57 protein-coding genes (1 of these 57 cut by a window edge) are annotated in these 55,375 nt (G+C 69.7%); 39 read left to right on the top strand and 18 right to left on the bottom strand.

The window, feature by feature from the left end; all coding sequences use genetic code 11:
- The 6 genes in view from E9232_RS26470 to E9232_RS26445 are tightly spaced (at most 39 nt apart) and all read left to right on the top strand, a layout consistent with a single transcriptional unit that may run on beyond the window.
- Window positions 1-181 carry the 3' portion of an ABC transporter ATP-binding protein gene (locus tag E9232_RS26470; protein ID WP_309799199.1) on the top strand. Its footprint begins 635 nt before the window's first position, so only the last 181 of its 816 coding nucleotides appear in the window; its start codon lies off the left edge, out of view; the stop codon is at window positions 179-181.
- Window positions 178-2,097 (top strand): long-chain fatty acid--CoA ligase, encoded by a 1,920-nt coding sequence (locus E9232_RS26465; RefSeq protein ID WP_309799198.1) that lies wholly within the window; start codon window positions 178-180, stop codon window positions 2,095-2,097. The genes E9232_RS26470 and E9232_RS26465 overlap by 4 nt, the downstream gene beginning before the upstream one ends.
- Before the next feature lie 4 nt (window positions 2,098-2,101).
- Window positions 2,102-2,995: a branched-chain amino acid ABC transporter permease gene (locus E9232_RS26460; protein WP_309799197.1), complete on the top strand. Its 894-nt coding sequence runs from the start codon at window positions 2,102-2,104 to the stop codon at window positions 2,993-2,995.
- The gene (locus E9232_RS26455; protein ID WP_309799195.1) at window positions 2,995-4,080 is read left to right on the top strand and encodes a branched-chain amino acid ABC transporter permease; all 1,086 of its coding nucleotides are present in this window, start codon (window positions 2,995-2,997) and stop codon (window positions 4,078-4,080) included. Before E9232_RS26460 ends, E9232_RS26455 begins: the two co-directional genes overlap by 1 nt.
- A 39-nt stretch (window positions 4,081-4,119) precedes the next feature.
- On the top strand, window positions 4,120-5,403 hold the full coding sequence (locus E9232_RS26450) for an ABC transporter substrate-binding protein (RefSeq protein ID WP_309799194.1): 1,284 nt from the start codon (window positions 4,120-4,122) through the stop codon (window positions 5,401-5,403).
- Window position 5,404: 1 nt separating this feature from the next.
- Complete coding sequence (locus E9232_RS26445; RefSeq protein WP_309799193.1) at window positions 5,405-6,238, top strand: ABC transporter ATP-binding protein; 834 nt, start codon at window positions 5,405-5,407, stop codon at window positions 6,236-6,238.
- Here E9232_RS26445 and E9232_RS26440 read toward each other — a convergent pair.
- Window positions 6,235-7,752, bottom strand: coding sequence for a class I adenylate-forming enzyme family protein (locus E9232_RS26440; RefSeq protein WP_309799191.1), 1,518 nt, complete (start codon window positions 7,750-7,752; stop codon window positions 6,235-6,237). The two genes, E9232_RS26445 and E9232_RS26440, sit on opposite strands and share 4 nt — an antisense overlap.
- 313 nt (window positions 7,753-8,065) lie before the next feature.
- Between E9232_RS26440 and E9232_RS26435 the strand changes: the two genes are divergently transcribed.
- The 7 genes from E9232_RS26435 (at window position 8,066) to E9232_RS26405 (ending at window position 15,585) form a co-directional block, all read left to right on the top strand.
- On the top strand, window positions 8,066-8,782 hold the full coding sequence (locus tag E9232_RS26435; RefSeq protein ID WP_309799189.1) for a GntR family transcriptional regulator: 717 nt from the start codon (window positions 8,066-8,068) through the stop codon (window positions 8,780-8,782).
- 196 nt (window positions 8,783-8,978) lie between these two features.
- The gene (locus E9232_RS26430) at window positions 8,979-9,770 is read left to right on the top strand and encodes an ABC transporter substrate-binding protein (RefSeq protein ID WP_309799187.1); all 792 of its coding nucleotides are present in this window, start codon (window positions 8,979-8,981) and stop codon (window positions 9,768-9,770) included.
- Between the two features lie 67 nt (window positions 9,771-9,837).
- A complete protein-coding gene (locus E9232_RS26425) occupies window positions 9,838-10,515 on the top strand; it encodes an amino acid ABC transporter permease (protein ID WP_309799185.1) in 678 nt (225 codons plus the stop codon).
- A 38-nt stretch (window positions 10,516-10,553) separates the two neighbouring features.
- Entirely contained in the window at window positions 10,554-11,843 is a 1,290-nt protein-coding gene (locus E9232_RS26420) for a cysteine desulfurase-like protein (protein WP_309799183.1), read from the top strand.
- 101 nt (window positions 11,844-11,944) lie between these two features.
- Entirely contained in the window at window positions 11,945-13,171 is a 1,227-nt protein-coding gene (locus tag E9232_RS26415) for a phenylacetate--CoA ligase family protein (RefSeq protein ID WP_309799181.1), read from the top strand.
- 129 nt (window positions 13,172-13,300) lie between these two features.
- Window positions 13,301-14,413, top strand: coding sequence for a tryptophan 2,3-dioxygenase family protein (locus tag E9232_RS26410; RefSeq protein WP_309799179.1), 1,113 nt, complete (start codon window positions 13,301-13,303; stop codon window positions 14,411-14,413).
- Complete coding sequence (locus E9232_RS26405; protein WP_309799177.1) at window positions 14,410-15,585, top strand: kynureninase/PvdN C-terminal domain-containing protein; 1,176 nt, start codon at window positions 14,410-14,412, stop codon at window positions 15,583-15,585. The genes E9232_RS26410 and E9232_RS26405 overlap by 4 nt, the downstream gene beginning before the upstream one ends.
- Here E9232_RS26405 and E9232_RS26400 read toward each other — a convergent pair.
- From E9232_RS26400 to E9232_RS26380, 5 genes are all read right to left on the bottom strand, one after another.
- Window positions 15,582-16,802 (bottom strand): RNA polymerase sigma factor, encoded by a 1,221-nt coding sequence (locus E9232_RS26400; protein ID WP_309799175.1) that lies wholly within the window; start codon window positions 16,800-16,802, stop codon window positions 15,582-15,584. The two genes, E9232_RS26405 and E9232_RS26400, sit on opposite strands and share 4 nt — an antisense overlap.
- Window positions 16,799-17,158 carry a YciI family protein gene (locus tag E9232_RS26395; RefSeq protein ID WP_309799173.1) on the bottom strand — a complete coding sequence of 120 codons (360 nt, stop codon included), beginning with the start codon at window positions 17,156-17,158 and terminating at the stop codon, window positions 16,799-16,801. Before E9232_RS26395 ends, E9232_RS26400 begins: the two co-directional genes overlap by 4 nt.
- Window positions 17,159-17,255: 97 nt before the next feature.
- Window positions 17,256-18,275, bottom strand: a complete 1,020-nt coding sequence (locus tag E9232_RS26390; protein ID WP_309799171.1) for an ABC transporter permease — start codon at window positions 18,273-18,275, stop codon at window positions 17,256-17,258.
- 34 nt (window positions 18,276-18,309) lie between these two features.
- Window positions 18,310-19,836 carry a sugar ABC transporter ATP-binding protein gene (locus E9232_RS26385; protein ID WP_309799169.1) on the bottom strand — a complete coding sequence of 509 codons (1,527 nt, stop codon included), beginning with the start codon at window positions 19,834-19,836 and terminating at the stop codon, window positions 18,310-18,312.
- A 129-nt stretch (window positions 19,837-19,965) separates the two neighbouring features.
- Window positions 19,966-20,916: a substrate-binding domain-containing protein gene (locus tag E9232_RS26380; RefSeq protein WP_309799167.1), complete on the bottom strand. Its 951-nt coding sequence runs from the start codon at window positions 20,914-20,916 to the stop codon at window positions 19,966-19,968.
- A gap of 203 nt (window positions 20,917-21,119) precedes the next feature.
- Between E9232_RS26380 and E9232_RS26375 the strand changes: the two genes are divergently transcribed.
- Window positions 21,120-22,544: a mannose-1-phosphate guanylyltransferase/mannose-6-phosphate isomerase gene (locus E9232_RS26375; RefSeq protein WP_309799165.1), complete on the top strand. Its 1,425-nt coding sequence runs from the start codon at window positions 21,120-21,122 to the stop codon at window positions 22,542-22,544.
- 36 nt (window positions 22,545-22,580) lie between these two features.
- Here E9232_RS26375 and E9232_RS26370 read toward each other — a convergent pair whose 3' ends face one another.
- Window positions 22,581-24,047 (bottom strand): capsule assembly Wzi family protein, encoded by a 1,467-nt coding sequence (locus E9232_RS26370; RefSeq protein ID WP_309799163.1) that lies wholly within the window; start codon window positions 24,045-24,047, stop codon window positions 22,581-22,583.
- A gap of 265 nt (window positions 24,048-24,312) precedes the next feature.
- Between E9232_RS26370 and E9232_RS26365 the strand changes: the two genes are divergently transcribed.
- Entirely contained in the window at window positions 24,313-24,930 is a 618-nt protein-coding gene (locus E9232_RS26365; RefSeq protein ID WP_309799161.1) for a hypothetical protein, read from the top strand.
- Here E9232_RS26365 and E9232_RS26360 read toward each other — a convergent pair.
- The 5 genes from E9232_RS26360 to E9232_RS26340 all read right to left on the bottom strand — a co-directional run bounded on the left by E9232_RS26360 (window position 24,927) and on the right by E9232_RS26340 (window position 29,716).
- Window positions 24,927-25,688, bottom strand: coding sequence for a DeoR/GlpR family DNA-binding transcription regulator (locus E9232_RS26360; protein WP_309799159.1), 762 nt, complete (start codon window positions 25,686-25,688; stop codon window positions 24,927-24,929). The genes E9232_RS26365 and E9232_RS26360 overlap by 4 nt on opposite strands.
- 350 nt (window positions 25,689-26,038) lie before the next feature.
- The gene (locus E9232_RS26355) at window positions 26,039-26,704 is read right to left on the bottom strand and encodes an ABC-type transport auxiliary lipoprotein family protein (protein ID WP_309799157.1); all 666 of its coding nucleotides are present in this window, start codon (window positions 26,702-26,704) and stop codon (window positions 26,039-26,041) included.
- 2 nt (window positions 26,705-26,706) lie between these two features.
- The gene (locus E9232_RS26350) at window positions 26,707-27,684 is read right to left on the bottom strand and encodes an MlaD family protein (protein ID WP_309799156.1); all 978 of its coding nucleotides are present in this window, start codon (window positions 27,682-27,684) and stop codon (window positions 26,707-26,709) included.
- Window position 27,685: 1 nt separating this feature from the next.
- A complete protein-coding gene (locus tag E9232_RS26345; RefSeq protein WP_309799154.1) occupies window positions 27,686-28,558 on the bottom strand; it encodes an ABC transporter ATP-binding protein in 873 nt (290 codons plus the stop codon).
- A gap of 3 nt (window positions 28,559-28,561) precedes the next feature.
- Window positions 28,562-29,716, bottom strand: coding sequence for an ABC transporter permease (locus tag E9232_RS26340; protein WP_309799152.1), 1,155 nt, complete (start codon window positions 29,714-29,716; stop codon window positions 28,562-28,564).
- 102 nt (window positions 29,717-29,818) lie between these two features.
- Between E9232_RS26340 and E9232_RS26335 the strand changes: the two genes are divergently transcribed.
- Window positions 29,819-30,334, top strand: a complete 516-nt coding sequence (locus E9232_RS26335; RefSeq protein WP_309799150.1) for an adenine phosphoribosyltransferase — start codon at window positions 29,819-29,821, stop codon at window positions 30,332-30,334.
- A 24-nt stretch (window positions 30,335-30,358) separates the two neighbouring features.
- On the opposite strand, the gene E9232_RS26330 is transcribed toward E9232_RS26335, so the two are convergent.
- Window positions 30,359-30,676: a hypothetical protein gene (locus tag E9232_RS26330; RefSeq protein WP_309799148.1), complete on the bottom strand. Its 318-nt coding sequence runs from the start codon at window positions 30,674-30,676 to the stop codon at window positions 30,359-30,361.
- A 342-nt stretch (window positions 30,677-31,018) separates the two neighbouring features.
- Here E9232_RS26330 and hemP point away from each other — a divergent pair, with 342 nt between their 5' ends.
- The 9 genes from hemP (at window position 31,019) to E9232_RS26285 (ending at window position 37,719) form a co-directional block, all read left to right on the top strand.
- Window positions 31,019-31,237 (top strand): hemin uptake protein HemP, encoded by a 219-nt coding sequence (gene hemP / locus E9232_RS26325; protein WP_309799145.1) that lies wholly within the window; start codon window positions 31,019-31,021, stop codon window positions 31,235-31,237.
- Window positions 31,238-31,437: 200 nt separating this feature from the next.
- Window positions 31,438-32,496 carry a hemin-degrading factor gene (locus E9232_RS26320; protein WP_309799143.1) on the top strand — a complete coding sequence of 353 codons (1,059 nt, stop codon included), beginning with the start codon at window positions 31,438-31,440 and terminating at the stop codon, window positions 32,494-32,496.
- Window positions 32,496-33,377, top strand: a complete 882-nt coding sequence (locus E9232_RS26315; protein WP_309799763.1) for a heme/hemin ABC transporter substrate-binding protein — start codon at window positions 32,496-32,498, stop codon at window positions 33,375-33,377. Before E9232_RS26320 ends, E9232_RS26315 begins: the two co-directional genes overlap by 1 nt.
- Window positions 33,374-34,465 (top strand): FecCD family ABC transporter permease, encoded by a 1,092-nt coding sequence (locus E9232_RS26310; protein ID WP_309799141.1) that lies wholly within the window; start codon window positions 33,374-33,376, stop codon window positions 34,463-34,465. Before E9232_RS26315 ends, E9232_RS26310 begins: the two co-directional genes overlap by 4 nt.
- Window positions 34,462-35,241, top strand: coding sequence for a heme ABC transporter ATP-binding protein (locus E9232_RS26305; RefSeq protein WP_309799140.1), 780 nt, complete (start codon window positions 34,462-34,464; stop codon window positions 35,239-35,241). Before E9232_RS26310 ends, E9232_RS26305 begins: the two co-directional genes overlap by 4 nt.
- Window positions 35,242-35,248: 7 nt before the next feature.
- Window positions 35,249-35,686, top strand: coding sequence for a Tat pathway signal sequence domain protein (locus E9232_RS26300; protein ID WP_309799138.1), 438 nt, complete (start codon window positions 35,249-35,251; stop codon window positions 35,684-35,686).
- Between the two features lie 10 nt (window positions 35,687-35,696).
- Window positions 35,697-36,365 (top strand): MotA/TolQ/ExbB proton channel family protein, encoded by a 669-nt coding sequence (locus E9232_RS26295; RefSeq protein WP_309799137.1) that lies wholly within the window; start codon window positions 35,697-35,699, stop codon window positions 36,363-36,365.
- A complete protein-coding gene (gene tolR / locus E9232_RS26290; protein ID WP_309799135.1) occupies window positions 36,365-36,829 on the top strand; it encodes a protein TolR in 465 nt (154 codons plus the stop codon). The genes E9232_RS26295 and tolR overlap by 1 nt, the downstream gene beginning before the upstream one ends.
- Entirely contained in the window at window positions 36,826-37,719 is an 894-nt protein-coding gene (locus E9232_RS26285; RefSeq protein ID WP_309799133.1) for a TonB family protein, read from the top strand. Before tolR ends, E9232_RS26285 begins: the two co-directional genes overlap by 4 nt.
- Window positions 37,720-37,770: 51 nt before the next feature.
- Here E9232_RS26285 and mobA read toward each other — a convergent pair whose 3' ends face one another.
- Window positions 37,771-38,412, bottom strand: coding sequence for a molybdenum cofactor guanylyltransferase MobA (gene mobA, locus E9232_RS26280; RefSeq protein WP_309799131.1), 642 nt, complete (start codon window positions 38,410-38,412; stop codon window positions 37,771-37,773).
- Window positions 38,409-39,137 carry a hypothetical protein gene (locus E9232_RS26275; protein WP_309799129.1) on the bottom strand — a complete coding sequence of 243 codons (729 nt, stop codon included), beginning with the start codon at window positions 39,135-39,137 and terminating at the stop codon, window positions 38,409-38,411. The genes mobA and E9232_RS26275 overlap by 4 nt, the downstream gene beginning before the upstream one ends.
- A gap of 73 nt (window positions 39,138-39,210) precedes the next feature.
- Between E9232_RS26275 and moaA the strand changes: the two genes are divergently transcribed.
- A complete protein-coding gene (gene moaA / locus E9232_RS26270) occupies window positions 39,211-40,260 on the top strand; it encodes a GTP 3',8-cyclase MoaA (protein WP_309799127.1) in 1,050 nt (349 codons plus the stop codon).
- On the opposite strand, the gene E9232_RS26265 is transcribed toward moaA, so the two are convergent.
- On the bottom strand, window positions 40,261-40,389 hold the full coding sequence (locus tag E9232_RS26265; RefSeq protein ID WP_309799125.1) for a hypothetical protein: 129 nt from the start codon (window positions 40,387-40,389) through the stop codon (window positions 40,261-40,263).
- Window positions 40,390-40,537: 148 nt separating this feature from the next.
- On the opposite strand from E9232_RS26265, the gene E9232_RS26260 reads away from it, so the two are divergent.
- The 3 genes from E9232_RS26260 (at window position 40,538) to E9232_RS26250 (ending at window position 42,923) form a co-directional block, all read left to right on the top strand.
- A complete protein-coding gene (locus E9232_RS26260; protein ID WP_309799123.1) occupies window positions 40,538-41,326 on the top strand; it encodes an NAD kinase in 789 nt (262 codons plus the stop codon).
- Window positions 41,327-41,475: 149 nt separating this feature from the next.
- A complete protein-coding gene (locus E9232_RS26255; protein ID WP_309799121.1) occupies window positions 41,476-42,480 on the top strand; it encodes an SPFH domain-containing protein in 1,005 nt (334 codons plus the stop codon).
- Window positions 42,480-42,923 (top strand): NfeD family protein, encoded by a 444-nt coding sequence (locus E9232_RS26250; protein WP_309799118.1) that lies wholly within the window; start codon window positions 42,480-42,482, stop codon window positions 42,921-42,923. The genes E9232_RS26255 and E9232_RS26250 overlap by 1 nt, the downstream gene beginning before the upstream one ends.
- A 222-nt stretch (window positions 42,924-43,145) precedes the next feature.
- On the opposite strand, the gene E9232_RS26245 is transcribed toward E9232_RS26250, so the two are convergent.
- Window positions 43,146-44,150 carry an alpha/beta hydrolase gene (locus E9232_RS26245; RefSeq protein ID WP_309799116.1) on the bottom strand — a complete coding sequence of 335 codons (1,005 nt, stop codon included), beginning with the start codon at window positions 44,148-44,150 and terminating at the stop codon, window positions 43,146-43,148.
- A 10-nt stretch (window positions 44,151-44,160) separates the two neighbouring features.
- The gene (gene epmA, locus E9232_RS26240) at window positions 44,161-45,258 is read right to left on the bottom strand and encodes an EF-P lysine aminoacylase EpmA (protein ID WP_309799114.1); all 1,098 of its coding nucleotides are present in this window, start codon (window positions 45,256-45,258) and stop codon (window positions 44,161-44,163) included.
- 211 nt (window positions 45,259-45,469) lie between these two features.
- Between epmA and efp the strand changes: the two genes are divergently transcribed.
- From efp to E9232_RS26190, 10 genes are all read left to right on the top strand, one after another.
- Complete coding sequence (gene efp, locus E9232_RS26235) at window positions 45,470-46,036, top strand: elongation factor P (RefSeq protein ID WP_309799113.1); 567 nt, start codon at window positions 45,470-45,472, stop codon at window positions 46,034-46,036.
- Window positions 46,037-46,045: 9 nt separating this feature from the next.
- Window positions 46,046-46,873 (top strand): inositol monophosphatase family protein, encoded by an 828-nt coding sequence (locus tag E9232_RS26230; RefSeq protein ID WP_309799112.1) that lies wholly within the window; start codon window positions 46,046-46,048, stop codon window positions 46,871-46,873.
- A gap of 116 nt (window positions 46,874-46,989) precedes the next feature.
- On the top strand, window positions 46,990-47,685 hold the full coding sequence (locus E9232_RS26225; RefSeq protein ID WP_309799110.1) for an OmpA family protein: 696 nt from the start codon (window positions 46,990-46,992) through the stop codon (window positions 47,683-47,685).
- 10 nt (window positions 47,686-47,695) lie between these two features.
- Window positions 47,696-48,913: a flagellar motor protein MotA gene (locus E9232_RS26220; RefSeq protein WP_309799107.1), complete on the top strand. Its 1,218-nt coding sequence runs from the start codon at window positions 47,696-47,698 to the stop codon at window positions 48,911-48,913.
- Between the two features lie 11 nt (window positions 48,914-48,924).
- Window positions 48,925-50,538, top strand: a complete 1,614-nt coding sequence (locus E9232_RS26215) for a peptidoglycan -binding protein (protein ID WP_309799105.1) — start codon at window positions 48,925-48,927, stop codon at window positions 50,536-50,538.
- 92 nt (window positions 50,539-50,630) lie between these two features.
- On the top strand, window positions 50,631-51,263 hold the full coding sequence (locus tag E9232_RS26210) for an acyloxyacyl hydrolase (protein WP_309799103.1): 633 nt from the start codon (window positions 50,631-50,633) through the stop codon (window positions 51,261-51,263).
- 151 nt (window positions 51,264-51,414) lie between these two features.
- Entirely contained in the window at window positions 51,415-52,443 is a 1,029-nt protein-coding gene (locus E9232_RS26205) for a 2-aminoethylphosphonate ABC transporter substrate-binding protein (protein WP_309799102.1), read from the top strand.
- Window positions 52,443-53,600, top strand: a complete 1,158-nt coding sequence (locus E9232_RS26200) for an ABC transporter ATP-binding protein (RefSeq protein ID WP_309799100.1) — start codon at window positions 52,443-52,445, stop codon at window positions 53,598-53,600. Before E9232_RS26205 ends, E9232_RS26200 begins: the two co-directional genes overlap by 1 nt.
- The gene (locus E9232_RS26195) at window positions 53,597-54,475 is read left to right on the top strand and encodes a 2-aminoethylphosphonate ABC transporter permease subunit (protein WP_309799099.1); all 879 of its coding nucleotides are present in this window, start codon (window positions 53,597-53,599) and stop codon (window positions 54,473-54,475) included. The genes E9232_RS26200 and E9232_RS26195 overlap by 4 nt, the downstream gene beginning before the upstream one ends.
- Window positions 54,459-55,256 carry an ABC transporter permease subunit gene (locus E9232_RS26190; RefSeq protein WP_309799097.1) on the top strand — a complete coding sequence of 266 codons (798 nt, stop codon included), beginning with the start codon at window positions 54,459-54,461 and terminating at the stop codon, window positions 55,254-55,256. The genes E9232_RS26195 and E9232_RS26190 overlap by 17 nt, the downstream gene beginning before the upstream one ends.
- Window positions 55,257-55,375: the final 119 nt, after the last annotated feature.

The following is a 55,375-nucleotide window of genomic DNA, read 5'->3' as shown; positions in this document are numbered from 1 at the left end:
ATGGGGCATGACGGTGATCATGATCGAGCACGACATGGGCGTGGTGATGGACATCTCGCACCGGGTCATGGTGCTGGATTTCGGCCGCAAGATCGCCGAGGGCGAGCCCGAGGCGGTGCTGGCCGACCCCCATGTCCGCCGCGCCTATCTCGGCGAAGTCGACGAGGAGGCGGCGGCTTGACCGACGCCCCACTCGACACCTTCCCCAAGCTGGTCGCCCGCAACGCGGCGCAGTGGCCGGATGCGGTGGCGCTGCGCGAGAAGGATTTCGGCATCTGGCGCGAGATCAGCTGGGCCGGCTTCCACGCCCGGGTGCGCGACCTTGCCCTGGCCCTGCGCGCCCTGGGCATCGGGCCGGGCGCCGTGGTCGGGCTGATCGGCGACAACCGGCCGGACTGGGTGGCCGGTGAGATCGCCACCCACGCCGCCGGCGCCATGAGCCTGGGCCTGTACCGCGACGCGCTGGACGAGGAGGTCGCCTACCTGATCGACCATGCCGGCATCGCCCTGGTGCTGGCCGAGGATGAGGAGCAGGTCGACAAGCTGCTGGCGCTGGGCGACCGCATCCCCAGCCTGCGCCACATCGTCTACACCGACCCGCGCGGCATGCGGAAATACGACGACCCGCGGCTGCTGCCGGTCGAGGCCTTCATCGCCGGCGGCGCCGCGCTGGAGGCCGCCGAGCCCGGCCTGTACGACCGCATGGTGGCGGCGACGCGCGGAGACGACGTCGCGGTGCTGTGCACCACCTCCGGCACCACCGCCCACCCCAAGCTGGCGATGCTGTCGGCCGGTTCGCTGATCCGGCACAGCGCCAGCTACCTCGCGGTCGACCCCAAGGGGCCGAAGGACGAATACGTCTCGGTGCTGCCGCTGTCCTGGATCATGGAGCAGGTCTACGTCTTCGGCAAAGCGCTGCAATGCCGGATGGTGGTGAACTTCGTCGAGGAGCAGAGCACCACCTGGGCCGATTTCCGCGAGATCGGGCCCAGCTTCGTGCTGCTGGCGCCGCGGGTGTGGGAGGGGCTGGCCGCCGATGTCCGCAGCCGGATGATGGATGCCTCCGTGCTCAAGCGCCGGCTGTTCGACCTCGGAATGAAGATCGGACTGAAAGCACTTGATCGGAAGCGAAAATCACCGCTTTCGAAGCTGCTGCTGTTCGCCGCCCTGCGCGACCGGCTGGGCTTCTCGCGGCTGCGCTCGGCCGCGACCGGCGGCGCCGCGTTGGGGCCTGACACCTTCCGCTTCTTCCTCGCCATGGGCGTGCCGCTGCGCCAGCTCTACGGCCAGACCGAGCTGCTGGGCGCCTACACCATCCACGCCGCCGACGATGTCGATTTCGACACGGTCGGCGTCGCCTTCGACGAGACGGTCGAGCTGCGGATCGACGCGCCGGACCCCAACGGCGTCGGCGAGATCGTCACCCGCCACCCCAACATGTTCCTGGGCTACTACCGCAACGAGGCGGCGTCGACCGCGGACCTGCGCGACGGCTGGCTGGCCACCGGCGATGCCGGCTATGTCGACGCCCGCGGCCATCTCGTGGTCATCGACCGGCTGAAGGACCTCGCCGTCACCAGCGGCGGCGACCGCTTCAGCCCGCAGCACATCGAGAACAAGCTGAAATTTTCGCCCTTCGTCGGCGAGGCGGTGATCCTGGGCCATGGCCGGCTGGACCTAGCCGCGATCATCTGCATCCGCTTCCCGATCGTGTCGAAATGGGCGGAGAAGAAGCGGATTTCCTTCACCACCTACACCGACCTGTCGGGCCGCGACGAGGTCTATGCCCTGCTGCGCCGCGAGGTCGAGACGGTGAATGCCGGGCTGCCCGAGGCCCAGCGCATCCGCCGCTTCCTGCTCTTGTACAAGGAGCTGGACGCCGATGACGGCGAACTGACCCGCACCCGCAAGGTGCGGCGCGGCGTGATCGGCGAGAAATACGGCGACATCATCGACGCGGTGTATCGCGGCGACCCGGCGATCCCGGTCGACACCACCATCGCCTTCCAGGACGGCACGAAGCAGCGGATCCGGACCACGCTGAAGGTGGTCGACCTCGCGCCCGGCCGGCCCGGCCAGCGCCACGCGGCGGAGTGAGCCGATGAACCTCTCCTTCCTGCTGCAGCTGCTGGTCAACGGCGTCATCGTCGGCACGCTGTACGGCGTGGTCGCCATGTCCTTCGTGCTGATCTACAAGGCCAGCCGGGTGGTGAACTTCGCCCAGGGCGAGTTCCTGCTGATTGGCGCCTGGATCTGCTGGTGGGTGCTGACCAAGTACCAGGTGCCCTTCGTGATCGGCTTCGCCATCACCCTGGTGTTCATGCTGGTGTTCGGCATCCTGCTGCAGCTGGTGGTGCTGCGGCCGATGATCGGGCAGCCGGTGATCTCCGTCATCATGGTGACGATCGGGTTGTCGCTGATCTTCCAGCCGATGATGGCCTGGATCTTCGGCGTCTCGGCCCAGCCCTTCCCGCCGATCTTCGAGACCCAGTCGGTCAACATCCTCGGGCTGCAGGTGCAGACGGTCTACATCCTGTCGATGGCGATCAGCCTGTTCATCATGGGCGGCTTCGCCTGGTTCTTCAAATTCTCGCGCATGGGGCTGGCGATGCGCGCCACCGCCTTCGACCAGCAGGTGGCGCAGTCGATGGGCATCTCGGTCAAGCAGGTGTTCGCCATGGCCTGGGCGATCTCGGCCATGGTGTCGTCGGTGGCCGGCATCGTGGTCGGGGTGGTCAACGGCGTGTCCTCCGCCTTGTCCGGCTTCGGCATCAAGGTGTTCCCGGCGGTGATCCTGGGCGGGCTGGACAGCGTGGTCGGCGCGGTGGTGGGCGGGCTGATCATCGGCATCCTCGAGCATTTCGCCCACTGGCTCGACGTCACGGTCCTGGGCTGGGGCAACATGCTGAAGATCGCCCCCTTCTACGTCCTGATCGTGATCCTGATGATCAAGCCCTACGGCCTGTTCGGCACCAAAGACATCGAGCGGATGTGATGGCCAACGCCTATGCCCGCCCCTGCGGCGACTTCCGCACCAGCTACGGCGCCGACACCACCATCTTCGCCGACGCCTTCAGCCGGCGCAGCGTCATCGTCATCCTGCTGCTGCTGGCGGCCTCGCCGATCGCGGTGCAGCTCGGCTGGCTGTCCAAGGGCTGGATCGACAGCTTCATCGAGATCGGTTACCTCGCGGTCGCGGCGCTGGGCCTCAACATCCTGGTCGGCTTCACCGGCCAGATCTCGATCGGCCATGCCGTGTTCTTCGGCTTCGGCGCCTTCGCCTCGGCCTGGCTGAACCGCACCACCGGCATCCCCGTCTTCTTCTGCATCCCGCTGGCCGGGATCCTGACCGCGGGGGTCGGGCTGGTGTTCGGCATCCCGGCGGCGCGGATCAAGGGCCTGTACCTCGCCATCGCCACCCTCGCCGCCCAGGTCATCCTCGAGGATTTCTTCGCCCGCGCCGGCTGGTTCACCGGCGGCGTCGCCGGCGCCACCGCCGCCCCGGTGATGCTGTTCGGCCGGGAGGTCGACCGCATCAACTACTTCTACGTCGTGCTGTTCTGGGCGGTGCTGCTGTTCCTGGCCGCGACCAACCTGATGCGCTCGCGCGACGGCCGCGCCTTCGTGGCGGTGCGCGACCACTACCTCGCCGCCGAGATCATGGGCATCAACCTGACCAAGTACCGGGTGCTGTCCTTCGGCATCGCCGCCTTCTACGCCGGGGTCGGCGGCGCCCTCTACGCCCATTACCTGCAGGTGGTCTCGGTCGAGGAGTTCACCATCCTCAAATCGATCGAGTTCCTCGGCATGGTCATCATCGGCGGGCTCGGCTCGATCATGGGGTCGATCCTGGGCACCATCTTCATGGTGTCGCTGCCCGATGTGATGGACTGGCTGGTGCGGCTGATCCGCGGCACCTGGCTGTACAAGACGCTCGACCTGCGGGTCGGCATCAACTTCCTGAAGGAGATGGCGGTCGGCGTCGCCATCATCCTGTTCCTGATCTTCGAGCCGGACGGGCTGGCCCATCGCTGGCGCCAGATCAAGGCCTGGTGGAAGCTGTATCCCTTCTCGTACTAACCCGGCCGCGACAGAACGGCCGCCATGGAGGAGACACCGATGTCGAGACGATCCCTGCTCGCCGCCACCGCTTTCATCGGCCTCTGCGCCGCCGCACCGGCTGTGGCGGACGACATCCCGGTCGGCCACATCGCCGACCTGACCGGCCCGACCGCCTCGATCGGCGTGCCCTATGCCGATGGCGTCGCCGACACGCTGAACTGGGTGAACGAAAATGGCGGGGTCGACGGCGACAGCATCGCCTTCGAGACCTACGACTACGCCTACAAGGCGCCGCAGGCGGTGTCGGAATACCAGCGGCTGGTGGCCAACGAGCATGTGGTGGCGATCGCCGGCTGGGGTACGGCCGACACCGAGGCGCTGATCGAGTTCATCGGCAAGGACCAGATCCCCTACTTCTCCGGCTCCTATTCCGGGGCGCTGACCGACCCGACCGGCAAGGCGCCGAAGGCGACCAAGGCGACGCCGTTCAACTTCTTCTACGGCCCCTCCTACTCCGACGCCTGCCGCGCCCTGGCGCAATGGGCGGCCGAGGACTGGAAGAAGAAGGGCGGCCAGGGCACCCCGAAATGGGTGCATATGGGCGACAACCACCCCTACCCGAACTCGCCCAAGGTCGCCTGCAACGAATACGCGAAGGAGCTGGGCTTCGAGGTGCTGGACCCGATCCAGTACACCATGGCGCCGGGCGACTTCACGCCGCAATGCCTGACGCTGAAGGAGAAGGGCGCCAACTACGCCTACATCGCCAACATCGCCGGCTCGACCCCCTCGCTGCTCAACGCCTGCGCCACCGCCGGCACCAAGGTGCAGTTCGTGGCCAATGTCTGGGGCTATGACGAGAACATCATGAAGGCGGCCGGCGCCAACGCCGACGGCGTGGTGGTCGCGGTCCGCACCGGCGCGATCTGGACCGACAAGGGCGCCGGCATGGACCGGGTGCGCGAGATCTCGAAGATCAGCGATTCCGGCGGCCAAGCCTACCGCCCTCTCAGCTACATCGCCGGGGTCTGCGCCACCTCCTACATGGTCGAGGCGATCAAGGCGGCGAAGGCCAAGGGCGCGGTCGGCGGCGTCGCCATCCGCGACGCGATGTACGACAAGAAGGACTGGGTGCCGGCCGGGCTGGAGGGGGTGTGCCTGCCCTCGACCTGGACCGCCACCGACCATCGCGGCCTGATGACCGTGCCGATCTACCAGGGCCATGTGAAGGGCGCGACCCAGGGCAAGGAGGTCTCCGCCCTGATGGCCGACGGCACCATGGCGCTGGAGAAGGTCGGCGAGATCACCCTGCCCCGCCGCCCGGAATGGCTGGGGTATTGAGATGAGCCAGGCGGCGCCCGCGGCGGCGGCCCTGCCGGAAACGGCGCCGCCCTTGCTCTCGGTCGAGAACATCGAGGTGGTCTACAACGACGTCATCCTGGTGCTGCGCGGCCTCAGCCTGACGGTGCCGAAGGGCGCGATCGTGGCGCTGCTCGGCGCCAACGGTGCCGGCAAGTCGACCACGCTGAAGGCGATCTCGGGCCTGCTGCGCACCGAGGACGGCGCCGTCACCCGCGGCGGCATCACCTATGACGGCCAGCCGATCCACCATCTCGACCCCGGCGCCATCGTGCGCCGGGGCATCTTCCAGGTGATGGAGGGGCGCCGCATCGTCGCCGACATGACCTGCCTGGAGAACCTCCGGCTCGGCGCCCACACCCGGCGCGACCGCGAGATCGGCGACGACATCGACCGGGTCTACGGCTATTTCCCGCGGCTGCGCGAGCGCACCGGCCTGGCCGGCTACCTCTCGGGCGGCGAGCAGCAGATGCTGGCGATCGGCCGGGCGCTGATGGCCCGGCCGAAGCTGATCCTGATGGACGAGCCCTCGATGGGCCTGTCGCCGCTGCTGGTGAAGGAGGTGTTCGGCATCATCCGCCAGCTCAACGCCGAACTCGGCCTGACCATCCTGCTGGTCGAGCAGAACGCCCGGATGGCGCTGTCCTGCGCCAGCTACGGCTACATCATGGAGAACGGCAAGGTGGTGCTGGACGGCACCGCCGAGGCCCTGGCGGCCAATGAGGACGTCAAGGAGTTCTACCTCGGCGGCGCCGGCGAGCAGCGCCGGAGCTTCAAGAACCTGAAGAGCTTCAAGCGCCGCAAGCGCTGGCTTTAGGCCGCTCCCTTCAACTGCTCGATCATCATCAGCAGCGACCGGCGGTCGATCTTGCCGAGGTTGTTGCGCGGGATCTCCTCGACGATCTCGAGCCATTCCGGGACCTTGTAGTCGGCCAGCCGCGCCGTCACATCGGCCAGGATCTCCCGGGAGGTGGTGCGCGCACCGGGCTCGAGCTGCACGAAGCCCGCCACCCGCTGGCCCAGCACCGCATCGGCGACGCCGACCGCCGCGGCGGTCCTGACGGCGGGATGGGCGGCCAGGGCCTCCTCGATCTCGACCGGGGAGATGTTGGTGCCGCCGCGGATGATCAGCTCCTTCTTGCGCGACACGAACCAGAGATCGCCGGCCTCATCCTGCCGCATCAGGTCGCCGGTCTGGTACCAGCCGTGCCGCGGCGCGCCTTCGACCGCGCCCGGCCCGGCCCAGTAGCCGATACTGACATCGGGACCCCGCACCAGGAGCTCGCCGATCTCGCCGCGCCGCACCGGCAGGCCGCGGTCGTCGACCAGGCGCACCTGCGCGCCCTTCACGATCCGGCAGGCCGGGCCGGACACCGGCCGGTAGGCCATCGCGGCGATGGTCTCGGTCGCGGCCCAGATCGAATGCAGCGGGCAGCCGAACACCGCCGGGAACTGGTCCTGCAGCTGCTGCGGGCAGACGTCGCCGCCGGTGATGCAGCTGCGCAGCGACGCGACGTTGCGCGGCTGGACCTTCTGCCGTTCGAACAGGAGGCCGAACATGTAGGGCATCGCCAGAAGCCAGGTGCAGCGATGACGCTCGACCACGTCCAGCACGACGTCGGGGTCGAAGCGGTCGAGCAGGATGAACGGCACGCCGAACCTGACATAGCCCAGGAAGGTGAACAGGCCGCTGGCATGGCCCATCGCCGTGGCCATGACCGCGACGTGGCTGCCGTCGAGCCCCCAATTCGCCAGCGACTCAGCGCCGGCCCCCAGGGTGGACGGGGTGTGGATCACCAGCTTGGGCTGGCCGGTGGTGCCGGAGGTGGTGATCAGCACCGCGGGGGCGTGGGCGTCGACGGTGTCGGGCACCGGCGCGCCGTTGGTGTCGCCGAACAGCACCGTCCAGGGCTGCGCCCGCCCGTCATCGGCGCCGGCCCCGATGACGAAACGCCGGTCCGAGGCGAGAACCGCGCGGTCGACGGCGGCGATGCGCGCATAGAGATCGGCATCGCCGATGTAGAGGGCGGGCCGCAGCCGCTCCAGCAGCGGGATCAGCTCCGCCGCCTTGAACGCGGTGCGGAACGGCACCGCGATCGCGCCGACCAGGAAGCAGGCGTAGTAGGCGACGACCATCTCGGGCCGGTTCACCATGTGCAGGACGACGCGGTCGCCCGGCCGGACACCCCGGGCGGCAATGCCGAGGGCCAGGTCGCCGGCCTCCTGCGCCAGCCGCTGATAGGTCCAGGTGTCCTCGCCGCTGACGAAGGCCACGCTGTCCGGCTGCGTTTCGGCACTGTGGCGCAGCGCTGCGATAGGCGTGAAAGTCATTCGACTCTCCAAACGACAAACATGAAGGTTTCAGGGCGGCGGTCTTCGCCGCCCGGCAGCAGAGTTAAGTTCTGAGCGAGATCGGAGGGCAGTGTCCGGCCGATCAGTTCAGCGCCAGGACACGCGGCGTCTCTCGCTGTGACGAGAAATTGGCGCCCCGGGACTGCCGAATGATGTCAGCGCCGCAGAAACGGGTTACCGGCGTAACCGGGATTCAGTCGCTAGCTGATGCCGGCCGCCCAGGCTTGACGAACCCTGCTGATGCAATAGGCTCAGCTTGCTCATTTGATCAAAGCCGTGGGGACCGACATCGATGGCCGATACGGGGCTGGAGCCGATCCTGTCGCGGCTGACCATTCAGGACGGCGTGCACCAGCAGCTGCGGCACGCGCTGATGACCGGCCGGTTCGACCCCGGCCAGGTGATGACCATCGCGTCGCTGGCCGAGGCCTTCGGCACCAGCCACATGCCGGTGCGCGAGGCGCTGCGCCGGCTGGGGGCGGAGAATGCGGTGGAGATCGCGCCGAACGGGTCGGCCCGGGTGCCGATCGTGACCCGGGCGCGGCTGGACGACCTCTGCCGCGCCCGCATCGCCATCGAAGGCCTGGCGACCGAGCTGGGCGCCGCCCGGGTCACCGCCGCCGACATCGAGCTGCTGCACGCCGCGGTGCTGGAGCAGGAGCGGATCGCCCGGCACGCCAGCCCCTACGACATGCTGGACAAGAACCGCCAGTTCCACTTCACCATCTACCGCGCCTCCGGCTCGGACGTGCTGATCCAGCTGATCGAGACGCTATGGCTGCGGTTCGGGCCCTACATGCGCCGGCTGTCGGCCCATGTCGAACCGATGCTGCGGGCCGGCACCCTGGCGCCCTACACCGGCCATCACCACGCCATCATCGCCGCCCTGCGCCACGGCGACGCGGCGCGGGCCCGCGAGGAGATCATCGCCGACATCCGCACCACCCAGGACCTGCTGCGGACGCTCTGCCCGGACGAAGCGGAGGCGAAGGCGGCGGCGCCGGCCTGAACGGCTCCGCTGAGGCACGGCATCATCGGCTGGTGAAGGTTTAAGGTTAAAGCAATTCCGGTTGATCAGGGCCCCCTATCCGTGATCACATGATCAAACAAAGCTGCATCGCCCATCAGGCGAAAGCAGCCGCGAGAGCGGAAACAAAGAGCCAATAAACCGTCGCTTGGACCGCAGAAAACAGAGGAGGCTGACCATGATGAAATGCCTGGCCCGCATGGGCGTCCTGATCGCGCTCGGCGTCGCCGCCGCGTCGCCGGCCCTGGCCGAGACGATCGTCGTCGGCGCCTACCCGGCCAATCCGCCCTGGGAGTACAAGACCGACAGCGGCGCCTTCGAAGGCTTCGAGGTCGACCTGGCGAAAGAGGTCGCGAAGCGCATCGGCGTCGACGTCGAGTTCCAGGACCTGGGCTTCCAGGCCCTGTTCGCCGCCACCAGCTCCGGCCGCATCGACTTCGCCATCTCGTCGATCTCGGTCAACAACGAGCGGTTGCAGAACCAGTCCTTCACCCAGTCCTACTACGACAGCGACGGCACGGTGTTCGGCGTGCCGACATCGCCGATCCATTCGCTCGACGACCTCAAGGGCAAGATCGTCGGCGTCTTGTCCGGGTCGACCGGCGAGGCCTGGGCCAAGGCCAATGGCGAGAAGCTCGGCATCACCGAGGTCAAGGGCTACAACGCCCAGCAGGACCTGCTGATGGAGGTCCAGAACGGCCGGGTCGATTTCGGCGCCAGCGAGATCTCGGGCCTGCAATACGCGATCAAGCAGATGCCCGGCCTGAAGATCCTGCTGCGCATCCCCACCGGCGAGCATTTCGCCATGATGGCGCGCAAGGGCCACCCGCTGCTGACCAAGGTGAACGACGCCATCTCGGCGATGAAGACCGACGGCACCATGGCTGCGATCCACAAGAAGTGGTTCGGGGTCGACCCCGAGGCCGGCACCAGCACCGTGGTGCCGGGGCCGATCCCGCAGGCCCAGTAGCCGCAACCGACGACGCCGGGGCCGGGCGGCATGCCCGGCCCTCCCGCCGCGCCAGCCGGGCCGGACCATGGACATCTTCGACACCTTCTTCAACTGGCCGGTGCTGGTGCGGTCGTTCCCGATCCTGCTGCGCGGGCTGTGGAACACCGTCCTCCTGGGCTGCACCAGCATCGTCATCGGCACCCTGGCCGGGCTGCTGGTCTGCCTGGTGCGGCTCTACGCCCCGCGGCCGCTGCGGCTGCTCGCCGTCGGCTACATCGACATGTTCCGCGCGCTGCCGATCCTGGTGGTGCTGATCCTGATCTACTACGCCCTGCCCTTCGTCGGTATCCGCCTGTCCTCCTTCGTCTCCGCCACCCTCGCCTTGTCGATGGTGCTGGCGGCGTTCACGGCGGAGGTGTGCCGCGCCGGCATCGAAAGCATCCCGCGCGGCCAGTTCGAGGCATCGTCGGCGCTGGGCCTGCCGTTCTGGCTGGCCATGCGCAAGGTGATCCTGCCGCAGGCGGTGCGCGTCATCATCCCGCCGCTGACCAGCAACTGCGTCGCGGTCTACAAGGACACCGCCCTGGCCTCCGTCGTCGCCATGCCCGACCTGCTGAAGCAGGCGACCGACGCCCAGGCGCAGATGGCCAATCCGACGCCGCTGATCGGCGCCGCCATCATCTACCTCGCCTTCCTCTGGCCCCTCGTCCGCCTGATCGGCCATCTCGAGGAGCGCAGCAAACGCCAGGCCGCCCGCCGCTGACCCGGCCCGCGCCCCGGACCTTTCCCAGGAGACTCCCCGTGCCCCTTGCCCAGACCACGGCTTCCCAGACCCCGGCCGCAGCGCCGTTCCCGATCGAGACGGTCCGCTCCCTGTTCCCGGCGCTGCGCCAGGCCGAGGCCGAGGGTTTCATCTTCCTCGACAACGCCGCCGGCGCGCAGATCCCGCAGAGCGTGCTCGACGCCGTGACCCACCACCTAGTCGACCACAATGTCCAGCGCGGCGGCCGCTACGACAAGAGCCGCGCCGTCGACCAGTCAGTGGCCGAGGCCCGCGAGAGCGTCGGGCTGCTGGTCAACGCGTACAGCCCGGCCGAGATCTCCTTCGGCATGAACGCCACCTCCTTCATCCGGCTGGTCAGCCTCGGCATCGGCCAGATGCTGGAGGAGCGCGACGAGATCATCGTCACCGACATGGACCACGACGCCAACATCGCCACCTGGCTGGCGCTGGAGAAGATGGGCGCGAAGTTCGCGTGGTGGCGGATGCGCGAGGACGGCAACCTCCACGCCGAGGACCTGAAGCCGCTGCTGTCGTCGCGCACCCGGCTGGTCGCCTGCACCGTGACCGCCCATTCGATCGGCTCGATCGTCGATGTCGCGGCGGTGGCCGAGCTGGCGCATGCCGCCGGGGCCGAGGTGTTCGTCGACTGCGTCCATTACGGCCCGCACGGGCTGATCGACGTCCAGGCCTGGGGCTGCGACTACCTCGTCTGCTCCGGCTACAAGAACTTCTCGCCGCATATGGGCTTCCTGTGGGGCCGCTTCGACGCGCTGAAGCGCCTGCCGACCTTCCGCGAGGATTTCATCCCGGACGAGCCGCCCTACAAGATCGAGGCCGGCACCTTCATCTACGAGAACGTCGCCGGCATGAGCGCGTCGGTGAAATACCTCGAATCGCTCGGCCGCGGCTTCACCGGCCCGTCGACCGGATCCCGCCGCGTCGACATCGTGGCGGCGATGACCGCGGTCCGCGCCTATGAGGCGACGCTGTCGCGCGAGATGCTGCGGGTGCTGAAGGGCTGCGGCGCCACCATCTACGGCATCGCGGACGAGGCCCGGGTCGGCGACCGGGTGCCGACGATCTGCTTCAACATCGGCAGCCATTCGCCGCAGGCGATCGCCGACGCCATGTCCGACGCCGGCATCGGCATCCGCGACGGGCACATGTACGCGCCGCGGCTGATGAAGCGGCTGGGGCTGAGCATGGCGACCGGCGCCCTGCGCGTCTCCATGGTCCACTACAACACGGTCGAGGAGGTGCGGCGCTTCGGCGCGGCCCTGGCCGCCTATCTCAAGAAGGCCGGCTGAACGCACCGGGCTTGACCGGGGCGCCCCAAGCCTGTCGTGATCCCCGGAGGCCGCAGACGGAGTCCGGCGGCGACCTCTGGGGATGGATGGGCGAGGCCGCGATGACCGACCATTACGACGATCTCGAGACCCGGCCGGCGGAGGCGCGGGAGAAAGCGCTGCTGGCCGAGCTGCCGGCCCAGATCGCCCATGCCAAGGCGGCGGCCCCCGGCTACGCCAAGCATCTCGCCGCGATCGACCCGGCGGCGGTGACCAGCCGCGCCGAGCTGGCGGAGCTGCCGCTGACCCGCAAATCCGACCTGACCTCGGCCCAGGCGCTGGACCTGCCCTTCGGCGGGATGACCACCCTGCCGCCCGGCCGGCTGCGCCGCATCTTCGCCTCGCCCGGCCCGATCTACGAGGGCGAGAGCCATGGCATCGACCATTGGCGCACCGCCCGCGCCCTGTTCGCCACCGGCTTCCGCGAGGGCGACATCCTGCAGAACTGCTTCTCCTACCACTTCACCCCGGCCGGGGTGATGTTCGAGACCGGCGCCGAGGCGCTGGGCTGCGCCGTGATCCCGGCCGGGACCGGCAACACCGAGCTGCAGGCCCGGACCATGGCCGACCTGCAGCCGCGCGGCTATGTCGGCACGCCCGACTTCCTCAAGCTGATCCTGGAGAAGGCCGACCAGCTGGACCACGACACCCGCTCGGTCACCCTCGCCCATGTCTCGGGCGGGCCGCTGCTGCCGCCGCTGCGCGAGTTCTATTCGGCCCGCGGCATCGACGTGTTCCAGAGCTACGGCACCGCCGATCTCGGGCTGATCGCCTATGAGACCGAGGGGCGCGAGGGGCTTGTGCTGGCCGAGGGCATCCTGGTCGAGATCGTGCGCCCCGGCACCGGCGAACCGGTGCCCGAGGGCGAGGTCGGCGAGGTGGTGGTGACCAGCTTCGACCGCTGCTCGCCGCTGATCCGCTTCGCCACCGGCGACCTGTCCGCCATCCTGCCCGGCCGCAGCCCCTGCGGCCGCACCGCGCCGCGGCTGCGCGGCTGGCTGGGCCGTGCGGACCAGAGCACCAAGGTCCGCGGCATGTTCGTGCATCCCGGCCAGGTCGCCGAGGTGCTGAAGCGGCACGAGCTGGCGCGCGGCCGGCTGGTGGTGGCGAGCCGCCAGGGCATCGACGAGGTGACGCTGCAGGTCGAGGCCGCGGATGCCGCCATCGCCGACGCCGTGGCCGAGACCCTGGCCGACGTCACCAAGCTGCGCGCCGCGGTGGCGGTGGTGCCGCCGGGCAGCCTGCCCAACGACGGCAAGGTGATCGACGACACCCGCAAATTCACCTGACCGGGCGGCAGCGCACCGGCTTGCAGGACGCGGCCCGGTCGCGCTAGCGTCCCGCCATCCACTAGCACTGGACCGCGGTCGGCTTCAGCCGGCAACCGGCAGGCACCAGCCTACGGGGAGACGCGCGCCATGGCCGAACCAGGTGTCCATTACGGTTCCTACCTCCAGCTCGAGCAGCTTCTCGACCTCCAGGCCCGCGAAAGCGAGAAGGCCGGGCGGCCCGCCCATGACGAGATGCTGTTCATCATCATCCACCAGGCCTACGAGCTGTGGTTCAAGCAGATCCTGTTCGAGCTCGACGCCGTGCAGGGCGTGTTCGCGGCCGAGCGGGTGGACGACCGCGCCATCGCCCGGGCGACCCGGGCGCTGCACCGGATCCACGAGATCCTGAAGCTCGGCGTGCACCAGCTCGACGTGCTGGAGACCATGACGCCGCTGGATTTCCTCGATTTCCGCGACCTGCTGCGCCCGGCCTCGGGCTTCCAGAGCGCGCAGTTCCGGCTGATCGAGATCCGGCTCGGGCTGCGCATGGCCGACCGCCTGGCCTATGAGGGCAAGTCGTTCGAGACCCGACTGGAATCGCCGGGCCGCGAACGGGTGACGGCGGCGCTGGGCCAGCCCAGCCTGTTCGACCAGCTCGACGCCTGGCTGGCCCGCACCCCGTTCATCGAGCGCGGCGGCTACCGCTTCCACGAGGCCTACCGCGCGGCGGTGGTGCAGATGCTGGAGGGCGACATCGGCCACCTCGCGGCCCATCCCACGCTGGACGATGCGGCGCGGGAGAAGGAGGTCGCGGCGTTGCGCCAGGCCCTGTCCCGCTTCGACGCGCTGTTCGACGAGACGCTGTACGCCGCCGAGGTGGCGCAGGGATCGTGGCGGATGTCCTGGCGGGCGCTGCAGGCGGCGCTGTTCATCAACCTCTACCGCGACGAGCCGGCGCTGCAGGTGCCGTTCGGGCTGATCAGCCTGCTGATGGACATCGACGAGACCATGACGCTGTGGCGCTACCGCCACGCGCTGATGGTCCAGCGCATGATCGGGCTGAAGACCGGCACCGGCGGCTCCTCCGGCCACGAATACCTCAGCCGCACCGCCGAGAAGCACCGGGTGTTCGGCGACCTGTTCACCCTGTCGACCTATCTGATCCCGCGCTCGGCCCTGCCGCCGCTGCCGGAGGAGATCACCCGCCGCACCAGCCTGTCCTATGACAAGGACCCCAGCGGCCAGGAGGCCGGCAAGTGAGCTACAAACCGCTGTTCTCCCGCTTCATCGCCGCCGCGCCGGACCGGCTGCACCTGGCGGCGCACAGCCACCATTTCTGGCCCGATGCGGTGTTCGCGGCCCAGGCGCGCTATGTCGAGGACAGCGCGCTGCACGCCGACATGAAATGGGGCCCGATCTTCGGCGGGCTGGTGCCGCGGCTGCAGGCGCGGATCGCCGCGATCCTCGCCCTGCCCGACCCCGCCTCCCTCGCCTTCGCGCCGAACACCCATGAATTCGTGCGCCGGCTGCTGTCCTGCCTGCCCACCGACCGGCCGGCGCGGATCCTGACCACCGATTCCGAATTCCACAGCTTCCGCCGCCAGGTGGCGCGGCTGGAGGAGGATGGGCTGGTCCAGGTCACCCGCGTGGCGCAGGAGCCGACCGCCGATTTCCCCGCCCGCTTCGCCGCGGCGGCACGGGCCGGCGGCCATGACCTGGTGTTCTTCAGCCAGGTGTTCTTCAACTCGGGCTATGCCGTGCCCGACCTGGCGGCGCTGGTCGACGCAGTGCCGGACCGCGGGACGCTGATCGCGATCGACGGCTATCACGGCTTCGTGGCGCTGCCGACCGACATCTCGGCCATCGCGGACCGCGCCTTCTACATCGCCGGCGGCTACAAATACGCCATGGCCGGCGAAGGCGCCTGCTTCCTGCATGTGCCGCCGGGCTACGGGCCGCGGCCGCGCGACACCGGCTGGTACGCCGCCTTCGGCGCGCTGGCCGGGGCGCAGGACGGGCGCGTGCCCTATGGCACCGACGGCAGCCGCTTCCTCGGCTCGACCTTCGATCCCTCGGGCCTGTACCGGCTGCTCGCGGTGCTCGACCTGCTGGCGGAGCGCGGCATCGGCGTGCCGGTGATCCACGCCCATGTGCTGGCGCTGCAGGAGGGCTTCGCGGCGGCGCTGGACCGGGCCGGCCTGCCCGACCTGGCCCGCAGCCGGTTGCTGGCGCCACTCGACACCCCGCACCGGGGCCATTTCCTGACCTACCGGACCGATGCGGCCGGCGCGATCGACGAGCGGCTGGGCGCCGCCGGCATCATCGTCGACCATCGCGACGACCGCCTGCGCTTCGGCTTCGGCCTGTACCACGACCTGGCCGACGTGCCTGATATGGTCGAGCGGGTGGTGCAGGCGCTGGTCCGGTCCTAACCGGCGGCGGTCTGCCGCAGCAGGAAGTCGCGCATCGCCGGGTCCTCGCACAGGCCGATGGCGCGCTCATAGGCCGTGTCCGCCGGCTGCCCGAGCCGCCGCAGCAGATGGGCGGCCAGCGCCCAGTAAGGCTGATAGCTGGCGACCGCCTCGGCCGGGATGGCCTGCAGCACCGCCCACCCCGCCGCGGCCCCGCGCGCTTCGGCGACGGCGGCGGCCCGACCGACCAGCGCACCGGTGGTGGGGGCCAGGCGCACCAGACCCTCATACAGCAGGGCCACGGCCTCCCAGTCGGTGCGGCCGGTCCGGGCCCGCTGGGCGTGCACCGACTGGATCGCCGCCTCGAGCTGGAAGCGCCCCATGCGGCCATCCTGGGCGGCGGCCGCGAGCATCCGCTCCGCCTCCGCCAGCATCGGCTTCGACCACCGCGCCGTATCCTGCTGCAACAGCGGGACGAAGTCGCCGGCCGGGCTGCGGCGCGCGTCACGCCGGGCCTCGCAATACAGCATCAGCGCCAGCAGCCCCTCCACCTCGGGCTCGGCCGGCATCAACGGCCGCAGCAGCCGGCCGAGTTCGATCGCCTCCGCCGCCAGCCCCTTGCGGCGTGGGTCGGCGCCGGCGACATCCTCCCAACCGCTGCCATAGGCGGCGTAGATCGCCTGCAGCACCGTATCCAGGCGCGATGCCAGCTCCTTCGCCTCCGGCAGCTCGAAGGCGATGCCGGCGTCGCGGATCTTCACCTTGGCGCGGGACAGGCGCTGCCCCATCGCGGAGGGCTTGACCAGGAAGGCGGAGGCGATGCGCACCGCGTCGAGCCCGAGCACGGTCTGCAGCATCAGCGGCGTGTGCATGGCGGGGTCGATCGCCGGATGGGCGCAGACGAACAGCAGTTTCAGCCGCTCGTCGGGAAAGGTGTCGGTCTCGGCCAGCGCCTGCGCCTCATCCGCCGCCGCCAGCAGGTCCGGCATCGCCTCGGCCTGCACCCGGGCATGGCGGGCGCCGTCGACCAGCCGGCGGCGCGCGGCAGTCAGCAGCCACGCCTCCGGCCGGTCCGGCACGCCGTCACGTGGCCAGGTTTCCAGCGCGATGCGGAAGGCGTCGGCCAGCGCGTCCTCCGACGCCGCGAGGTCGCGCGACCTCGCGGCGAGGAAGGTCACCAGACGGCCATAGGAGTCACGCGCCGCCCGTTCGACCGCGCGGCGCGTCTCCAGGCTCATTCCCGATGCGGCGGCGTGACGGGCCGGACCTCCACCCCGCCGCCGGGGCCGGCCGGGTAGCGGGCGGCCCAGTCGAGCGCGGCGTCGAGGTTCGGCACCTCGATGATGAAAAAGCCGGCCAGCTGTTCCTTGGTGTCGGCGAAGGGGCCGTCCTGCACCAGGCGCTGGCCATCCCGCTGCCGCAGGGTGGTGGCCGTCTCCGGCGGATGCAGCCCGGCGCCGGTCACGATCACGCCAGCCTCCTGCAGGGCCTTCATATAGGGGCCGAAGGCGGCCCAGAAGGCGGCGTAGCGTTCCGGATCCTTGCGGTCGGCGAATTCGGTGGGGGTCTGCTGGAACAGCAATGCGTACTGCATGGTCCTCTCCTCAACGGGATCGAGCGCAGATGTGTCGCTCGATGCCATGACGGGCCGGCAGCCGCCGTTTCGACATCGCGCCGCGAAAATATCGGCGCTACACCCTCCGTCGGCGAGATTTGGCGAAGGTGTCGAAGGCCACAGCCAGGACGATGATGACGCCGATGATGATCTGCTGCACGTAGGACGACACGTTCAGCAGCACCAGGCCGTTCAGCAGCACGCCGATCAGCACGGTGCCGATCACCGTGCCGAAGATGGTGCCGATGCCGCCGAACAGGCTGGTGCCGCCGATCACCACCGAGGCGATCACCGTCAGCTCATAGCCCTGCCCCGCCACCGCCTCGGCCGAATTCAGCCGGGCCGACAGCACGAAGGCGCCGAGCCCGACGAAGAAGCCCATGATGATATAGACGCCGAGCAGCACCCGCCGGACCTTCAGCCCGGACAGGCGCGCCGCCTCCGGATTGCCGCCGACGGCATAGACCTGGCGGCCGAACCGGCTGTAGCGCAGCACCAGATGGGCCAGGATGGCGAAGCCGAGGAAGATCAGCACCGGCACCGGGATTTCCAGGGCCTTGCCCTGGCCCCAGTAGCGGAAGCCGGCGTCGAAGCCGCTGATCGGCCCGCCGCCGGACAGCAGCAGCGCCGCGCCGCGGAACACCGACATGCCGCCCAAAGTCACCACGAAGGGCGGCACCTTGAGCCGGGTGATGGCGAAGCCCTGCACCGCGCCGGCGGCCATGCCGAGCAGGACCGAGGCCAGCGCCGCCACGCCCCAGCCATAGCCCTGCACCTCGTCGCTGCCGAGGGCGAAGTTGCCGGTGGCGCTGCCCTTGGCGACGATCGCGGCGGCCAGGCCGCAGAAGGCCAGCACCGCGCCGATCGACAGGTCGATGCCGGCGGTCAGGATGACGAAGGTCATGCCGATGGCGAGCAGGCCGGAGATCGAGACCTGGCGCAGCACGTTGAGCAGGTTGACGGTCGACAGGAAGCGCGGCTCGGCGATGGCGAAGCCCGCCATCAGCACCACCAGGAAGATCAGCGGCGCGAAGCGCGCCAGCATGCCGAACAGGTCGAACCCGCCGCCCTGCTCCGAAACCGTTCCCTGCGCCATCCCCGTCCCTTTAGTCTCGAGCCGCTTGTCTTGTCTAAGCCGCCTGGCGGCGCGTCATCAGCCGCATCAGCGTTTCCTCGTCGGCATCGGCGCGGTCGACCTCGCCGGTGATGCGGCCCTCGCACATGGTGACGATGCGGTCGCTGATCGCCAGCACCTCGGGCAACTCCGAAGAGATTGCGATCACCGCGATCCCATCCCGCGCCAGCCGGCCGAGCAGCTGGTGCACCTCGGCCTTGGCGGCGACGTCGATGCCGCGCGTCGGCTCGTCCACGATCAGCACCTTCGGCCGCAGCGCCAGCCAGCGCGCCAGCACCACCTTCTGCTGGTTGCCGCCGGACAGGTTGGCGATCTGCTGCTCCGAACTCGCCATGCGGATGCCCAACGCCCGGCGATACTCCTCGACCAGCCCCTTCTCGCGGCTGTCCGAGACATAGCCGAACAGGCCGGACAGCTTGCCCAGCGCGGCGATGGCGAGGTTGGCGCGGATCGCCAGCGACAGGAACAGCGCCTGCTGCTTGCGGTCCTCCGGCACCAGACCGATGCCGTGGCGGATCGCATCGGCTGGGGACCGGATCTCGACCAGCTTGTCCTCGACCAGGATGCGGCCGGCGGTGCGGCTGTCGGCGCCGAACACCGACCGCGCCAGCTCGGTGCGCCCGGCCCCGACCAGCCCGGCAATGCCCAGGATCTCGCCCCGGCGCACCGACAGCGACACGTCGCGCAGCACCGTGGCATGGGGATTGAGCGCGCTGCGCTCGGTCTTGATGCCCTCGACCCGCAGCGCCGGCGGGCCGGCCTGCGCCGCGCCGCCCTCGATCCGGGCCAGGGCGCCGAGGTCGCGCCCGACCATCATGCGGATGATGTCGTCGATGCCGATGGCCGCGACCTCGGCGCTGCCGACCAGCCGGCCGTCGCGCAGCACCGTGATCCGGTCGCACACCGTCATCACCTCGTCCAGCCGGTGGGTGACGTAGATCACGGAGATGCCCTGGGCCCGCAGCGCCCGGATGATCGCCATCAGCCGGTCGACCTCGGTCGAGCTGAGGGCCGAGGTCGGCTCGTCCATCACGATCAGCCGCGATTCCATCGACAAAGCGCGGGCGATCTCGACCATCTGCTGCTCTGCGACGCTGAGGTCGCGGACCAGCCGGCGCGGGTCGATGGCCAGGCCGATCCGGTCCAGCGCCGCCTTGGCCAGGCGGTGCATCGCCGACCAGTCGACCAGCCCGGCCCGGCCCGGCTCGCGCCCGATCAGGATGTTCTCCCCCACCGTCAGGCTCGGGATCAGGTTGAACTCCTGGTAGATCGTGACGATGCCGCGCCGCTGCGCCTCATAGGGCGCGGCGAAGCTGACCTGGTCGCCGGCGAAGGCGATGCCGCCGCCATCCGGCGCCTGCGCCCCGGACAGGATCTTCAAGAGCGTCGACTTGCCGGCGCCGTTCTCGCCCAAGAGGCCGTGCACCTCCCCCGCCGCCACTTCCAGCCCGACGCCGTCCAGCGCCAGCACGCCGGGAAAGCGCTTGGTGATCGCGGTCATGCGCAGCAGCGGTTCGGTCATGCACCCTCTCTCACCTGTCATCGCCGGGCTTGACCCGGCGATCCAGGAGCCACGGAGAACCGCTCTGGGTTGCCCCTGGATGCCCGGGTCAAGCCCGGGCATGACAGGAACAAGGAGCGGGGACCAGCCCTACTTCACCTCGGCGATGCGCTCGGCCTTGTCGAGATTGGCCTTGGTGATGGCGATCGGGGTCAGCAGGATCACCGCCGGGTCCGGCTTCTTCTTGGTGTTCAGGAAGGTGACCAGCACGTCGACCGCCTGCCGGCTCTGGCCGCCCGGGAACTGCTCGATGGTGCCGGCCATGCCGCCGTCGCGGATGCTGCCCAGCGCCTCGGGCAGCGCGTCGAAGCCGATGATCTTGATCTTGTCCTGCAGGTTGCGGCCGCGCACCGCCTCGAGCGCGCCCAGCGCCATGTCGTCATTGGCGGCGACGATCACGTCGGGCGGCGTCTGCAGCCCGGCCAGGATCGTCTCGGTGACGCTCAGGCCCTGGTCGCGGGCGAAGTTCGCGGTCTGCTCGACCACGATCTTGTACTTGTCCTTCTGCGAGTCGAGGACGTTGTGCAGCCCCTTGTTGCGGTCGATCGCCGGGCTGGCGCCGGGCTGGCCCTGCAGGTTGACGATGGTGGCGCCGTTCGGATAGGCGGCGATCAGCCATTTCGCCTGGGCCTCGCCGCCCAGCACGTTGTCGGCGCCGACATGGGCCAGGATGCCGTCGACCCCGGTCACCCGGCGGTCGATGGTGACGACCGGAACGCCGGCCTCCACCGCCTCGGACAGCACCGGGGCCATGGCGTTGACGTCGATCGGGCTGATGACGATGCCGTCGACCTTCTGCACCAGCGCCGCCTCGACATCGGCGGTCTGCTTCGGCGCGCTGTTCTGGCCGTCGGATTCGGTGGCGGCGACGCCCTGCTTCTGCGCCTCGGACTTCAGCTCGTTCATCATGTGGACGAAGAACGGGAAGCCGAGATTGGGCACCGATGTCAGGATGGTCTTCTTGTCCTGCGCCGCGGCCGGCAAGGCGACGGCGAGCGCGAGGACGGCACCCAGCAGGGTGCGCTGCAACGAACCAGTCATGAGCTCTCCTCCGCGGCGATTTGATCGTCATGGGCGGTGCCGCGCCGCGCTCCACGACTCTTTGCGTCGGCCAAATTGTCAGATGATTGGTCTCGCACTGTCAACGACATCCCGGGCGGGCCGGAGCGGCATGGTTGAATCCACGGGGCCGGAGCGTTCATAACCATACCGGCCCGGCGGATCGGGCGCGGCGGGAGAGTGTCATGGCGAAGGAAATCGATCGGCCGGTGGTTCCGGTGGTGCTGTCGGGGGGATCGGGGACGCGGCTGTGGCCGCTGTCGCGGGCGGGGTACCCGAAGCAGTTCCTGCCGCTGGTGTCGGATGGGACCATGATCCAGGAGACGGTGGCCCGGGTCGGCGAGGCCGACGGCTTCGCCCCGCCCGTCTTCATCTGTGCCGACGACCACCGCTTCGTCGTCGCCGAGCAGATGCGCCAGATCGGGGTCGCCCCCTCGGCCATCATCCTCGAGCCGGTCGCCCGCAACACCGCCCCGGCCGTCGCCGTCGCCGCCCGCTTCCTGGCCGACCAGGACCCCGACACCCTGATGCTGGTGCTGCCGGCCGACCACCACATCGCCGACCCCGCCGGCTTCCGCGCCGCCATCGCCGCCGCCGCCCCCGCCGCCCGCGCCGGCTACCTCATGACCTTCGGCATGCAGCCGACCGCGCCCGAGACCGGCTACGGCTACATCCTGCCGGGCGAGGCGATCGAGGGCGCTCCCGCCGCCCGCGCCGTCTCCCGCTTCGTCGAGAAGCCGCCGCGCGAGACCGCCGAGCAGTTCCTGGCCGAGGGCCGGCACCTGTGGAACGCCGGCATCTTCCTGTTCACCGCCGGCCGGTACCTGGCCGAGGTCGGCCGCCACGCCCCGCAGGTCCTGGCCGCCGCCGACGCCGCGCTGAAGGCCGCCGCCCGCGACCTCACCTTCCTGCGGCTCGACGCCGCCGCCTTCGTCCAGGCCCCCTCGATCTCGATCGACCATGCGGTGATGGAGAAGACCGAGCGCGCCGGCATCGTCCCCGCCGCCATCGGCTGGACCGATGTCGGGTCGTGGTCTTCGCTGTGGGAGATCGGCGACCGCGACGCCGACGGCAACCTGACCCAGGGCGACGCCCTGGCGCTGGGCTCGCGCAACTGCCTGATCCGCAGCGACGGCATCCTGACCGCCGTGATCGGGCTGGAGGACACCATCGTCATCGCCACCGACGACGCGGTGCTGGTCGCGGCCAAGGACCAGGTCCAGGACGTCAAGGCCATCACCGACCGGCTGAAGGCCGCCAAGCGGCCCGAGGCGGTGATCCACCGCGAGATCTACCGGCCCTGGGGCACGGTCAAGTCGCTGCACGCCGGCGACCGTTTCCAGGTCAAGCGCGTGATCGTCCATCCCGGGCAGGAGCTGGCGTTGCAGCGCCACTACCACCGCTCCGAGCACTGGGTGGTGCTGTCCGGCACCGCCCGCGTCACGCTCGAAGGCCAGACCCGCATCCTGCGCGAGAACGAGGCGATCTACCTGCCGATCGGCACCGACCATCGGCTGGAGAACCCCGGCAAGATCGACCTCGAGCTCATCGAGGTCCGCGCCGGACCCTATCTCGGCGAGGACGACGTCGTCCGCGGCGAGAAGCCCTGACGCGGGAAGCTCTGACGATGGCCCCGGCGGCGACGATCAGAAGCGGATCGTCGTCGACACGCCGAGCGCCGCCATCGGCTTCTTCGAGTGCGGGCTGTTCGGCGAATCGTCCTGGACCCGCAGGTTGACGCCGACGGTGTTGCGCCGCATCGGGATCGACATGCCGAGATCGACGATGTTGATCGTCTCCGCCGTCTGGCTGACCTGGTTCTTGGGGTTGTCGGACGGATTCAGGTTGGTGTGGTAGTAGGCGACCTTGTAGGTCCAGTTGTCGGTGTCGATGAAGGTGCCGGTGACGCCGAACAGTTCGGCATCGCCATCCAGGCTGTCGCCCATCGTCCGGTCGTAGAAGCGATAGCCGTCGGGATAGGCGAAGTTCTCGTAGAAGAACCCGAAGATCTTCTTGTTCAAGAAATCCGCCGTCGAGTTCGAATACTCGACATTGACCTTCCACATCGCACCGTCATCGCCCCAGCCGTTCCACACCGAACCGCCGATCACGGCCGCGTTCCGCGACGGCAGCGGAATGCCGATGGCGGAGGCGGCGGCGTCTTCGCCGGTCAGCTCGCCATAGATCTCGAAGGGCTGGCCGAACAGCTGGTTGCTGTAGCGGGCGTCGAAACCGGCGATCTGGTTGGCAGGATCCTGCGCCTGCTGCGCGGCGTTGACGTTGGTGTTGCCGAAGAAGCCGTCGAAGAAGCTGCTGGGGCTGCAGGGCCGGCCGCTGCCGCAGAACATCATGACACGCGAGGCACTGAGCTCGAGGCCGGGGATCGGATTGATCGACGCGCGCAGGCCGAACATCAGGGTGTTGGAGACGATGCGGTCGTCTGGCAGCACGCCCAGGAAGCCGGTGACCTGCCACGGGCCGATCCAGCTGAGCCAGGGCGTCTCGAAGGCATGCGGGTTGGAGCGCATGAACCCGACCTTGGGGAACGGCCGGGCGTTGGTCGACAGGATCAGGCTGGTGGTCTCGCCCGGTCCCCACCACTCGTCGAGCCAGCCGGCGTAGAGGATCCAGTTGTCGACCCGCTGGGCGAGGTAGGTGCCGTCGAGCGAGGCCTGGAACTGATCCTGGCCGGCGTAGTACCAGGGGCTGTCATCCTTGAAGAAGCGGGAATAGGCGCCGACCGACAGGCGCAGCGCGGTCGAATCGCCCATGTATTCCAGCGACGCCGTCACCTCGCCGCGCTGGCGCGGGGTGTAGTCGAAGCCGCGCACCAGGGCCGGCTGGTTGGTCAGGTTCGCTTCCAGCGTGGCATGCGCCTGGCCCTGCCGGGTCTCGGACGCCGCCCGGGCGCGGACGCGGTCGAGCGCGGCCCGGGCATAGGCCGGCAGCGAATCGCGATCGGCGTCCGCCAGGCGATAGGTGATCTGGGCCCAGGGCAGCGGCCAGGTGTTCAGGATGCCGTCGACGAGGCCGAAATTCTCGAGGATGTGGATGTCGTTGCGCAGCGTCGAGTCGCCCGGCTCCGCCCACGGGCTGGCGGCAGCATTCTGCACCCCCGCTCCCAAGGTACCGCCGGAAATGGCGGCGACGACAACAGCGGCAACAAACTTCCTGGCAACGGCCATTGGTCCCCCCGGACGGCCTGACAATCCAACCTCCATACACAAGACGCCCCGGGAAGCCCAGCCACCGCGCGAGGCGGCGCGTGCTGCGCCGATTTCGAGGCGACAAATTTGTCACAGCTGTAACACTGCCCTTGGCGGCTGCGATCCGCTGCGCCATGTCCTTGGTGGATGATATCGATTCTCAGGAGTTGCCATGCGCAGCCTCGCCCTGGTGCTGACCGCCCTGCTCCTCGGCGCCTGTGTGCAGACGCGGGTGGCGGGCTATGTCGACCCCGCCTATCGCGGCGGGCCGAAGATCGGCTCGATGGTCGTGGCGGCGGACACCCAGCGCCTCGGCGAGCGCGAGGCGCTGGAGAGCGCGGCCGTGGCCGAGCTCGGCGCGCGCGGGGTCCGGGCCGTCCGCATGATCGACCTGGTCCCGCCCACCCGGCCCGGCGGGCCGCAGGTCGAGGCCGCTGCCATCCGCACGGCCGGCGTCCGCGCGGTGCTGCGGATCGCGGTCGACCAGCGCGGCGTCACCACCCGCTTCATCCCGCCGACCTATGTGTCGGACCCGTTCTTTCCCTATGGCGGCTACGGCTATGGCTACGGACCCTATCGCGGCCCCTTCACCGGGGCGGTAACCGGCGGCGGCTGGGTGCAGGAGCCGACGGCCCGCTACGACGCCACGCTGGAGGACACCGGCAACCACGCCACCATCTGGAAGGCCGACGCCGTCGCCCGCGGCAATTCCAGCGCCGATTTCGCCGACCTGGCCGCGAAGGTCGCCCAGGACCTGGTCGACCGGCTGCAGCGCGACGGGGTGATCTAGTCGGCGACGTGGACCCGGCAGCTGGTGGCGGCGATCGCCTCGCCGAAGGGCGCCGGCGGGACCCGGTCGGTGAACAGGGCGTCGATCTCGCCGATCGACGCCAGGCGGACCATGGCGTTGCGGCCGAACTTGGTGTGGTCGGTGACCAGGAACACCTGGCGCGAATTCTCGATGATCGCCCGCGCCACCTGCACCTCGCGGTAGTCGTAGTCGAGCAGCGTGCCATCTGCGTCGATGCCGCTGATGCCGATGATGCCGACATCCACCTTGAACTGGCGCACGAAGTCGAGCGTCGCCTCGCCGACGATGCCGCCGTCCCGGGCGCGGACGACGCCGCCGGCGACGATCACCTCGAAGCTCGCATTCGAATACAGGATGTTGGCGACGTTGATGTTGTTGGTGATCACCCGCAGCCCGCGATGGCCCAGCAGCGCCCGCGCCACCTCCTCGGTCGTCGTGCCGATGTTGAGGAACAGCGACGCGTTGTCGGGAACCTGCCGCGCTGTCAGCCGGGCGATCCGGCGCTTTTCCTCCAGGCACAGCACCTGGCGAGTCGAATAGGCGAAATTCTCGACGCTGCCCGGCACGGTGACGCCGCCATGGAAGCGCCGCAGCAGGGTCCGGTCCTGCAGCAGCGAGATGTCGCGACGGATGGTCTGCGGCGTCACCTGGAAGCGGTCGGACAGGGCCTCGACGGTGACGTAGCCTTCCTGATGGACCAGTTCGACGATCTGGTTCTGCCGCGCCGTGGCGTTCATGGGCGCTCTTCTTCCGTGGCTTGACGAAAAGGAATGCTACCGAGGAAGCCGAAACGACACCAATATTTTCACTTCCGAACATCGAGGCTGGGAAGGCCGCGCGGCGAGCGGCTTGCGATCGGGCCGTCCCGTGCTATGAAAGGCGCCGTCACGCATGCAGATGGATCGGATCATGGGTTTCGAGTGGGTCATCATCGCCGCCGTCGTCGCCTTCTTCTTCTGGCAGACCGTCACCCGCTGACCGGCCGGCGCTGACGACATGACGCGCGGCCCGCCCACAGGCGGCGCCGCGATCCTCCCACCCGCCGATTCCGGCCCGCCTGCCGCCAGGCGAGGCTATGGCCGACGCCTCAGCGCCGCGGCCTTCCGGCCGCCCTGTCGTCCTGCTCGCCGGTGCGCAGCGTCCATTCCACGATCTGCTTCAGCACCCCGCCCAGGGCATCGTCCCAGGCCTGGATCACGGCGCCGAAATCTGGCCCCGAGACCGTCATCACCCGCTCGAAGCTGTTGCCGCCGATGATGGTGCGCTGGGGGAAGCGGACCAGCTTGGCGCCGATCCGCACCCGCACCCGGTAGGGCTCGCCCGGCCAGCGCTCGGCCCGGAACTCCCGGATCTCCGGCTGCAGCACGTAATTGGCCCGCAGCCCCGAGATCTGCCGCCCGACCGAGACGATCTTGCCGGTGTTCTCGAAGCTTTCGACCAGCAGGCCGACGACCATGGCCGGGGCGCGGTCGACCCAGGCGACCTTGGCGAAATAGTCCAGCGAGGTCGGGTTCTCGCTGATCGCGATGCGGTCGGTGTCGATCCCGGCATTGGCCGAGGGCATGTCGACCAGCAGCTGCCAGGTCACCTTCGGCAGGTTGGCATCGAAGGTGTTCTTCGGCGTCAGCTCGTAGACCGAGGGCGCCGGCGGCGCCAAGGCGCTGATGCCGCCGCAACCGGCCAGGCCGACCGCAGCCGAGGACAGGGTGGCCTGCCGCAGGAAGAGGCGCCGGGACAGGGGAGAAAGCGTCATCTTCACCTCGAGGAGCCTTGCGGCGGGACGCCGCCGGACGAGCCGCCGAACAGGAATTGGGCCGGGCTGCGGTCGAGCCGCGACAGCGTCCGGTTGAGATTGTCGGTCAGCTGCCGCAGCTGGGTAATCAGCTGGGTGATCTCGTAGAGCCCGTCGGTGGAGAAGCTCTCCACCCCCGGGCCCGATTGCTTCAGGAGCCGGGCGACATCGTCGGCGCTCTGCCGCAGCGAGGCGATCATCGCCCGCGCATCGGTCACCGCGGCGTTGACCTGGCCGTCCGTGGTCGACAGGAAGCCGGTGGCGCCGGAGGTGATCCGGGCGAGGTCGGAGCGCGCCTCGGTGACCAGCCCGTCGACATTCTGGGTCAGGGTGTCGATCCGGTCGATCGTGGTGGCGAGCTGGGCCGAGCGGTCGGCCAGGGCCGCAGTCAGGGTGTTCAGGTTGGCCAGGATCCCGGTGATGTTCTTGCGATTGTCCTCGGAGAAGATCTTCTGGACCTCGCGCGAGATGTCCGACAGCCGGTCGAGCAGCTGCGGCACGGTGTCGACGATCGCCTGCAGCCCGGAGGTCCTGGATGGGATGGACGGGTATTCCTCGCCCTCCGCCTTCTCCAGCTTCGGTGCGCCCTGGACGCCGCCGCTGAGCAGGACGAAGGCGCCGCCGGTCAGCCCCTGGATCTCCAGCGACGCCACGGTGCCCTTGACGATCGGAGTGGTGGGCCGGACCGCGATGCGGACCCGCACCCGCTCGACATTGGCGGGGTCGATGGCGACGTCCTGGACCGTGCCGACCGGGATGCCGCGGTAGCGGACCTGGCTGCCCTCCTGCAGGCCGGTGACGTTGCCGGAGAAGTAGATCAGGTAGCGGTCGGCGTTCTCGCGCAGGCCGGCCCCGCCGAGCCAGACCGCGAAGACCACCAGCCCGACCATCAGGATCAGGACGAAACTGCCGACGGCGACGTAACTCGCGCGGGTCTCCATCTCAGCTCTCCGCCCCGATCACCTTGGCCTGGGCCGCCTTGGACTGGGCCGTCACGGCATGGTCTGCGTGCTCGGCATGCGCCACCTCCGCCGCCCGGCCGCGCGGCCCGTGGAAATACTCCTGGATCCAGGGATGGTCGATCTGGAGCAGGTTCTCGTAGGTGTCGACCACGATCTTCTTGTCGACCAGCACGGCGATGCGGTCGCAGATGGTGACCAGGCTGTCGAGGTCGTGGGTGACCATGAACACCGTCAGCTTGAGGCTGCGCTGCAGCTCGGCGATGAGCTCGTCGAAGGCGGCGGCGCCGATCGGGTCGAGGCCGGCGGTCGGCTCGTCCAGGAACAGGATCTCAGGGTCGAGCGCCAGCGCCCGCGCCAGGGCCGCGCGCTTGCGCATGCCGCCGGACAACTCGGACGGGTGCTTCGTCGCCGCGCTGCAGGCCAGCCCGGCCATGGCGATCTTCACCCGCGCCAGATCGTCCATCATCGACCGCGACAGGCGGGTGTACTCCTTCAGCGGCACCTGGATGTTTTCCGCCACGGTCATCGAGCTGAACAGGGCTCCGTCCTGGAACATCACCCCCCAACGCCGCTGCACCGCCCTGCGTTCCGCCTCGTCGGCCGCATCCATGTCGACGCCGAGCACCTCGATCGACCCCGCCGCCGGCCGGATCAGCCCGATGATCTCCTTCAGCAGCACCGACTTGCCGGTGCCGGAGCCGCCGACCACGCCCAGCACCTCGCCGCGCCGGACGTCGAGGTCCAGCCCCTCATGGATGACCTGGGATCCGAACTGGGTCTTCAGCCCGCGCACCCGGATCGCGACCGTGTCATCCGGCGCCTCGCGCTCCGGAGCCTCTGCGGTCTTGTGCATGGCTCATATCCCCAAGGTCGCGAACAGGATCGAGAACAGGGCGTCGAGCACGATCACCAGGAAGATCGAGACGACGACCGATTGCGTGGTCAGCCGGCCGACGCTTTCGGCGCTGCCCGACACCTTCAGCCCCTCATAGCAGCCGACCATGGCGATGGCGAAGGCGAAGACCGGCGCCTTGACCATGCCGACCCAGAAGGTGTTGACGCCGATCGCTGCCTTGAACTGCTGCAGGAACTGGGCGGCACTGATGTCGAGCACGAAGTAGGACATCAGCGCGCCGCCGAAGATCGCCATCATGCTGGCGTAGAAGGTCAGGAGCGGCAGGGTGATGGCCAGGGCGAACACCCGCGGGATCACCAGCACGTCGATCGGATCGAGACCCAGGGTCTCCATCGCGTCGACCTCCTGGTTCACCTGCATGGTGCCGATCTGTGCGGTGAAGGCCGAGCCGGAGCGGCCGGCGACGATGATCGCGGTGATCAGCCCCCCGAGCTCGCGCAACACCGAGACGCCGAGCAGGTTGACGACGAAGATCTGCGCCCCGAAGCGGGCCAGCTGGTCGGCGCCCTGATAGGCCAGCACGACGCCGATCAGGAAGGATAGCAGGCCGACGATCGGCATTGCGTTGAGGCCGGTGGTCTCGATGTTGTGGGCCAAGGCGATGAAGCGGATCCGGCCTGGATGCAGCAGCGCCCGCAGGCTCTTGACCACGAGCATGCCGAGGAAGCTCAGCAACGCCAACGCTTCGTCGCGGAAATGGTAGGTCGACTTGCCGGTGCGCAGCGCCAGGTCGTACAGGATGTTGCGGTCGGGATGCTTCACCGGCACGTCGCGCTCGACCCGCGACACTGCCTCCAGCAGCCCCTTCTGGTCGGCCGACACGCCTTCGACCCGGACCGTCGCGCCGCCGGTGGCCAGATCCTCCTGGGTGCGGTGCACCAGCCAGGCGCCGACGGTGTCGAGCACGCTGACCCCGGACAGGTCCAGCACCACGGTCCCGCCCGGGTGCTTCCGCACCAGGGCGGCGAGGTCGTGGTCGAGCGGCGCGGCCGTCCGCGTGATCCAGGGCCCGGCGAGGCGCAGGGTCGTGACGTCGCGCTCGACGCTGCTGTCGATCCGGGCCTCGTCGCCGGCGACCGCTGCCGCCGCTGTCACCACCGGCCCCCCGCGATGCCAGGTTTCCGCACCTGCGAATTGCCTTTCGGGCGGCAGGGACTACGATGCATGGTCATTCCGGCCCGCAACCCAGGACGTCTCATGGATCTCAAGTCGCACATACGCGGCATCCCGGATTTTCCCAAGCCAGGTATCCTGTTCTACGACATCTCGCCGCTTCTGGCTCATCCGCAGGCGTGGCGGCACGCGGTCGAGACCATGGCGGCTTCGGTCAAGGAATGGCAACCGGATATCCTGGTCGGCATCGAATCCCGCGGTTTCCTGGCCGCGGCGCCGCTGGCCTACGTCCTGGACTGCGGCTTCGTGATGTGCCGCAAGCGCGGCAAGCTGCCGGGCGAAACCATCGGTCATCTCTATGAGCTCGAATACGGGTCGGATGCGATCGAGATCCAGGCAGACGCGATCAAGCCGGGCCAGCGCGTGGTGGTGGTGGACGACCTGCTGGCGACCGGCGGCACCATGGCGGCGGCGATCCAGCTGCTGCGCCGGGTCGGCGCCGATGTGCGCGGCGCTGCCTGCTTCATCGAGCTGACCTTCCTCGGCGGCCGCGACAAGATCGACGCGCCGGTGACCTCGCTGATGCAATACGACAGCTGAGAGCCGGTGGAGCGGGCGGGCGGTTCAGCGGGCCTCCTGCTGAACGGGCCCGCCGCCGCTCAGATCATGCCAGGCGGTGCCGACCAGCGCCGCAGCCCCCACGGCCAGCAGCGCCACGGCTGCCACCATGGCAAGGCTGCGCAGGCTGGGTATGGCGCGCCGATACTCCGGCTCGTCGAACAGGCTGCGGTTGAGCCGGCGCAGGAAATCACCATCGCTGCGCGGGGCCGCGGGATGGTCGAGGAAGCGCTCGACGACGCGGTCCTCGCAGACGGAAAGGTCGACTGAAGGCTGGGCCAGCCGGTCGGTCGGCCTGCGCTCGATCTCTTGCGCTTCGATCATCGCCCGGCTCCTGTCTCCATCCGCACCCGTCCTCACCGGCTTCCGCTGATGCTCGCACTATATTGCGCGCCGAGGCCGCCGGCACCAAACATCGCGTTTCCCAATGTTTCCGCTGCTGCGCCAAGCACCCAACGCTAGGCTGAGTCCGGTTCGCGGTCGATTGGGTCGGGGGAGAGGTGGAGCTATCCCACGGCATAGGTCCCGTCGTTCAGGTGCGGACGTCGAATCGCCAACCAATCCGGCATGCCCCAGCCCTCTCGCCGCCAGCCGGGCCAGGGCATTTTCAGTAAATGCAATTAGGAATGACACGCATCCGCTTGACCAGCGCCGACAGATATGAGAATGACTCTCAACATCGAAATGTTCGACCAATCACCGTGGATGGGACCAATGCTGGATCAGCCCACACTGCATGCGATCGAGCCGCCGCAGCGGCCCGTGGCGACGAACCTGGACACGCGTGAGCTGTTCGGCACCCGCCGCGAGCTGACGATCCAGCATGGCGAGGATGTCTATCGCCTGCGGATCACCCGCAACAGCAAGCTCATCCTGACCAAGTAGCCCTTCCCCGATCGCTTCGCGCCCCCAGCAAGTCGGGTTCCATCCCGCCGCCAGGCCGTTGCGCGAGGACCCGTCGCCTCGAAACAGGTTCTCGTCATGCATCGCACCCTGGCCGGCACCGTCCTTGGCCTCGTTTTCGCATGTCCGGTCGCACCCCGCCGATCGCCGGCACCACCGCCCCCCGGCGATAGGAGAGCCTGATGCAGAGCCTCGATACCCTGGCCGGGACCGCCCCGGCCCTCGCCGCCCGCTGGGCCGCGCTGCGCGAAGAGCGCCCGCAGTTGCGGGCGCGTGACGCCGCGGCGGCGCTGGGCGTCAGCGAGGGCGAGCTCGTCGCCTCCGGCACCGGTGCCGGCACCACCCGCATCGGCGGCGAATGGAGCACGATCCTGCAGGCCGTCGAAGGCCTCGGCCCGGTGATGGCGCTGACCCGCAACGAAAGCGTCGTCCACGAGAAGATCGGCACCTACCAGAACGTCTCGGCCGGCAGCCATGTCGGCCTGGCGCTGGGCGCCGACATCGACCTGCGGCTGTTCTACACCCGCTGGAAGCATGGCTTCGCGGTGGGCGGCGCCGATCACCCAAAGCCGAGCCTGCAATTCTTCGATGCCGCCGGCACCGCGGTCCACAAGATCTACCTGACCGATGACAGCGACCGCGCCGCCTTCGCCGCGCTGACCGACCGCTTCCGCCATGACGACCAGGCGCCGGTGCTGATCCCCGAGGCGGTCGCCGCGAAGGCGGTCCTCGACGATGCCGAGATCGACGTCGCCGGCTTCCATGCCGGCTGGGACGCGATGGAGGACACGCACCAGTTCTTCGGCCTGCTGAAAACCCACCGGCTGGACCGGCTGCAGGCGATGCGGCTGGCCGCCCCGGCCCGGGCCGAACCGGTTGCCCATGACACGCTGCGCCGGTTGCTGACCCGTGCTGCGGCGGGCGGCGAATCGATCATGGTCTTCGTCGGCAACCCCGGCTGCATCCAGATCCACACCGGCCCGGTGCACACGCTGAAGGATGCCGGGCCCTGGCTGAACCTGCTGGACCCCGGCTTCAACCTGCATCTGCGCGAGGACCGCATCGCCAGCAGCTGGATCGTGCGCAAGCCGACCAAGGACGGCACCGTGACCTCGCTCGAGCTGTTCGACGTCGACGGCACGCTGATGGCGATGCTGTTCGGCGCGCGCAAGCCGGGCCAGCCGGAACGGGCCGACTGGCGGGCGCTGATCGATGCGGTCGGCGCCGAGGCCGTGGCGTGATGCGCCCGCTGCTCGCCATCGCCGCCGCCGCCCTGCTGTCGGCCGCCCTGCCCGCCCGGGCCGAACCGCCGCAGCGCGTCGTCGTCGCCGGCGGCGACCTGACCGAGATCGTCTACGCCCTGCACGCCGAAGGCCGCATCGTCGGGGTCGACACCACCAGCCTGTACCCGCCGGCGGCCCGGACGCTGCCGCAGGTCGGCTATCTCCGCCAGCTCTCGGCCGAAGGCGTGCTGTCGCTCGGCCCCGACCTGGTCCTGACCACCGCATCCGCCGGCCCGCCGGCGGTGCTGGAGCAGATCCGGTCGGCCGGCACGGCGCTGGACATCCTCAAGGAAGGCTTCACCGCGGACGCCGTGATCGCCAAGATCGAAGGGGTCGAGGCGGCGCTGGGCCTGGCCGACCAGGGGCTGAGCCAGGGCGTCCGCGCCGATTTCGCCGCGGTGGCCGAGGCCGTGGCCAAGGCCCCGACCCAGCCGCGCGTGCTGTTCGTGCTGTCGCTCACCGCTGGTGCCCCGCTGGGCGGGGGCAGCGGCACCGCTGCCGACGGCGTGATCCGCCTGGCCGGCGGCACCAACGCGGTCGGCGAGGTCGAGCGCTACAAGCAGCTGTCGCCGGAAGCCGTGGCGGCGGCGGCGCCCGATGTCGTCGTGATCGCCAGCCACGCCGTCGAGGCCAATGGCGGCATCGACGCGATCGCGAAGCTTCCGGTCTTCGCCGAGACCCCGGCCGGGAAGAACGGCCGGGTGATCCAGATGGATTCGCTCTACCTGCTCGGCTTCGGGCCGCGCACGCCCCAGGCGGCGCGCGACCTGGCGATCGCGATCCATCCCGGCTGGACTCCGCCGACCCTGCCCGACCGCGCCTGGAGCGCCGGGTCGTGACCGTTCTGGCCGCAGGCAGGATTCCGGCCGCGGCCGACCGTCGGCAGATCCGCCGCCTGTCGCTGACCCTGGCGGGACTCGTGCTGCTGCTGGTCGCGGCCGTGCTCGCCAGCATCAGCATCGGGCCGGCCGACATCCCGCTGAGCCATGTCCTGGCCATCCTGGGCCGGCATCTCGGGTTCGGCGGCCTCGATGCGGTGACTGGGCGCGAGGCCGCCATCGTCGAGGCCATCCGCCTGCCGCGGACGCTGCTCGGCGCCATGGTCGGCGCCACCCTGGCGGTCTCGGGCGCGATGATGCAGGGGCTGTTCCGCAACCCGCTGGCCGATCCCGGCCTGATCGGGGTCAGCGGCGGCGCCGCCTTCGCCGGGGTCACGGTGATCGCCCTGGGCATGCCGGCAGCGCTGGCCGGCATCCCCCTGCTCAACATCTACGCCCTGCCGCTCGCCGCCTTCATCGGCGGGCTGGTCGCCACCGTCGCGGTCTACCGCCTGTCGAAGCGGGACGGCCGGGTCTCGGTCACGATGATGCTGCTGACCGGCATCGCGGTGAACGCCCTGGCCGCCACCGGCACCGGCTATGTCGTGTTCAAGGCCGACGAGAACGCGATGCGCACCATCACCTTCTGGACCCTGGGCAGCCTCAGCGGCGGCACCTGGACCGCGGTGTTCGCCGTGCTGCCCTTCGCCCTGGTCCTGCTGGCCGCCGTCGCCCTGGCCGCCCGGGCGCTGAACGGGGTGCTGCTGGGCGAGGCGGTGGCCCTGCATCTGGGCTTCCCGATCGAGAAGGTCACCCGGCTGCTGGTCGGCATGGTCGCGCTGGCGGTCGGCGCCGCGGTCGCGGTCAGCGGCATGATCGGCTTCGTCGGTTTGCTGGTGCCACACACGCTGCGGCTGATCATTGGCGCGGACCATCGCGGCCTGCTGCCGGCCTCGGCGCTGCTCGGCGCCGCGCTGCTGCTGGGCGCCGACCTGGTCGCCCGCACCATCGTCGCCCCGGCCGAGCTGCCGGTCGGCATCGTCACCACCGGCCTCGGCGCGCCCGTCTTCCTGGCGCTGCTGCTGCGCCGCCGGGGAACCCAGCCATGATCCGAGCCGAAGCCGTCGGCGTCCGCATCGGCCGGGTCCCGCTGCTCGACGGCGTCGACCTCGCCGTCGCGCCCGGCCGCTTCACCGCCGTGCTCGGCCCGAACGGCGCCGGCAAATCGACCCTGCTGCGCTGCCTGGCCGGGGAGCGCTCGCCCTCCTCCGGCACCATCAGCCTCGACGAAGCACCGCTGTCCGCCTGGGACCTAGTGGCCCTGGCCCGCCGCCGGGCGGTGCTGCCGCAGCAGGTGACGCTGGACTTCCCGCTGACCGGGCGCGAGGTGGTGACGCTGGGCCGGGCGCCGCATCGCGGCGTCGCCGATGCCGCCGCCGACCACCGCGCCATCGCCGCGGCGCTGGACGCCGCGGACGCCACCGACCTGGCCGACCGGTCCTACCCGACTCTCTCCGGCGGCGAGCAGCAGCGCATCCAGTTCGCCCGGGTGCTGGCCCAGATCTCGGGCAGCAGCACCACGGCGCCCTCCTACCTGCTGCTCGACGAGCCGACCGCCAGCCTCGACCTGGCGCATCAATCCGCGATCCTGCGCGTCGCCCGCGGGCTGGCCGATGCCGGCACCGGCGTGCTGGCGATCCTGCACGATTTGAACCAGGCGGCGCGCTTCGCCGACGAGGTCGTGCTGCTGCGCCGCGGTCGCGTCTTCGCCGCCGGCCCGCCGGCCGAGGTTCTGACCGCCGCGACCGTGGAGGCCGTGTTCGGCTGCGCGGTCGAGATCATCCCCAACCCCCATTCCGACAGGCCCTTCCTTGTTCCGATCTGAGGACATCATGCGCCATTCAGTGTCCGCGCTCGCTGCCCTGCTGGTGGCCCTTTCCGCCGCGCCCGCCGTCGCGGCGGAGGCGGTCGCCGCCACCGCGCCGGACGGCGTCAGCCTGGAGCTGAACACGCTCGAGCCGCGCGGCGAGAACTGCGCCGTCAACATGGTGTTCGGCACCAGCGACGCCGCCTACCAGTCGTTCAAGCTCGACCTGGTGTTCTTCGGCACCGACGGCGCGATCCGGAAGCGGCTGGCGGTCGACGCGGCGCCGCTGCGGGCCCGCAAGACCAGCGTCAAGGCATTCGAGGTCTCCGGCCTGGCCTGCGACGCCATCGGCTCGGTCCTGGTCAACGACGTGCTCGACTGCAAGACCGAGGCCGGCCCCGCGGCCGACTGCATCGACCGGGTCCAGACGCGCTCGCGCCTGCCTGTCGCCCTGATGCGCTGAGGAGCCCCCGATGGAGCACGATCTCTCGATCATCGCCCTGGTGCAGCAGGCGGACATCATCGTCCAGGGCGTCCTGGCGCTGCTGTTGCTGGCTTCGGTCGGCTGCTGGGGCATCATCATCGATAAGCTGTTCACCATCGGCCGGCTGCGCCGCGCCGCCGCGGCCTTCCGCCGCCGGGTCGACACCGAGCACGAGGTCGACCTGATCCCGGTGGACCCGGCCAAGCCGGTGGTCGAGGCCGGGCTGGCCCAGTGGCGCGCGGTCGATCCCGAGGAAAGCCGGTCGGACTATCGCGAGCGGATCGAACGGGCGATGCGCCGCGCCTCGAGCGAGGTGGTCCGGCGGCGTGAGATCGGCCTGCCCTTCCTCGCCACCATCGGGTCGGCGGCGCCCTTCGTCGGGCTGTTCGGCACGGTCTGGGGCATCATGAACAGCTTCACCTCGATCGCCAGTTCGCAGGACACCAGCCTGGCGGTCGTCGCCCCCGGCATCGCCGAGGCGCTGTTCGCCACCGCGATCGGGCTGGTCGCCGCGATTCCGGCTGTCATGGCCTACAACAAGTTCTCGACTGATCTGCGCCGGGTCAACCAGACCTTCGGCACCGCGATCGGCGTGATGGCCGAGCACCTGTCCGGCGGGCGCTTCGCCGCCGCCGCGCGGCGCCAGGCAGCCGAATAATGGCCGGTGCGCTGCTCGATTCCGACGACGGCGACGATTACGCGCCGCTGGCGGAGATCAATGTGACGCCGATGGTCGACGTCATGCTGGTGCTGCTGATCATCTTCATGGTCGCGGCGCCGCTGATGATGGTCGGCGTGCCGGTCGACCTGCCCAAGACCAGCGCCGACAAGATCGGCCAGCCGCAGAAGCCGGTGATCGTCACGGTCGACAAGACGGGGGCGCTGTCGCTCAGCGACGGCCAGGTGCTGACGCCCGAGACCGCGCCGGCGGCGCTGCAGGCGGCCGCCCAGGCCAATCCCGGATCGGTGGTCTATGTCCGCGGCGACAAGGACGTGCCCTACGGCCGGGTGATGGAGGTGATGGGCGCCGTCGGCCAGGCCGGCTTCGCCCGAGTGTCGCTGATCGCACAGGGCATGGCCCCGTCCGCGACCGCCCCGGGCGCCGCACCGACCGCGCCATGAGCCGCCTGCGCCTTTCCGGACGCGGCGTCGCCATCGCCGTGTCAGGCCTGATCCATGGCGGCGTCATCGTCGCCCTGCTGCCGAGCCTGGTCGGCCAGGCCGCGCCGACACCGACCGACACGCCGATGGCCGTCGAGATGGCGGGCTTCGGGGAGGCCATGTCGCAGCCATCCGTGGCCAGCCCGGCCGAGCCGACTCCGACGACCGACACGACGGAGCCGACCGAGACGACGGAGCCGACCGAAGTGGCCGAGGCCGTGCCGGTCGACCCGGCGGTGACGCCGGTCACGGAACCGCCACCGCCGGTCGACACGCCCACGACCGAGACCGCGGAGATCCAGCCGCCGGACCAGGCGCCGGTCGAAGACCCGCTGCAGGCCATCACCACGACCGCGGCGACCGAGGCGGTGGTGGCCGCGGTGCCAGAGACGGTCGACGCGGTCGAGCCGGAGCTGGTGCAGCCGCCGCCGGTGAAGCCGGATCCGCCGCACCGCACCGAACAGCGTCCGCGCACGCAGCCGCGCCGCACCGCGCCGCCGACGACGCCGGCCCAAGTGGCGGCCGTCCCGGCCCAGCCATCGGTGGCTTCGCCCCCTCCGGCGGCGGCCAGCTCGGGGCAGAAGACCGCGGATTACGCCAACATGCTGCGCGGCCACCTGGCGCAACGCATCCAGCGGGTCGCCTCGATGGTCCGCGAGACCACCCAGGTGGTCGTCACCGTGACCATCGAACTGGACGGCACCATCAGCGCTTCCGAGGTCTCGCGGTCTTCCGGGTCGCCCCCGATCGATCGCGAGATCATGCGACGGGTCGACGGGGCCTCCCCGGTGCCGCCGCCGCCGACGCGCCTGACCAGCATCCAGCTTCCCTTCCGGATCGATCCGCGCTGAACGACTCCCTTTGCAGCGGCCCGTCGTCGGCGCAGAGCGGCAGCTCGGCCCTCACGCCAACCCTGGATACCGGGCCAGCAGACGCTCCGCCTCGGCCAGATCCTCCGGCGTGTTGCTGTTGAGGAAGGGGTCGACCGGATCGCTGGCGAACTCGACCACGGCGGTCGGATGGCGCGCGGTCCAGCGCTCGATCTTGCGGATATCCTCCACGACCAGCGCATGCCGCAGGTCGCCGCGCAACGCCACCGGCCACAGCGCCACCACCGGGTGGGTCCGGCCCCCCGAGGCCGCCATGGCGATCTCCGCCCCCTGCTCCAGCCGCACCGCGGCCAACCGCGCCACCAGGTCGCGCGGGATGAAGGGCGCGTCGCAAGGAAAGCTGGCCACGGTGCGGATCTGCGGATCGGTCGCGGCCGCCCAATCCAACACCGCCAGGATGCCGGCCAGCGGCCCGGCCGCACCCGGCACATCGTCGGGCACCACCGGCAGGGGCCATCGCGCGAAACGGCCGGGATCGCCATTGGCGTTGAGGCACAGCGCCGCCACCTGCGGCGCGGCCCGGCCGATCACCCGGTCGAGCATGACGGCGCCGCCGAGCGGCCGCAGCCCCTTGTCGCCGCCGCCCATGCGCCGGGCCAGGCCGCCGGCCAGGATCGCGCCGAGCACCGGCCCGCCTTCCTCCTCCAAGCTCATGCCGCCATGACCAGATAAACGGCCAGGGCCACGACGATGACGGCGAGGATCAGGATCGGCCCGACGCCGGTGGGCCGCTCGACCGTGCGGGTGACGGTCGGGCTGCTCCGCTGGACCGTGACGATGCCGTCGCGGTGGCGCTGGACGACGCTTGCGAACACCGGGCGCGCCGGTTTCACGGCCGCGGTTGCAGCCGAGGCGGTCCTGGCCGCCGAGGCCCGGGCGGAAGAATCGGCGCCAGCCTGCTTCGCCGCGACCTGGCGGAGGACGGCGGCGATCGCGGCGGTGGCGCCGCCGGCTGTCACCACGCGGCCCGGCCGGCCGCGCATCATCACCAGCCCGGCCAGGGCAAGCACGAGCGCGACCACGCCCGCGACCAGCTGGTCGCCCCAGATCGCCAAGGGATCGTTCAGGACGGCCTGGTTCTGCTGCTGCGGGTCCATCAGCACGGCGACCCGATCGCCGGGCTGGGGCGTCGTCGCGAAGCCGGTCTCAAGGCCGGCATAGACCGAACGGACATAGCCCAGCCGGACCACGGTCTTCGCCGCCGCCAGCGCCGGGATGGTCTGGGCCAGCTTTATCCCGGCCTCGGGCGGCAGCACCAGCCCGTCGACCTCGACCGCGTTCCCGCGCCAGATCTCGCGCTCCCACGCGCCCTGCAAGGCGCCGAACAGCAGCAAGCCGCCGACCACCAGCAGCGCCACGCCCACAAGTCTCCGGATCATCGGGCCCTTCTGTCACGCCTCATGTCGCAAAGAAGCATACGCCTTCGTCAAAGAGCGTCCTATATTGTCGTATATGACGATCCAGACGCAGACGCCCTCGGTCGATCCCTCGCCCACCTCCAGCGCCCCGCTGGTGGACCCGTTCGGCCGCGCCATCCAGTATCTCCGCGTGTCGGTGACCGACCGCTGCGACTTCCGCTGCGTCTACTGCATGTCGGAGGAGATGACCTTTCTGCCGAAGGCGGAGCTGCTGACGCTGGAGGAGCTGGACCGGCTGTGCAGCGCCTTCATCCGATTCGGAGTCGGCAAGCTGCGGCTGACCGGCGGCGAACCGCTGGTCCGGCGCGACGTGATGACCCTGATCCGCAACCTGTCGCGGCACCTGGGCACCGGCGCGCTGGAGGAGCTGACGATCACCACCAACGGCAGCCAGCTCGCCCGCCACGCCGAAGACCTGGCGGCGTGCGGCGTCCGGCGGATCAATGTCAGCCTCGACACCCTCGACCCGGCGAAGTTCCTGGCCATCACCCGATGGGGGAAGTTCGACAAGGTGATGGACGGCATCGCCGCGGCCAAGGCCGCCGGCATCCGGGTCAAGATCAACGCGGTGGCCTTGAAGGGCGTCAACGACGACGAATTCGACGCGATGATCCGCTGGTGCGGCGAGAACGGCCACGACCTGACGCTGATCGAAGTGATGCCGATGGGCGACATCGGCGGCGAGACCCGGCTGGACCAGTACCTGCCGTTGTCGCAGGTGCGGGCCGACCTGGCGCGGCGCTGGACCCTGGCCGACACCGATCACCGCACCGGCGGACCGGCGCGCTATGTCCGGGTCGAGGAAACCGGCGGAAGGCTCGGCTTCATCACCCCGCTCACCCACAATTTCTGCGAAAGCTGCAACCGGGTGCGGCTGACCTGCACCGGCACCCTCTACATGTGCCTCGGGCAGGACGACGCCGCCGACCTGCGGTCGCCGCTGCGCGCCGACCCCACCGACGCCGCGCTGGAGGCCGCCATCCGCGAGGCCATCCTGCGCAAGCCCAAGGGCCACGACTTCTTCATCGACCGCCGCCACACACAGCCCGCCGTGGCGCGCCACATGAGCGTGACCGGCGGCTGATCACGCCAGCGCCAGCATCAGAATGGTGCCCGACAGGGCAGTGCCCGCGGTGATGACCGCGAAATCGAGACCGGCGTGCCACAGCAGCACGGCGATCGTGACAAAGATCCCCACGAGAGCCGGAATCATCCCCAATCCTCCCTCTACGGCCATCGCCCCTTGATGGCCTGATCACTCTCCCCCATCCGCCGTGAACCCAGCGTGAAGGGTAACATTCACGGTCGGGCCGACGCTGCGGACTGGACCTGGATTCCACATCGATTACAGTCCCTGCGCTATGACCCACGTCACTCCCCCCCCGGCCCCGCCCCGCCTGGCGATCGTCGCCGCCGACACCCCCGAGGCGCTCGCGGCGCAGGCCCGGCTCGTCGCCCGCTGGGGCCAGCATCCGCCCGAGACGGCCGATGCGATCGTGGCGCTGGGCGGCGACGGCTTCCTGCTGGAGACGCTGCATCGCTGCGTCGAACGCGGCCGGCCGATCTTCGGCATGAACTGCGGCTCGGTCGGCTTCCTCCTCAACGATTTCCATGAGGAGGACCTGCCGTGGCGGGTGGCGGCGGCGCGCACCGTGATCCTGCACCCGCTGCGGATGCGGGCGACCACCACGGACGGCGCGGTGCACGAGGCGCTGGGCATCAACGAGGTGTCGTTGCTGCGCCAGACCCGGCAGACGGCGAAGCTGCGGATCACCATCGACGGCATCGAGCGGATGTCGGAGCTGATCTGCGACGGGGCGATCGTCTCGACCCCGGCCGGCAGCACCGCCTACAACCTCTCGGCGCATGGCCCGATCATCCCGCTCAGCGCCGGCATCCTGGCGCTGACCCCGATCAGCGCCTTCCGGCCCCGCCGCTGGCGCGGCGCCCTGCTGCCGCAGAAGGCGACCATCGTCTTCGACATCCTCGAGGTGCCGAAGCGCCCGGTCAGCGCCGTGGCCGATTCGACCGAGGTGCGCAACGTCGTCCGGGTCGAGATCGCCGAAGACCAGGAGGTGTCGCTGACCCTGCTGTTCGACCCCGGCAAGACCCTGGAGGAGCGCATCCTCAAGGAGCAGTTCGAGCCTTGAATCGGCCGAGTTGCAGGCCGGCGGCGATCCGAGCCGCTGCGCCGCCGCCGGCTGCGTTTCCGCCATAAAGTTCTGGTGAAATAATCCGTCCGGCCACCCGGCCGCTATGGCACACTGTGGCCAAGCCGCCACTACGAGCGATACTCACCATGCCGTTCTCGCCCTTCGCGATCATCGTCATCGCCATTCTGGTCCTGGCGGTCCTGGTCATCTTCATGGGGGTGAAGTCGGTCCCGCAGGGCCGCGAATGGACGGTGGAGCGCTTCGGCCGCTACACCCGCACGCTGCGCCCCGGCCTGAACCTGATCGTGCCCTTCGTCGACCAGATCGGCGCCAAGCTGTCGATGATGGAGACGGTGCTGGAGGTGCCGCAGCAGGAGATCATCACCAAGGACAACGCCATGGTGACGGTCGACGGCGTAATCTTCTACCAGGTGCTGGACGCGGCCAAGGCGGCCTACGAGGTCGGCAACCTCGAATCGGCGATCATCAACCTGACCATGACCAACATCCGCACGGTGATGGGCTCGATGGACCTCGACGAGCTGCTGTCGAACCGCGACCAGATCAACGTCCGGCTGATGAAGGTGGTCGACGACGCCACCGAGCCCTGGGGCGTCAAGGTCACCCGCATCGAGATCCGCGACATCACCCCGCCGCGCGACCTGGTCGAGAGCATGGGCCGGCAGATGAAGGCCGAGCGCGACCGCCGCGCCACCATCCTCGAGGCCGAGGGCACCCGGCAGGCGCAGATCCTGCGCGCCGAGGGCCTGAAGCAGGCGGCGATCCTGGAATCCGAGGGCCGGCGCGAGGCGGCGTTCCGCGATGCCGAGGCGCGCGAGCGCTCCGCCGAGGCCGAGGCCAAGGCGACCGGCATGGTCAGCGAGGCCATCGCCAATGGCAGCGTGCAGGCGCTGAACTACTTCGTCGCCACCAAATACGTCGATTCGCTGAAGGCGATGGCCAGCGCCCCGAACCACAAGGTGCTGTTCCTGCCGCTCGATGCCGCCAATGTGATCGGCGCCATCGGCGGCATTGCCGAGATCGCGCGTGAGGCCTTGGGTCGAGACGGCGCTGCGCCGCAGGCGCTGCCGCCCCGCCGTCCGGCCGATCCGCCGGCGCCGGAGGGCGGGCCCTGGGCCCCGAAGCCATGATGGTGAACGGCCCCGAATTCTGGTGGTGGTGGATCGCAGCGGTGGTGCTGCTGATCCTCGAGGTCATGGTCCCTGCCACCTTCTTCCTCTGGCTCGCCATCTCGGCCGCGGTGGTCGGGATCCTGTCCTGGCTGATTCCGGCGGTCGGATGGGAAGCGCAGGTCCTGGTCTTCGCCGTGCTCTCGGTGGCGTCCGTCGTCGCCTGGCGGGTCTATCTGAAGCCGCGGACCGAGGCCAGCGACCAGCCGACGCTGAACCGCCGCGGCGAGCAGTATATCGGCCGGGTGGTGACGCTGACCGAACCGATCGCCAACGGCACCGGCCGCATCCGGGTCGGCGAGACCACCTGGGGCGCCGAAGGCCCGGACCTGCCCGCCGGCACCCGCATCCGCATCGCCGGCGTGAGCGGGACGCGCTTCAGGGTCGAGCGCGAGGTGGAGTAGAGTTCGCGTAGAACATTAGATTTTCTTTATAGTATTTTGATTTATATCGAGATCTTTATCCAGAATTGTCATGCCACGGCTTGACCGTGGCATCCAGGGGCGGCCAGAACCGCTCTTGGTGGCCCCTGGATTGCCCGGTCAAGCCGGGCAATGACAGTGAGTGAGGTGGGTCGAACCCGAGGACGGCCATCGTGGAAGCGCGGGCCACTCGGCCGCCTCCCCTCACACCCCCCGCAGCGCCTCGTCGATCGCGGCGATGTGCGGCAGGCCGGCGGGGATCAGGTGGGTCAGCACGTTGAAGGCGTGGATCATGCCCGGCGCCAGGACGTAGGAGACCGGGATCTTCGCTTCCTTCAGCTTGCGGGCATAGACCCGGGCCTCGTCGCGCAGCGGGTCGCATTCGGCCGCCAGGATGAAGGTCTTCGGCAACCGCGGCGGCACCGGATGCAGGGTCGGCGAGGCCAGTGGGTGGTCGGCCGGCTCGTCCGGCCCGAGATAGCATTGCCGGAACCATTCCAGGTCGACCCGGTCCAGCCCGTAGCCCTCGCCGTAGTCCAGCACCGAATGCTGGCTCATGGTCAGGTCCAGCCAGGGGCACAGCAGGTAGGTCAGGGCGATGCGCGGCCCGTTCTCGGTCGCAGCCAGGCGGCTGATCGCGGCGGCCAGCCCGGCGCCCGCGCTGGTGCCGCCGACCATCAGCCGGCGCGCGTCGCCGCCGAAATGCGCGGCATGGTGGGCGGTCCACAGCAGCGCGTCATAGGCGTCGTCGATCGCTGCCGGGAACGGATGGTCCGGGCCCAGGCGGTAGCTGGCCGAGATCACCAGGGCCGGCGTGTTGGCGGCGATCCGCCGGGCCTCGTCCTCGCTCTCGTCGATACCGCCCATCACATAGCCGCCGCCATGGAAGTACAGCGCCACCGGCAGCGGGCCGGTGCCCGCCCCCTTCGGCCGCAGGATGCGCACCCGGCGCGGCCCGGCGCGGCCTTCGATCTCGTAATCCTCGGCCAGGTCCATCTCCGGCAACGGCGGCATCCGCGACAGCTTGAGCTGGCTGAACGTCGCCTTGGCCCGATCCGCTCCGATATCCGCCCAGGACTGGATGCTGGTCTCTTCCCGCCAGCGCTCCACCGCCGCCAGATACGCTTCGCAGTCGGGGTGCAGGATCATCAGCTTCTCCGGATCGACGAACACCGCCTTGGGGACGGAACACCGCCCTGGGGCGGTCATGCCAGAACGCTCAGCGCGCGACCATCGTTCCGATGACGGGCGCCCACAGCACGTCATCGATGTGATCGGCGCCGGTCGCAAGCATCACCAGGCGGTCGAAGCCTAGCGCGATCCCGCTGCAATCGGGAAGGCCGCCGCCACGGTCGGGATCGAGCGCCGCCAGGAAGTCCTCGTCGATCGGATAGCGCACGCCGTAGAGCTGCTGCTTCAGGTCCATGTCGGCCTCGAACCGGGCGCGCTGGGCCTCGACGTCGGTCAGCTCGCCGAAGGCGTTGGCCAGCTCCAGCCCGCCGACATAGAGCTCGAAGCGCTCGGCGGTGCGCGGGTCGTCCGGGTTGGGCCGCGACAGCGCCGCCATCGACAGCGGGTAGTCGGTCAGCACGCAGGGGCTGCCGAGGCCGAGCCGAGGCTCGATCCGCTCCAGGAACACACGGAAGAACAAGTCGTCCCAGCGGTCGCCGTCGCGGGCCGGGATGCCGATCGCGGTGGTCGCCGCGTTCAGAGCCGTGAGGTCCGGCGCCAGCGGGTCGGGCGCCGTCGCCAGCAGGTCGATGCCGGCGAATTCCTGGAACGCCTGCTGCACCGTCAGCACCCGCCATTCGGCGAAGGGGTCGCACTCCTGGCCGCGCCACGACAGCCGGTCTCGACCAGCCGCCTTTGCCGCGGCCTGGAACAGCGCCTTGCAGTCGTCGATCAGCACCCGGTAGCCCTCGCCCGCCCGGTACCACTCGATCATCGAGAATTCGGGATGGTGGGTGGCGGAGCGCTCGGCGTTGCGGAAGACGTGGCTGAGCTGGAAGATCCGCTCCAGCCCGGCCGCCAGCAGCTTCTTCATCGCGAATTCAGGGCTGGTGTGCAGGTACAGCGCCTGCGAATCGTCCGGATGCGGGCCGCGCAGCTCGGTCCGGAACGCCACTAGATGCGGCTCCAGCCCGGGCGAGACCTGCAGCGCCGGGGTGTCGACCTCGAGGAAGCCGCGCTCGGCGAAGACCCGCCGCACCGCCGCCGTGATCCGGGCCCGCGCCTCCAGATAGGGCCGCTTGCGGGCGTAGACGCCGCTCTGCCACCAGCGGCCGCGCAAGCCCCGAATGCCGGTTTCCGTCGCCATGTCGTCACCTGATCCTGCCATCGGCCCTTCGATAGCAGGTCGAGCGGCGCGGCGCAGCGGCCGCATCGCGCCGTCTCCCGCAGACTTCCGCCGACTCGACGTTGCCCTTGCCGGGACTTGCTGCTAGGGTCCGCGCCCATCGCGCCGCCTTTGTCGTGCCGCCCCGGCGCGCCAGTGGGGCGCGACACGCATTTCTGTCAGAAGATCCGCCATGAAGGTCAACGCCATCACGATCCGGCCGGGCAACGTCCTCGAGCACGAGGGCAAGCTGATGCTCGTGACCAAGATCGAGATCATCCAGCCGGGCAAGGGCAACGCCATCATCCAGGTCGAGATGAAGGACGCCCGCACCGGCACCAAGACGCAGCAGCGTTTCCGCACCCAGGAAACGGTGGAGCGCGCCCGTCTCGACGAACACGAGATGCAGTTCCTGTACCAGGAAGGCGATCACTACACCTTCATGGACAATGAGAGCTTCGAGCAGACCCAGGTCCCGGCCGACGTGGTCGGCGAACCGGCCCGCTTCCTGCAGGAAGGCATGGTCTGCACTGTGACCGTGCATGAGGGCTCGCCCCTCTCGGTCGAGCTGCCGCAGACCGTCACCATGACCATCAGCGAAGCCGACCCGGTGGTGAAGGGGCAGACCGCCTCCTCCTCCTACAAGCCGGCCCTGCTCGAGAACGGCGTGCGCGTCATGGTTCCGCCGCACATCGCCTCGGGCACCCGGATCGTCGTCAATACGGCCGACGGCACTTATCTCGAGCGCGCGAAGGACTGATACCCCCTTATGGCCGGACGTTCCCCCCTCATCACCGTCATGATCCGCGCGGCCCAGAAGGCCGGGCGCGGCCTCGTCCGAGATTTCGGCGAGGTCGAGAACCTGCAGGTCAGCCGCAAGGGGCCGGCCGATTTCGTCTCCGCCGCCGACCTCAAGGCCGAGGACACCCTGCGCCAGGAGCTGACCCGGGCGCGGCCCCGCTTCGGCTGGCTGATGGAGGAAGGCGGCGCGGTCGAGGGTGAGGACAAGGACCGGCGCTGGATCGTCGACCCGCTCGACGGCACCACCAACTTCCTGCACGGCATCCCGCATTTCGCGATCTCGATCGCGCTGGAGCAGGAAGGCGTGCCGGTCGCCGGCGTGATCTTCAACCCGGTGACGGACGAGCTGTACTGGGCGGAACGGGGCGTCGGCGCCTATCTCAACGACCGCCGCCTGCGCGTCTCCAGCCGCTCGAACCTGGCCGACGCGCTGATCGGCACCGGCATGCCGTTCAAGGGCCGCGGCGACAGCATCGGCTTCCAGCGCGAGCTGGCGATGATCATGCCCCATGTCTCCGGCATCCGCCGGATGGGGGCGGCGTCGCTCGACCTCGCCTATGTCGCCGCCGCCCGCTTCGACGGTTTCTGGGAGACGTCACTGAACCCGTGGGACGTCGCCGCCGGCATCGTGCTGGTGCAGGAGGCCGGGGGCTTCGCCACCGACATCGACGGCAAGAGCCCGGCGCTGAAGGCCGACACGGTCGTCGCCGGCAACGCCCTGATGCACAAGACGCTGGCCATGGCCATCACCAAGGCCCGTGCGCCGCGCCCGCCGAAGGCCGCCAACGCCTCCTGACCCCGCTTGGCGCCTGACGTCGCTTGACGATTGTTTCGACCTACTCCGCTAGGCTATGGTCCGCCCCGTCGCGAGCGGGTGTATCATCGATGTTCCGTAGCGTTGAGAGGTTCGGCTTGACCAATCGGCGAGAGACCGGCCGGCGGGTGCGGTTGAGTGCGGCGGCCCTGCTGGTGCCGGCCGCCCTGCTTCTGGGCATCTCGGTGGCGGCGGCGCAGGATGCCGCCGGCGACCTGGTGCTCGACACCCGGATCCTGAGCGGTGGCGAGGCCCAGCGGCCGCAGCCCCTGCCGGTGCCGACCTCCTCCGGCCCGGTGACCGGCCCGATCCCGTTCCTGGAACCGTCGGTCCGGCAGGCGGGCATCCCGTCCCTGCCCCAGCTGCCCGACGCGCCCTCGTCCTACGACGCCGACGTCATGGTCAAGGGCGCCGGCTTCGCCGACCCGAACGTCAAGGTCGCCGCCATGCCGGAGATGGCGCCGGGCGACACCGTCGGCCTGGTCCCCGGCAACGGCTTCCGCATCCGCTTCGCCCCCGGCGCCGAGGAGATGGACACCACCGCGGGCGACATGCTGTCCGGCCTGTCCGAACGGCTGGTCGCCGACGCGACGAGCCAGATCGAGATCCGGGCCTATGCCGGGCCCAAGCCGGACCCGGCCGGTTCCCGCCGCGTCTCCCTCAGCCGGGCGCTCAACATCCGCGCCTTCCTGATCGACCGCGGCATCGACAACAAGCGCATCGCCATCCGGGCGCTCGGCAACACCTCGCCGCCGGACCAGCCCGCGGACCGCGTCGACCTCCGGATCCAGTGAAGGCGCCCTGATGTCGACCACCGCCCTGGCGTCCCGCCCGTCGTCGATGCGCACCACGATGTCCAGCCCGCGGCGGTATGTGATCCGGATGACGATCTTCGTCATCGTCGTCGCCATCGTCGCGGCCCTGCTGGCGCTCGGCGTGTCCTCCGCCTTCATGGCCAATCCGGCGCTGAACGGCGTGATCCTGTGCACCACCCTGTTCGGCATCGTCTTCTGCTTCCGCGCGGTGCTGAACCTCGAGCCCGACATCCGCTGGATCGAGGCCTATCTGGCGCAGCGCAACGGCGCCGGCCGGGTGCAGGCGCCGCAGCCGCGCCTGCTGGCCCCGATCGCCCGGGTGATCGCCGAGCAGCAGGGCGAGCTGAGCCTGTCGCCGCTGGCGATGCGTTCGCTGGTCGACGCCATCGGCGCCAGGCTGAGCGAAAGCCGCGAGATATCGCGCTACCTGATCGGCCTGCTGATCTTCCTCGGCCTGCTCGGCACCTTCTGGGGCCTCTTGGAGACGGTGCGGTCGGCCAGCGGCGTCATCGCCGGGCTGAACATGGAGGCGACCGACATCGGCGCCGCCTTCGCCAGCCTCAAGCACGGCCTCGAAGCCCCGCTGCAAGGCATGGGCACCGCCTTCAGCGCCTCGCTGTTCGGCCTGTCCGGCTCGCTCGCCCTCGGTTTCCTCGAGCTGCAGGCCAGCCAGGCCCAGAACCGCTTCTACAACGAGCTGGAAGACTGGCTGTCGGCCAACACCCGCCTGTCCGCCGGGCCGCGCGACGGTGGCGGCGGCGAGTTCGAGATGACGGAATCGGTGCTCCCCGCCTATATCCAGTCGGTGGTCGCCCAGACCGCGGAGAATCTCGATGCGCTGCGCCGCCTGACCGTCCAGGCGGATGAGGAGCGTCGCGGCCAGGGCGGCGCGCTCGGTGCCGTCGCCGGCCAGCTCGCCGCGATCGACGATCACCTGCAGGGCCAGCAGGCGCTGACCGCCCGCCTCGCGGAAACCCAGGCCACCACCGCCCTGGTGCTGACCCGCCTGGCCTCGACGCTCGAATCCGACCGCTTCGGCATGGACGAGCCGACGCGCCAGCACATCCGCAGCCTGGACACCACGGTCCGCCGGCTGATCGAGGAGATGTCGACCGGCCGGATCCAGCTGTCCGGCGAGATCCGGGGCGAGATCAAGCTGTTGGCCCGCACCATCGCCGCCTTGGCCGAAGGGCCCGAGGGGCGCTGACGCGGATGGCGATGCGCGGCCGTTACTCCTTCGGCGAACGCCGCCAGGTCGATGTCTGGCCCGGCTGGGTCGACGCGCTGTCGTCGCTGCTGATGGTCGTGATCTTCCTGCTGATGGTGTTCCTGGTCTCGCAGTTCTACCTGTCGACCATGGTCAGCGGCCGCGACGAGACCGTCGGCCGGCTGAACCGCCAGGTGTCCGACCTGACCGACCGGCTAGCGCTGGAGCAGGAGACCGGCCACGATTTGCAGACCCGCATCGCGCGGCTGTCGACCGACCTGGACGGCACCGCTCGGGAGCGGGCCGACCTCGGCAACCGCCTCGCCGCCGCCGAACAGGGCCGCGATGCGATCGACCGCCAGCTGCGCACCGCCCTGGCCCAGATCCAGACCCTGACCGGCGGCACCACCGACCGCGACGCCCAGCTGCAGGAGGCGGCACGGGTGATCCAGGACAACCAGGCGACGATTGAGCGGCAACGGCGCGAGCTGGCCCAGCTGCAGGCCGATGCGGCGACCCTGCGCACCAGCGGCCAGGATCGCGACCTGACCGTCACCAACCTCTCGACCGCGCTGGCGGCCAGCCGCAAGGATGCGTCGGATCTCGGCGCCACGCTGCAGCAGCGGCAGGCGGAGGCGACGGCCTTGGCCGCCGAGCTGGACCGCACCCGCACGGCGCGGGATCAGGCAACCCGGGACGCCCAGGCCGGGCAGGACCGCGTCAAGACGCTGGAGACGCAGCTCGGCGACGCCAACAGCCGCATCGCCGCATCGCAGAAGGATGTGCAAGGCCTGACAGCGCAGCTCGGCGACGCCACCAGCCGCGCCGCCGCCTCGCAGAAGGACGTGCAGGACCTGACCGCCCGGGTCGAGCAGCTGAACGCCCGCATCGCCGATCTCAGCGGCACGCTGGACCGCGCCACCGCGGCACTGGCGACCGAGAAATCGACCAGCGACAGCGAGCGCAAGACCAGCCAGCAGCTGGCGACCGAGGCCGCGGCCCTGCGCCAGCAGCTGTCGCAGATCGAATCGACCCTGCGCGACTCCGAATCCACGGTCACCGCCAAGGACCTGGAGATCGCCAATCTCAACTCGCGGCTGAACCAGGCGCTGGTGCGCAAGGTCGACGAGCTCAGCCGCTCGCGCTCCGCCTTCTTCGGCAAGCTGCGCGACGTTCTGGGCGAGCGGCAGGATGTCCGCGTCGTCGGCGACCGCTTCGTGTTCCAATCCGAGGTGCTGTTCCCGGTCGGCTCGGCCCAGCTGCAGGAGGGCGGCGAGCAGCAGCTGGCCACCTTCGCCGAGACGCTGAAGCGAATCGCCGCGCAGTTCCCGCCCGATGTCGACTGGCTGCTGCGGATCGACGGCCACACCGACCGCCAGCCCTTCAGCGGCAATGGCCCCTACGCCACGAACTGGGAGCTTTCGACCGCCCGGGCGCTGTCGGTGCTGAACTTCCTGGCGAGCCAGGGCATCCCGCCGCAACGCATGGCCGCCGCGGGTTTCGGCGAGTGGCAGCCGCTCGACACGGGCACCACGCCTGACGCCTATCGCCGCAACCGTCGCATCGAATTGCGCCTGGACCAGCGCGGCGACAGCAGCGCCGATGCCCCTGCGACCGGACAGTGACCGGCTCGAAAAGCATTGCGTCGGATTTAACGCACCCGTAATCATCCGCGGACCCCGGGGCCGAGTCCCGGCAGGAAGTTGAAGGATGTGGAATGAAGAAGCTCCTGACCGGTGTGGCGACGGCTGCCATCGTGATCGGATCGATGCAGGGTGCGGCGCAGGCCGCCAATGTGCCGATCTGGATCGGCATCGGCTCGGCCGCGATCCTCGCCGCCGGCATCCTCGGCGAGACCTCCGACATCGGTGACATCCATGTCGGCAACGGCAACACCGACCTGCCGCTGTCGCTGACCGTCGGCGCCGGCTACTACAACATCCTGAACGACAAGGGCGACACCAGTCACACCGACCGCGACGACGGCGGCGCCGGCGTCGGCCGGGTCGAGCTGCGCTTCAACACCGAGTTCCTGCGCATCCGGCCCTTCATCGGCATCGAAGGCACCACCGATTCCGCCTCCTATATCTATGGCGGTGGCATGCTGGACGTGCGGTTCGGCGACCATTTCATCCTGTCGCCGAATGCCGCGGTGGGCGCCTATTTCAACGGCGACGGCCGCGAGATGGGCTCGACCCTGGAATTCCGGACCGGCGTCGAAGCGGCCTGGGAGTTCGACAACAAGATGCGGGTCGGCGCCGCCTTCCATCACATCTCCAACGCCGGCATCGGCGACGTCAATCCGGGCGTGGAAGAGCTGACCTTCAACCTCTCGATCCCGCTGAACTAAGCGGCGGATCGCCCATCAGCCCGGGGGCGGAATTGCATTTCCGCCCCCGCCGGCTAGGATCGCTTTGTCGCGGGCCGGCCGACACCAAAGCTTCACACAACGGGTATAGGGTCCCGCGCGCCACGACTCCCGTGGATGCGAGAGGTCACCCATGACGATCAAGACCCCGGCGATCGCGATCTGCGCGTTCGCATTGCTCGGCACCGGCCCGGCCATGGCCGCGGACGTCGTCACCATCTACAGCGCCGACGGCCTGCATGACGGCACGCCGAGCTGGTACGGTGAGGAGTTCGACGCCTTCACCAAGGCCACCGGCATCAAGGTCCAGTACATCGAGGCCGGCTCCGGCGTCGTGGTCGACCGCATCGCCAAGGAGAAGGCCAACCCGCAGGCCGACGTCCTGGTGACCCTGCCCCCCTTCATCCAGAACGCCGCCGCCTCCGGCCTGCTGGAGCCTTATGCCGCCGCCGGTTCCGACAAGATCCCGGCCGCCGAGAAGGGCCCGAAGGACGCCTACCTGCCGCTGGTGAACAACTATCTGAGCTTCATCTACAACGGCAGCTCGCTGGCCGACGCGCCGAAGACCTTCGCCGACCTGCTGGACGCCAAGTTCAAGGGCAAGATCCAGTACTCGACCCCCGGCCAGGCCGGCGACGGCACCGCCGTGATGATCCAGGCCTTCCACGCCTTCGGCGGCAAGGACGCGGCGTTCGACTATCTGCAGAAGCTGCAGGACAACAATGTCGGCCCGTCCTCCTCGACCGGCAAGCTGACCGCGCTGGTCAACAAGGGTGAGCTGTTCGTCGCCAATGGCGACCTGCAGATGAACATGTCGCAGATGGGCGACAACCCGAACATCCGGGTGTTCTGGCCGGCCGGCACGGACGGCAAGCGGTCGACCTTCGCCCTGCCCTACTACGTCGCCCTGGTGCATGGCGCCCCGAACAGCGCCAACGGCAAGAAGCTGATCGACTTCCTGCTGAGTCGCGAAGCGCAGGAGAAGGTCAGCGCGGTCGCCATCGGCCTGCCGGTGCGCTCGGACGTCAAGCCGACCGACGACAACTACAAGAAGATCGAGCAGGCGCTGAAGGGCGTCGAGATCTGGACCCCGGACTGGACCGCGGTGCTGGCCGACCTGCAGGCCGACGTCGCGCGCTGGCACGACGTCACCGGCAGCTGATGACCGTCTCCTCCACCATGCTCGACGGCGCGCAGGACGCGCCGTCGGCACGGGCGGCGGCAGCGGTGGGCCAGGCCAGCAACAGCATCCGCTTCGACGGCGTCACCGTGGCCTATCGCGGCACGGTGGTGCTGGACCACCTGACGCTCGAGGTCCGGCCCGGCGAGATCCTGGCGCTGATCGGCCCCTCCGGCTCGGGCAAGACCACCGCGCTGCGCGCCGTCGCCGGCTTCGTCCGGCCGGCCTCGGGGCGGATCCATATCGGCGATGTCGAGGTCACCCATCTGCCGCCCTATGCCCGCGGCATCGGCATGGTGGTGCAGAACTACGCCCTGTTCCCGCATATGCGGGTCACCGAGAACGTGTCCTTCGGCCTGCGGGCCCAGGGGGCTTCCCGCGACCTGATCGCCGACCGGGTGCGCGAATGCCTGCGCATCGTCGGCATGGAGAGCTACGCCCACCGCTATCCGCGCGAGCTCAGCGGCGGGCAGCAGCAGCGCGTCGCCATCGCCCGGGCCCTGGCGATCCAGCCGCGGGTCCTGCTGCTGGACGAGCCGCTGTCGGCGCTGGACGCCCAGATCCGCCGGTCGATGGTCGAGGAGCTGGCGCGGCTGCACCGCGACCTGCCCGACCTGACCGTGCTCTACGTCACCCATGACCAGAGCGAGGCGCTGACCCTGGCCGACAGCATCGCGGTGATGCGCGACGGCCGGCTGCACGCCCATGGCCCGACCGGCCCGCTGTACCAGACCCCGCCCAACCGCTTCGCCGCCGAGTTCCTCGGCCGGGCGAACCTGCTGCCGGTGGTGATCGAAGACGCCGGCTACGCCAGCCCGCTGGCGCAGGTGCGGATCGGCGGGCTGGTGCTCTCCGCCACCCCCAACCGGTCGCTGGACAAGGGGGCGCAGGCGCTGCTGTGCGTCCGCCCGCACGCGCTGTCGCTGTCGCCGCGGCCGGACCATGACAACGTGCTTCCCACCACGGTGCACGAGGTGCTGTGGCAGGGCGACCAGCATGTGGTGACGGTCGAGGTGGCCGGCACGGTGCTGCGCGTGGTCTCGCCGCCGCTGCGCCAGCCGCCGGCGATCGGCAGCACCCTCGACCTGCATTTCGCCGCGGTCGACGCCAGCCTGCTGCCCGACGAGGACCATCCGTGACCCAGGCCGTCGCCGGCCGGACGCTGCCGCGCGCCCTGCCCGGCGCCGCCTCGCTGTGGGTGGTGCCGCCGCTGCTGGTGGTGGCCGCGCTCTTCGCCTATCCCCTGGCCCTGATCCTGCGCCAGGCGCTGACCGGCGACGGCGATGCCGCCAGCCTGGACCATTTTGCGGCGGTGCTCGGCACCCGCGCCTTCCGCAGCGCCCTGGCCAACACGGTCGAGATCGCGCTGGCCGCCACGGCCGGCTGCCTGGCGGTGGGCCTGGCCCTGGCCCTGCTGCTGTCCTTCGTGCCCTTCCCGGGCAGCGGGGCGGTGGCCCGGCTGGTCGACACCTTCATCGCCCTGCCGACCTTCCTGGTGACCCTGGCCTTCACCTTCCTCTACGGCTCGGCCGGCATGGTCAATGCCGGGCTGGTCGATATCTTCCACCTCGCCACACCGCCGGTCGACTTCCTGTACTCGCCCTGGGGCGTGATCCTGGCCGAGGTCACGGTCTACTGCCCCTTCGTGATGCGGCCGCTGATGGCCGCCTTCTCGCTGATCGACCGGGCGCAGATCGAGGTGGCGAGCAGCCTGGGCGCGCGGCCGGGCCGCATCATCCGCCAGGTGATCCTGCCCGCCGCCCTGCCGGCGCTGCTGGCCGGCGGCAGCCTGTGCCTGCTGCTGACGGTCAACGAGTTCGGCATCGTGCTGTTCATCGGCGCCAAGGGCGTGATCACCCTGCCGCTGCTGATCTACGACAAGGCGATCCAGGAGTTCGACTACACCGCCGCCTGCGTCATCGCTGTGATCAACGTCGCCCTGTCGCTGACCCTGTTCAGCCTCTACCGCCTCGCGGTCGGCAAGCTGGGGGGCCGCCATGCTGCTGTGGTCTGACCGCTCGCGCGCCGCGGCCTGGGCCCTGACCGCCCTGATCATCGGCGTGCTCTACGTGGCGCCGCTGGCGGTGATCGTGTTGGCCAGCTTCGCCGGGCAGTGGAACGGCGTGCTGCCCAGCCTGCCGACCCTCGGCCACTATGCCGAGGCGGTGCAGGGCTCCTCCGGCGACCAGATCGTGGCCAGCCTGGTCACCGGCGCCGTGGCCAGCCTGGTGGCGCTGGCGGCCGGCACCTGGGCGGCGCTGGCGCTGCGGTCGCTGTCCGGCCGGCTGCGCCGGGTGCTGGAGCTGGTGTTCTTCCTGCCCAGCGCGGTGCCCTCGGTCTCGGTCGGGCTCGGCGTGCTGGTCGCCTACAGCCAGCCGCCGGTGCTGCTTAACGGCACGGTGGTGATCGTGCTGGTGGTGCATCTGGTGCTGATCTCGGCCTTCGCCTTCGGCAACGTCTCGGCCGGGCTGTCGCGGCTGGCGCCGGAATTCGAGCAGGTGGCGGAAAGCCTGGGTGCGCGGCCGGGCTTCCGGCTGCGCCACGTCACCCTGCCGCTGCTGATGCCCTACCTGCTGGCCGCCTTCAGCCTCAGCATCGCCCTGTCGATGGGCGAGCTGGGCGCCACCGTGATGGTCTATCCGCCGGGCTGGGTGACGCTGCCGGTCGGCATCTTCGCCCTGACCGACCGCGGCGACATCTTCCAGGGCTCGGCCCTGACCGTCCTCCTGATCCTGGAAACCCTCGCCGTCCTCGGCGCCGTGTCGCTGGTGCCGAAGAAGGCGGCCGGGCGGTAGGCTGGGGCTTCGCTGACCCTCCCTCGTCATCAACTCAGTTGATGTTCTTGTCTGAGTTTTGCGTTGGCGATGATGACGAGCTTGCGCATGAGGGCAGTGAGGGCGACGAGCTTCTTTTT

It is taken from the genome of Inquilinus ginsengisoli, from assembly GCF_031453975.1.
Lineage (GTDB): Bacteria > Pseudomonadota > Alphaproteobacteria > DSM-16000 > Inquilinaceae > Inquilinus > Inquilinus ginsengisoli_A.
The sequence above is the reverse complement of the archived record's forward strand: the minus strand, read 5'-3'. Positions and strand labels throughout refer to the sequence as shown.

Coding starts and splice junctions, on each gene's coding strand:
- E9232_RS26460 (WP_309799197.1), top strand. CDS start 2,102: ATGAACCTCTCCTTCCTGCTGCAGCTGCTGGTCAACGGCGTCATCGTC.
- E9232_RS26245 (WP_309799116.1), bottom strand. CDS start 44,150: ATGACCGCCCCAGGGCGGTGTTCCGTCCCCAAGGCGGTGTTCGTCGAT.
- tolR (WP_309799135.1), top strand. CDS start 36,365: ATGGCCGGTGCGCTGCTCGATTCCGACGACGGCGACGATTACGCGCCG.
- E9232_RS26305 (WP_309799140.1), top strand. CDS start 34,462: ATGATCCGAGCCGAAGCCGTCGGCGTCCGCATCGGCCGGGTCCCGCTG.
- E9232_RS26255 (WP_309799121.1), top strand. CDS start 41,476: ATGCCGTTCTCGCCCTTCGCGATCATCGTCATCGCCATTCTGGTCCTG.
- E9232_RS26350 (WP_309799156.1), bottom strand. CDS start 27,684: ATGGAGACCCGCGCGAGTTACGTCGCCGTCGGCAGTTTCGTCCTGATC.
- E9232_RS26450 (WP_309799194.1), top strand. CDS start 4,120: ATGTCGAGACGATCCCTGCTCGCCGCCACCGCTTTCATCGGCCTCTGC.
- hemP (WP_309799145.1), top strand. CDS start 31,019: ATGACTCTCAACATCGAAATGTTCGACCAATCACCGTGGATGGGACCA.
- E9232_RS26445 (WP_309799193.1), top strand. CDS start 5,405: ATGAGCCAGGCGGCGCCCGCGGCGGCGGCCCTGCCGGAAACGGCGCCG.
- E9232_RS26345 (WP_309799154.1), bottom strand. CDS start 28,558: ATGCACAAGACCGCAGAGGCTCCGGAGCGCGAGGCGCCGGATGACACG.
- E9232_RS26330 (WP_309799148.1), bottom strand. CDS start 30,676: ATGATCGAAGCGCAAGAGATCGAGCGCAGGCCGACCGACCGGCTGGCC.
- E9232_RS26375 (WP_309799165.1), top strand. CDS start 21,120: ATGGCGAAGGAAATCGATCGGCCGGTGGTTCCGGTGGTGCTGTCGGGG.
- E9232_RS26285 (WP_309799133.1), top strand. CDS start 36,826: ATGAGCCGCCTGCGCCTTTCCGGACGCGGCGTCGCCATCGCCGTGTCA.
- E9232_RS26400 (WP_309799175.1), bottom strand. CDS start 16,802: ATGAGCCTGGAGACGCGCCGCGCGGTCGAACGGGCGGCGCGTGACTCC.
- E9232_RS26390 (WP_309799171.1), bottom strand. CDS start 18,275: ATGGCGCAGGGAACGGTTTCGGAGCAGGGCGGCGGGTTCGACCTGTTC.
- E9232_RS26205 (WP_309799102.1), top strand. CDS start 51,415: ATGACGATCAAGACCCCGGCGATCGCGATCTGCGCGTTCGCATTGCTC.
- E9232_RS26260 (WP_309799123.1), top strand. CDS start 40,538: ATGACCCACGTCACTCCCCCCCCGGCCCCGCCCCGCCTGGCGATCGTC.
- E9232_RS26385 (WP_309799169.1), bottom strand. CDS start 19,836: ATGACCGAACCGCTGCTGCGCATGACCGCGATCACCAAGCGCTTTCCC.
- E9232_RS26215 (WP_309799105.1), top strand. CDS start 48,925: ATGCGCGGCCGTTACTCCTTCGGCGAACGCCGCCAGGTCGATGTCTGG.
- efp (WP_309799113.1), top strand. CDS start 45,470: ATGAAGGTCAACGCCATCACGATCCGGCCGGGCAACGTCCTCGAGCAC.
- E9232_RS26440 (WP_309799191.1), bottom strand. CDS start 7,752: ATGACTTTCACGCCTATCGCAGCGCTGCGCCACAGTGCCGAAACGCAG.
- E9232_RS26315 (WP_309799763.1), top strand. CDS start 32,496: ATGCGCCCGCTGCTCGCCATCGCCGCCGCCGCCCTGCTGTCGGCCGCC.
- E9232_RS26455 (WP_309799195.1), top strand. CDS start 2,995: ATGGCCAACGCCTATGCCCGCCCCTGCGGCGACTTCCGCACCAGCTAC.
- mobA (WP_309799131.1), bottom strand. CDS start 38,412: ATGAGCTTGGAGGAGGAAGGCGGGCCGGTGCTCGGCGCGATCCTGGCC.
- E9232_RS26265 (WP_309799125.1), bottom strand. CDS start 40,389: ATGATTCCGGCTCTCGTGGGGATCTTTGTCACGATCGCCGTGCTGCTG.
- E9232_RS26430 (WP_309799187.1), top strand. CDS start 8,979: ATGATGAAATGCCTGGCCCGCATGGGCGTCCTGATCGCGCTCGGCGTC.
- E9232_RS26360 (WP_309799159.1), bottom strand. CDS start 25,688: ATGAACGCCACGGCGCGGCAGAACCAGATCGTCGAACTGGTCCATCAG.
- E9232_RS26300 (WP_309799138.1), top strand. CDS start 35,249: ATGCGCCATTCAGTGTCCGCGCTCGCTGCCCTGCTGGTGGCCCTTTCC.
- E9232_RS26395 (WP_309799173.1), bottom strand. CDS start 17,158: ATGCAGTACGCATTGCTGTTCCAGCAGACCCCCACCGAATTCGCCGAC.
- E9232_RS26320 (WP_309799143.1), top strand. CDS start 31,438: ATGCAGAGCCTCGATACCCTGGCCGGGACCGCCCCGGCCCTCGCCGCC.
- E9232_RS26335 (WP_309799150.1), top strand. CDS start 29,819: ATGGATCTCAAGTCGCACATACGCGGCATCCCGGATTTTCCCAAGCCA.
- E9232_RS26295 (WP_309799137.1), top strand. CDS start 35,697: ATGGAGCACGATCTCTCGATCATCGCCCTGGTGCAGCAGGCGGACATC.
- E9232_RS26275 (WP_309799129.1), bottom strand. CDS start 39,137: ATGATCCGGAGACTTGTGGGCGTGGCGCTGCTGGTGGTCGGCGGCTTG.
- E9232_RS26230 (WP_309799112.1), top strand. CDS start 46,046: ATGGCCGGACGTTCCCCCCTCATCACCGTCATGATCCGCGCGGCCCAG.
- E9232_RS26250 (WP_309799118.1), top strand. CDS start 42,480: ATGGTGAACGGCCCCGAATTCTGGTGGTGGTGGATCGCAGCGGTGGTG.
- E9232_RS26380 (WP_309799167.1), bottom strand. CDS start 20,916: ATGACTGGTTCGTTGCAGCGCACCCTGCTGGGTGCCGTCCTCGCGCTC.
- E9232_RS26425 (WP_309799185.1), top strand. CDS start 9,838: ATGGACATCTTCGACACCTTCTTCAACTGGCCGGTGCTGGTGCGGTCG.
- E9232_RS26410 (WP_309799179.1), top strand. CDS start 13,301: ATGGCCGAACCAGGTGTCCATTACGGTTCCTACCTCCAGCTCGAGCAG.
- E9232_RS26435 (WP_309799189.1), top strand. CDS start 8,066: ATGGCCGATACGGGGCTGGAGCCGATCCTGTCGCGGCTGACCATTCAG.
- E9232_RS26365 (WP_309799161.1), top strand. CDS start 24,313: ATGCGCAGCCTCGCCCTGGTGCTGACCGCCCTGCTCCTCGGCGCCTGT.
- E9232_RS26415 (WP_309799181.1), top strand. CDS start 11,945: ATGACCGACCATTACGACGATCTCGAGACCCGGCCGGCGGAGGCGCGG.
- epmA (WP_309799114.1), bottom strand. CDS start 45,258: ATGGCGACGGAAACCGGCATTCGGGGCTTGCGCGGCCGCTGGTGGCAG.
- E9232_RS26190 (WP_309799097.1), top strand. CDS start 54,459: ATGCTGCTGTGGTCTGACCGCTCGCGCGCCGCGGCCTGGGCCCTGACC.
- moaA (WP_309799127.1), top strand. CDS start 39,211: ATGACGATCCAGACGCAGACGCCCTCGGTCGATCCCTCGCCCACCTCC.
- E9232_RS26220 (WP_309799107.1), top strand. CDS start 47,696: ATGTCGACCACCGCCCTGGCGTCCCGCCCGTCGTCGATGCGCACCACG.
- E9232_RS26355 (WP_309799157.1), bottom strand. CDS start 26,704: ATGACGCTTTCTCCCCTGTCCCGGCGCCTCTTCCTGCGGCAGGCCACC.
- E9232_RS26200 (WP_309799100.1), top strand. CDS start 52,443: ATGACCGTCTCCTCCACCATGCTCGACGGCGCGCAGGACGCGCCGTCG.
- E9232_RS26210 (WP_309799103.1), top strand. CDS start 50,631: ATGAAGAAGCTCCTGACCGGTGTGGCGACGGCTGCCATCGTGATCGGA.